At 70.8% G+C, this 57671-nt stretch carries 50 protein-coding genes and 5 pseudogenes (2 of these 55 cut by a window edge); 24 read left to right on the top strand and 31 right to left on the bottom strand.

Annotated features, from left to right (window positions below):
* A protein-coding gene (locus SALPAC6_RS0111260) for a potassium channel family protein (RefSeq protein WP_018253518.1) crosses the window boundary here: on the top strand, positions 1 to 317 show its final stretch. Its footprint begins 373 nt before the window's first position; only the last 317 of its 690 coding nucleotides appear in the window; its start codon lies off the left edge, out of view; the stop codon is at positions 315 to 317.
* 15 nt (positions 318 to 332) lie between these two features.
* On the opposite strand, the gene SALPAC6_RS0111265 is transcribed toward SALPAC6_RS0111260, so the two are convergent.
* The 4 genes from SALPAC6_RS0111265 to dut form a co-directional block, all read right to left on the bottom strand.
* Complete coding sequence (locus SALPAC6_RS0111265) at positions 333 to 1013, bottom strand: DUF3159 domain-containing protein (RefSeq protein WP_018253519.1); 681 nt, start codon at positions 1011 to 1013, stop codon at positions 333 to 335.
* Positions 1010 to 1390, bottom strand: coding sequence for an OB-fold nucleic acid binding domain-containing protein (locus SALPAC6_RS0111270; protein ID WP_025618824.1), 381 nt, complete (start codon positions 1388 to 1390; stop codon positions 1010 to 1012). Before SALPAC6_RS0111270 ends, SALPAC6_RS0111265 begins: the two co-directional genes overlap by 4 nt.
* A gap of 126 nt (positions 1391 to 1516) precedes the next feature.
* Positions 1517 to 2194 carry a DUF3710 domain-containing protein gene (locus SALPAC6_RS0111275; RefSeq protein ID WP_033666363.1) on the bottom strand — a complete coding sequence of 226 codons (678 nt, stop codon included), beginning with the start codon at positions 2192 to 2194 and terminating at the stop codon, positions 1517 to 1519.
* Between the two features lie 73 nt (positions 2195 to 2267).
* Entirely contained in the window at positions 2268 to 2786 is a 519-nt protein-coding gene (gene dut, locus SALPAC6_RS0111280; RefSeq protein WP_018253522.1) for a dUTP diphosphatase, read from the bottom strand.
* A 67-nt stretch (positions 2787 to 2853) separates the two neighbouring features.
* On the opposite strand from dut, the gene SALPAC6_RS0111285 reads away from it, so the two are divergent.
* Positions 2854 to 3447 carry a DUF3093 domain-containing protein gene (locus SALPAC6_RS0111285; protein ID WP_018253523.1) on the top strand — a complete coding sequence of 198 codons (594 nt, stop codon included), beginning with the start codon at positions 2854 to 2856 and terminating at the stop codon, positions 3445 to 3447.
* A gap of 64 nt (positions 3448 to 3511) precedes the next feature.
* Here SALPAC6_RS0111285 and SALPAC6_RS25780 read toward each other — a convergent pair whose 3' ends face one another.
* On the bottom strand, positions 3512 to 4216 hold the full coding sequence (locus SALPAC6_RS25780; RefSeq protein ID WP_397538892.1) for a hypothetical protein: 705 nt from the start codon (positions 4214 to 4216) through the stop codon (positions 3512 to 3514).
* Between the two features lie 281 nt (positions 4217 to 4497).
* Positions 4498 to 4794 (bottom strand): DUF4193 domain-containing protein, encoded by a 297-nt coding sequence (locus SALPAC6_RS0111295; protein WP_018253525.1) that lies wholly within the window; start codon positions 4792 to 4794, stop codon positions 4498 to 4500.
* Between the two features lie 431 nt (positions 4795 to 5225).
* Between SALPAC6_RS0111295 and SALPAC6_RS0111300 the strand changes: the two genes are divergently transcribed.
* Complete coding sequence (locus SALPAC6_RS0111300) at positions 5226 to 5735, top strand: LytR C-terminal domain-containing protein (RefSeq protein ID WP_018253526.1); 510 nt, start codon at positions 5226 to 5228, stop codon at positions 5733 to 5735.
* A 41-nt stretch (positions 5736 to 5776) separates the two neighbouring features.
* Here SALPAC6_RS0111300 and SALPAC6_RS0111305 read toward each other — a convergent pair whose 3' ends face one another.
* The gene (locus SALPAC6_RS0111305; protein ID WP_018253527.1) at positions 5777 to 6586 is read right to left on the bottom strand and encodes an inositol monophosphatase family protein; all 810 of its coding nucleotides are present in this window, start codon (positions 6584 to 6586) and stop codon (positions 5777 to 5779) included.
* A 282-nt stretch (positions 6587 to 6868) separates the two neighbouring features.
* Here SALPAC6_RS0111305 and SALPAC6_RS0111310 point away from each other — a divergent pair, with 282 nt between their 5' ends.
* Positions 6869 to 8488: an RNA polymerase sigma factor gene (locus tag SALPAC6_RS0111310; protein ID WP_018253528.1), complete on the top strand. Its 1620-nt coding sequence runs from the start codon at positions 6869 to 6871 to the stop codon at positions 8486 to 8488.
* Between the two features lie 277 nt (positions 8489 to 8765).
* On the top strand, positions 8766 to 8996 hold the full coding sequence (locus tag SALPAC6_RS0111315; RefSeq protein ID WP_018253529.1) for a DUF7455 domain-containing protein: 231 nt from the start codon (positions 8766 to 8768) through the stop codon (positions 8994 to 8996).
* A gap of 125 nt (positions 8997 to 9121) precedes the next feature.
* Here SALPAC6_RS0111315 and SALPAC6_RS0111320 read toward each other — a convergent pair whose 3' ends face one another.
* Positions 9122 to 10846: a DEAD/DEAH box helicase gene (locus SALPAC6_RS0111320; RefSeq protein ID WP_018253530.1), complete on the bottom strand. Its 1725-nt coding sequence runs from the start codon at positions 10844 to 10846 to the stop codon at positions 9122 to 9124.
* Positions 10847 to 11076: 230 nt separating this feature from the next.
* A complete protein-coding gene (locus SALPAC6_RS0111325) occupies positions 11077 to 11301 on the bottom strand; it encodes a DUF3039 domain-containing protein (protein ID WP_018253531.1) in 225 nt (74 codons plus the stop codon).
* A 32-nt stretch (positions 11302 to 11333) separates the two neighbouring features.
* Here SALPAC6_RS0111325 and SALPAC6_RS0111330 point away from each other — a divergent pair, with 32 nt between their 5' ends.
* On the top strand, positions 11334 to 12308 hold the full coding sequence (locus SALPAC6_RS0111330; RefSeq protein WP_188115231.1) for a pseudouridine-5'-phosphate glycosidase: 975 nt from the start codon (positions 11334 to 11336) through the stop codon (positions 12306 to 12308).
* Positions 12305 to 13201 (top strand): carbohydrate kinase family protein, encoded by an 897-nt coding sequence (locus SALPAC6_RS0111335; RefSeq protein WP_018253533.1) that lies wholly within the window; start codon positions 12305 to 12307, stop codon positions 13199 to 13201. Before SALPAC6_RS0111330 ends, SALPAC6_RS0111335 begins: the two co-directional genes overlap by 4 nt.
* Positions 13202 to 13207: 6 nt before the next feature.
* Here SALPAC6_RS0111335 and SALPAC6_RS0111340 read toward each other — a convergent pair whose 3' ends face one another.
* Positions 13208 to 13570, bottom strand: a complete 363-nt coding sequence (locus SALPAC6_RS0111340; protein WP_020493573.1) for a DUF3099 domain-containing protein — start codon at positions 13568 to 13570, stop codon at positions 13208 to 13210.
* A gap of 252 nt (positions 13571 to 13822) precedes the next feature.
* Between SALPAC6_RS0111340 and SALPAC6_RS29380 the strand changes: the two are divergent.
* The 7 genes and pseudogenes from SALPAC6_RS29380 to sigB form a co-directional block, all read left to right on the top strand.
* A pseudogene (locus SALPAC6_RS29380) lies at positions 13823 to 13966 on the top strand (Scr1 family TA system antitoxin-like transcriptional regulator); the annotation flags it as partial.
* A gap of 177 nt (positions 13967 to 14143) precedes the next feature.
* On the top strand, positions 14144 to 15628 hold the full coding sequence (locus SALPAC6_RS0111350; protein WP_018253536.1) for a DUF7782 domain-containing protein: 1485 nt from the start codon (positions 14144 to 14146) through the stop codon (positions 15626 to 15628).
* A gap of 19 nt (positions 15629 to 15647) precedes the next feature.
* Positions 15648 to 16070 (top strand): D-aminoacyl-tRNA deacylase, encoded by a 423-nt coding sequence (gene dtd, locus SALPAC6_RS0111355; protein WP_018253537.1) that lies wholly within the window; start codon positions 15648 to 15650, stop codon positions 16068 to 16070.
* A gap of 109 nt (positions 16071 to 16179) precedes the next feature.
* Positions 16180 to 19872 carry a S8 family serine peptidase gene (locus tag SALPAC6_RS0111360; RefSeq protein ID WP_018253538.1) on the top strand — a complete coding sequence of 1231 codons (3693 nt, stop codon included), beginning with the start codon at positions 16180 to 16182 and terminating at the stop codon, positions 19870 to 19872.
* A gap of 118 nt (positions 19873 to 19990) precedes the next feature.
* A pseudogene (locus tag SALPAC6_RS31205) lies at positions 19991 to 20113 on the top strand (transcriptional regulator TrmB); the annotation flags it as partial.
* A gap of 4 nt (positions 20114 to 20117) precedes the next feature.
* Positions 20118 to 20222: pseudogene (locus SALPAC6_RS31210) on the top strand (transcriptional regulator TrmB); the annotation flags it as partial.
* A gap of 136 nt (positions 20223 to 20358) precedes the next feature.
* A complete protein-coding gene (gene sigB, locus SALPAC6_RS0111370) occupies positions 20359 to 21357 on the top strand; it encodes an RNA polymerase sigma factor SigB (protein WP_033666361.1) in 999 nt (332 codons plus the stop codon).
* 55 nt (positions 21358 to 21412) lie between these two features.
* Here the strand turns inward: sigB and SALPAC6_RS0111375 are convergent, their stop codons facing one another.
* From SALPAC6_RS0111375 to SALPAC6_RS0111385, 3 genes are all read right to left on the bottom strand, one after another.
* Complete coding sequence (locus SALPAC6_RS0111375; RefSeq protein ID WP_080636157.1) at positions 21413 to 24082, bottom strand: bifunctional acetate--CoA ligase family protein/GNAT family N-acetyltransferase; 2670 nt, start codon at positions 24080 to 24082, stop codon at positions 21413 to 21415.
* Positions 24083 to 24111: 29 nt separating this feature from the next.
* The gene (locus SALPAC6_RS0111380; RefSeq protein WP_018253542.1) at positions 24112 to 25293 is read right to left on the bottom strand and encodes an acetoin utilization protein AcuC; all 1182 of its coding nucleotides are present in this window, start codon (positions 25291 to 25293) and stop codon (positions 24112 to 24114) included.
* A gap of 146 nt (positions 25294 to 25439) precedes the next feature.
* Positions 25440 to 26306, bottom strand: coding sequence for a sulfurtransferase (locus tag SALPAC6_RS0111385; RefSeq protein WP_018253543.1), 867 nt, complete (start codon positions 26304 to 26306; stop codon positions 25440 to 25442).
* A 40-nt stretch (positions 26307 to 26346) separates the two neighbouring features.
* Here SALPAC6_RS0111385 and SALPAC6_RS27615 point away from each other — a divergent pair.
* Positions 26347 to 27220: pseudogene (locus tag SALPAC6_RS27615) on the top strand (helix-turn-helix domain-containing protein).
* Here SALPAC6_RS27615 and bla read toward each other — a convergent pair.
* The gene (gene bla / locus SALPAC6_RS0111395; protein ID WP_018253545.1) at positions 27217 to 28140 is read right to left on the bottom strand and encodes a class A beta-lactamase; all 924 of its coding nucleotides are present in this window, start codon (positions 28138 to 28140) and stop codon (positions 27217 to 27219) included. The pseudogene SALPAC6_RS27615 and the gene bla sit on opposite strands and share 4 nt — an antisense overlap.
* Before the next feature lie 355 nt (positions 28141 to 28495).
* On the opposite strand from bla, the gene SALPAC6_RS0111400 reads away from it, so the two are divergent.
* Positions 28496 to 29194 carry a metal-dependent transcriptional regulator gene (locus tag SALPAC6_RS0111400; RefSeq protein ID WP_018253546.1) on the top strand — a complete coding sequence of 233 codons (699 nt, stop codon included), beginning with the start codon at positions 28496 to 28498 and terminating at the stop codon, positions 29192 to 29194.
* A 44-nt stretch (positions 29195 to 29238) separates the two neighbouring features.
* On the opposite strand, the gene SALPAC6_RS0111405 is transcribed toward SALPAC6_RS0111400, so the two are convergent.
* From SALPAC6_RS0111405 to nrdR, 4 genes are all read right to left on the bottom strand, one after another.
* Positions 29239 to 29478 (bottom strand): DUF5522 domain-containing protein, encoded by a 240-nt coding sequence (locus SALPAC6_RS0111405; protein WP_033666360.1) that lies wholly within the window; start codon positions 29476 to 29478, stop codon positions 29239 to 29241.
* A gap of 66 nt (positions 29479 to 29544) precedes the next feature.
* Positions 29545 to 30486, bottom strand: a complete 942-nt coding sequence (locus SALPAC6_RS0111410) for a DUF2332 domain-containing protein (RefSeq protein WP_188115230.1) — start codon at positions 30484 to 30486, stop codon at positions 29545 to 29547.
* Positions 30487 to 30580: 94 nt separating this feature from the next.
* The gene (locus tag SALPAC6_RS0111415; protein ID WP_026189565.1) at positions 30581 to 33472 is read right to left on the bottom strand and encodes a vitamin B12-dependent ribonucleotide reductase; all 2892 of its coding nucleotides are present in this window, start codon (positions 33470 to 33472) and stop codon (positions 30581 to 30583) included.
* Positions 33473 to 33528: 56 nt separating this feature from the next.
* A complete protein-coding gene (gene nrdR / locus SALPAC6_RS0111420) occupies positions 33529 to 34035 on the bottom strand; it encodes a transcriptional regulator NrdR (RefSeq protein ID WP_018253550.1) in 507 nt (168 codons plus the stop codon).
* A 570-nt stretch (positions 34036 to 34605) separates the two neighbouring features.
* On the opposite strand from nrdR, the gene lexA reads away from it, so the two are divergent.
* Positions 34606 to 35391: a transcriptional repressor LexA gene (gene lexA, locus SALPAC6_RS0111425; RefSeq protein WP_018253551.1), complete on the top strand. Its 786-nt coding sequence runs from the start codon at positions 34606 to 34608 to the stop codon at positions 35389 to 35391.
* A 54-nt stretch (positions 35392 to 35445) separates the two neighbouring features.
* On the opposite strand, the gene SALPAC6_RS0111430 is transcribed toward lexA, so the two are convergent.
* Entirely contained in the window at positions 35446 to 37032 is a 1587-nt protein-coding gene (locus SALPAC6_RS0111430) for an SMP-30/gluconolactonase/LRE family protein (protein ID WP_026189566.1), read from the bottom strand.
* Positions 37033 to 37080: 48 nt separating this feature from the next.
* Positions 37081 to 38553 carry a GTPase HflX gene (hflX, locus tag SALPAC6_RS0111435; protein WP_018253553.1) on the bottom strand — a complete coding sequence of 491 codons (1473 nt, stop codon included), beginning with the start codon at positions 38551 to 38553 and terminating at the stop codon, positions 37081 to 37083.
* Between the two features lie 209 nt (positions 38554 to 38762).
* Between hflX and SALPAC6_RS0111440 the strand changes: the two genes are divergently transcribed.
* Entirely contained in the window at positions 38763 to 40274 is a 1512-nt protein-coding gene (locus SALPAC6_RS0111440; RefSeq protein ID WP_018253554.1) for an NAD-dependent malic enzyme, read from the top strand.
* Between the two features lie 148 nt (positions 40275 to 40422).
* Complete coding sequence (locus SALPAC6_RS0111445; RefSeq protein ID WP_018253555.1) at positions 40423 to 41685, top strand: phosphatase; 1263 nt, start codon at positions 40423 to 40425, stop codon at positions 41683 to 41685.
* 92 nt (positions 41686 to 41777) lie between these two features.
* Here the strand turns inward: SALPAC6_RS0111445 and dapF are convergent, their stop codons facing one another.
* Genes dapF through SALPAC6_RS0111460 form a run of 3 tightly spaced genes read right to left on the bottom strand, consistent with a single transcriptional unit; the run spans position 41778 to position 44480 of the window.
* Positions 41778 to 42620, bottom strand: a complete 843-nt coding sequence (dapF, locus tag SALPAC6_RS0111450) for a diaminopimelate epimerase (RefSeq protein ID WP_018253556.1) — start codon at positions 42618 to 42620, stop codon at positions 41778 to 41780.
* A 7-nt stretch (positions 42621 to 42627) separates the two neighbouring features.
* Positions 42628 to 43671 (bottom strand): tRNA (adenosine(37)-N6)-dimethylallyltransferase MiaA, encoded by a 1044-nt coding sequence (gene miaA / locus SALPAC6_RS0111455; protein WP_026189567.1) that lies wholly within the window; start codon positions 43669 to 43671, stop codon positions 42628 to 42630.
* Positions 43644 to 44480 (bottom strand): class III extradiol dioxygenase subunit B-like domain-containing protein, encoded by an 837-nt coding sequence (locus SALPAC6_RS0111460; protein WP_026189568.1) that lies wholly within the window; start codon positions 44478 to 44480, stop codon positions 43644 to 43646. The genes miaA and SALPAC6_RS0111460 overlap by 28 nt, the downstream gene beginning before the upstream one ends.
* 269 nt (positions 44481 to 44749) lie before the next feature.
* Here SALPAC6_RS0111460 and SALPAC6_RS0111465 point away from each other — a divergent pair, with 269 nt between their 5' ends.
* On the top strand, positions 44750 to 45958 hold the full coding sequence (locus SALPAC6_RS0111465; RefSeq protein WP_018253559.1) for a DUF349 domain-containing protein: 1209 nt from the start codon (positions 44750 to 44752) through the stop codon (positions 45956 to 45958).
* A gap of 110 nt (positions 45959 to 46068) precedes the next feature.
* On the opposite strand, the gene miaB is transcribed toward SALPAC6_RS0111465, so the two are convergent.
* From miaB to SALPAC6_RS0111480, 3 genes are all read right to left on the bottom strand, one after another.
* On the bottom strand, positions 46069 to 47568 hold the full coding sequence (gene miaB, locus SALPAC6_RS0111470; protein WP_033666358.1) for a tRNA (N6-isopentenyl adenosine(37)-C2)-methylthiotransferase MiaB: 1500 nt from the start codon (positions 47566 to 47568) through the stop codon (positions 46069 to 46071).
* A gap of 53 nt (positions 47569 to 47621) precedes the next feature.
* Complete coding sequence (locus SALPAC6_RS0111475) at positions 47622 to 48503, bottom strand: LLM class flavin-dependent oxidoreductase (protein ID WP_026189569.1); 882 nt, start codon at positions 48501 to 48503, stop codon at positions 47622 to 47624.
* Between the two features lie 234 nt (positions 48504 to 48737).
* A complete protein-coding gene (locus SALPAC6_RS0111480) occupies positions 48738 to 49217 on the bottom strand; it encodes a hypothetical protein (protein WP_018253562.1) in 480 nt (159 codons plus the stop codon).
* Between the two features lie 368 nt (positions 49218 to 49585).
* On the opposite strand from SALPAC6_RS0111480, the gene SALPAC6_RS0111485 reads away from it, so the two are divergent.
* Genes SALPAC6_RS0111485 through SALPAC6_RS0111500 form a run of 4 tightly spaced genes read left to right on the top strand, consistent with a single transcriptional unit; the run spans position 49586 to position 53001 of the window.
* Positions 49586 to 50341: an amino acid ABC transporter ATP-binding protein gene (locus SALPAC6_RS0111485; RefSeq protein ID WP_018253563.1), complete on the top strand. Its 756-nt coding sequence runs from the start codon at positions 49586 to 49588 to the stop codon at positions 50339 to 50341.
* 54 nt (positions 50342 to 50395) lie between these two features.
* Positions 50396 to 51277: a glutamate ABC transporter substrate-binding protein gene (locus SALPAC6_RS0111490; RefSeq protein ID WP_018253564.1), complete on the top strand. Its 882-nt coding sequence runs from the start codon at positions 50396 to 50398 to the stop codon at positions 51275 to 51277.
* Positions 51278 to 51316: 39 nt separating this feature from the next.
* Positions 51317 to 52024, top strand: coding sequence for an amino acid ABC transporter permease (locus SALPAC6_RS0111495; protein WP_018253565.1), 708 nt, complete (start codon positions 51317 to 51319; stop codon positions 52022 to 52024).
* Positions 52021 to 53001 (top strand): amino acid ABC transporter permease, encoded by a 981-nt coding sequence (locus SALPAC6_RS0111500; RefSeq protein ID WP_018253566.1) that lies wholly within the window; start codon positions 52021 to 52023, stop codon positions 52999 to 53001. Before SALPAC6_RS0111495 ends, SALPAC6_RS0111500 begins: the two co-directional genes overlap by 4 nt.
* 156 nt (positions 53002 to 53157) lie before the next feature.
* Here SALPAC6_RS0111500 and rny read toward each other — a convergent pair whose 3' ends face one another.
* The 5 genes and pseudogenes from rny to SALPAC6_RS25790 all read right to left on the bottom strand — a co-directional run.
* Positions 53158 to 54924: a ribonuclease Y gene (gene rny, locus SALPAC6_RS0111505; RefSeq protein WP_018253567.1), complete on the bottom strand. Its 1767-nt coding sequence runs from the start codon at positions 54922 to 54924 to the stop codon at positions 53158 to 53160.
* A 479-nt stretch (positions 54925 to 55403) separates the two neighbouring features.
* A complete protein-coding gene (locus SALPAC6_RS0111510; RefSeq protein ID WP_018253568.1) occupies positions 55404 to 56066 on the bottom strand; it encodes a regulatory protein RecX in 663 nt (220 codons plus the stop codon).
* A gap of 6 nt (positions 56067 to 56072) precedes the next feature.
* Positions 56073 to 57119 carry a recombinase RecA gene (gene recA, locus SALPAC6_RS0111515; protein WP_018253569.1) on the bottom strand — a complete coding sequence of 349 codons (1047 nt, stop codon included), beginning with the start codon at positions 57117 to 57119 and terminating at the stop codon, positions 56073 to 56075.
* Between the two features lie 181 nt (positions 57120 to 57300).
* The gene (locus SALPAC6_RS0111520) at positions 57301 to 57501 is read right to left on the bottom strand and encodes a DUF3046 domain-containing protein (RefSeq protein WP_018253570.1); all 201 of its coding nucleotides are present in this window, start codon (positions 57499 to 57501) and stop codon (positions 57301 to 57303) included.
* Positions 57492 to 57671 (bottom strand): annotated as a pseudogene (locus SALPAC6_RS25790) (MFS transporter) (it continues 1222 nt past the right edge of the window). The gene SALPAC6_RS0111520 and the pseudogene SALPAC6_RS25790 overlap by 10 nt, the downstream one beginning before the upstream one ends.

Genomic DNA, 57671 nt, shown 5'->3' on the forward strand with positions numbered 1-57671 from the left:
CCCTGGTGGAGGAGGCGGTTACCGTCGGTGACCTGGTCCGGCTGATGACCTTCCGGCAGGGCGAGGCGAATCTGGTCGAGATCACGCTGCCGACGAGCGCCCCGTACGTCGGTCAGGCGCTGCGAGAGGTGCCGCTGCCCCGCGACGCGGCGCTGGTGGCGATCCTCCGCGGCAAGCGGGTGCTGGTGCCCAGCCCGGACGACCCGATCGAGGCCGGCGACGAGCTGATCTTCGTCTGTACGGCGGAGGTGGAGGACTCCGTCCGCACGGTGGTGCTCGGCCCGGACAGCGTCGAGCGGACCCGCCGGGCCCGCTGAGCCCGCGGCCGGCTGCTACTCGACCGGGGTCTGGGGGGCGTGGGGGGTGTGCCGGGTCACCCGACGCACCGTCCAGACCGTGATCAGCAGGAGCAGCACGTACGGCGGGTAACCAAGCACGAGCCGGGCGATGCCGAGCGCGGTGTCCTGATGGGCCAGGTAGAGCCCGGCCTGCACCCCGACCTTCGCCAGCCAGACCACTCCCCAGAGCACGGTCAGCCGGGTGAAGGTCCGCACCAGGAGCGGGTCCTGACGCCAGTCGGAGGCGCCCTTGGCCACCAGGACCGACCAGATCCAGCCGACCAGGGGCTGCCGGATCGCTGCCGAGACCAGCAGCGCCAGACCGTAACCGATGCCGTAGAGGATGCCGGGCAGGTAGAAGTCCCGCTCATCGCCGGTGCGCCAGGCGATCGCCGCGCCGATCGCGATGCCGAACAGCCCGTTCACCGCGTGCCGCACCGGCCGCCGCTGGGCCAGCCGCAGCACCGCGATGAACACCGCGACCGCCACCGCGGCGACCACCGCCGGGCGCAGCTCACCGAGGATGTTGGCGACCACGAAGACGACCACCGGGATGCTGGACTCCAGCAACCCGCGCCAGCCCCCCAGCTGGTCGGCCATCTGCTCGGCGATCGTCGGGAGCGATTCCTCCTCTCCCGTGCCCGGCTGCGCCGATGGGCGCTGTCCCGTCGTCACTTCGGCGGCTCCAACTCGTAGTACGGGTTGTAAATGACCTTACGGTCACCTCGGATGGCGACCCGGCCCCGAGCGGTCAGGTGTCGGCCCGGTTCGATGCCGGCGATGTGCCGCCGGCCCAGCCACACCAGGGTCACCACGTCGCTGCCGTCGTACAGGTCTGCCTCCAACGTCGGCTGGTTGGTCCGCGGGGTGTAGACCACGGTGCGGAGCCGGCCGGAGACCGCGACCAGTTGGCCTCGGCAGCACTGGCGGGCCGGCATGCCGCCATGCTCGGCGCTCTCCCGGAGCAGCTCCTGCGCCTCGATCTCCGCCTCGCTGGCGGTGAGCCGACGCAGCACGCGCCGCAGCGAGCCCCGTCGCTCGTCGGTCGACATGACCTCCGCGTCACCCTTTCCGGGCTGGGCCGGCCCCGCGGCCGACGGTGGAGCGGCCCACCGCACGCCGGGACCGCTCCGCCAGCGTACGCCGACGGAGTGGACCCAGCGATTGGTGGAGCGCCGTCAGGCCGGCGGGTTCGGCTGCGGCTCAGCGGCGGAGCCGCCCGCGGCCGCCTGTTCGGCGGCCTCCCGGGGCAGGCGCAGGGGCAGCGGCTCCCGCACCGGCCGGGCCTCCTGCCCCCGGTCGACGACGAGGCCCTCCAGACAGACGGTCAGCGGACCGGCCGCATCCGGGTCGGTCGCCGCCCTGCCCTGGAATACGGCGCGGACCATCCAACGCGGCCCGTCGATGCCGACGAAGCGCAGGTCGGTACGGCCGTCCTGGGTAGGGACCTGGGCCCGTAGCTCGACACCGTACGCACCCGTGACCTCCTCGACGGTGGCGCCGTCGTTGGAGAGGGACTTCTGGATCTCCTCGCGCACCTCGTCCCAGATGCCCGCGCTACGCGGGGCGGCGAAGACCCCGAGCTGAAGCGCGTTCTGCTCGTGTACGAGCACCACCTGCTGGACAGCACCCTGCGGATCAGCCTGCACCCGCACCTCGACCCCGCCGACCGCGGGGATCTGCAGGCTCCCCAGGTCGAGCCGCTGCACCCCGGCCGGCGCCTCGGTCACGTCGTAGGGGCCGGGGGCCAGCGCCGCCGAATTCGTCGCTTCGTGCGCGTCCTGGGCCTCGGGCCGCTCGTCGCGCGGGCGCCGTTCCGCACCGGCCCGCTTTCGGGAGAAGATCACTGCGTACACCCTCCGCTGTTCACGCTCTTCACGCCCACCCTGTCACTTTTCCTCGCTACCGGCGATGCGCCCGCGCCGAGTATCACGACACCTCCGGCACCGGCTGCCGGCCGTCGGTCGCGGGGGCCGACCCCAGGCCGGCGTGACCGCCGGTGGAGCCGTGCCCGCCGGCACCCCGCTGGGACGCGGGCAGCTCCGCCGCCGGCTGGAACCGCGCCCGGGCCACCCGCTGCACGACCAGCTGGGCGATGCGGTCACCGCGAGCGATCCGAGCCACCGCCTCCCGATCATGGTTGATCAAGTTGACCAGGATCTCACCCCGGTAGCCGGCGTCGACCGTACCGGGCGCGTTGAGCACGGTCACGCCGAGCCGAGCCGCCAGACCCGAACGGGGGTGGACCAGGCCCACGTACCCCTCTGGCAGCGCGATGGCCACCCCGGTCGGCACCAGGGCCCGGCCACCGGGGGGCAGCTCCACATCCGCGGCGGCCACCAGGTCCGCCCCCGCGTCGCCGGGGTGGGCGTACGCAGGCAGCGGCAGCCCAGGGTCGAGCTGCCGCACGGGCACGGGTACGACATCGGTCACGGTTGCCTCTTCCATCCGGTTCCGGGGTGACCTGCCCATCCTGCCCGGTGCTCCCCGCGGCACGCGCCGTACCCTTCATCTCGTGCGCGTCTCCTCCTCCCCGGCTGCCCGCTACACCGAACGGCTGGATCTGCCGTGGTGGCTCTGGCTGGGCGGATTCGCCGCAACCGGGCTGCTCGCCGCCGAGATCTGGCTGGGCGCGTCGGGTGTCCGGGCGTGGCTACCGTTCGTGCTGCTGCTTCCAGCATGCCTGGCGAGCCTGCTCTGGCTGGGCCGGATCCGGGTGACGGTTGACGACGGCGAGCTGCGGGTGGATGACGCGCGGCTGCCGGCCCGATTCGTCGCCGATGTCATCCCGTTGGACGCCGCCGGGCGTCGTGAGGTGCTCGGCGTCGGCGCGGACCCACTGGCGTTCGTGATCCAACGGCCGTGGATCCCCGGCGCCGTGCAGGTGGTGCTCGACGATCCGGCTGACCCGACGCCGTTCTGGGTGGTGAGCACCCGGCAGCCGGTGACGTTGGCCGAGGCGCTCCTCGCCGCCCGGGATGCGTCCCGCACCGGTCGGAACGTGGCCGACACCGGTCAGGAGACGGCCGACACCGGTCAGGACGCGGCCGACACCGGTCAGGACGCGGCCGACACCGGTCAGGACGCGGCCGACACCGGTCGAGACTGAGTCGGCCCGGGCTCAACCGGCTGCCGGTGGCTCCCAGAACAGGGCCACGCCCGACCGCCCAGGCTCACGGCGGGTCGGAGGGTTCCCCAGCCCGACGTCGGAGATCAGCGCGGAGGAGATCGGCCATCCCGCGCGTGGCCCGTCGGTTGAGGTAGCTCGCGACAGCCGCGCCGGTGAGGAACGGGCCCAGCGTGGTGAGGTTGCGGCCGAAGCGTCGGACCAGCCGGTCCCGCAGCTCACGGCGGGCTGCGGCGCCCAGCACCGCGCTCACTCCAACACCCGGCTTCATCGGGCTGACTCCGCGCCGCCCGGACCAGGAGACGACAAGCGCCACCGCCCGCTGGGCGCCACCGGCGGGCAGCGGCACCCCGTACACCTCGTGCAGCTCGCCGACCAGCTTCAGTTCGATCGCCACCACCGCAACCGTCTCGGCGGCCAGCAGCACCGGCGCCGTGAGTAGGCTCGGGGGCACCGTCCACTCGACCGCGGCGACGCCACCACCGGCAGCGCCCACTCCGGCGCTCGCCCGGGCGGCGTCCCGGACGAGACGTTCGGCCAGCGCCTCACCGTCCAGGTCAGAGAAGTGCCGGCGGAGCGTGGCCCGGTCCCGGACGGGCACGTGCGGGGCGGTCTCGGCGATGGTGTCAACCATCCAGCCGAGCGCCGACCTCGGTCGGAACAGGTCGCCGAACCCGCGGGTCCGGGCCTGTCCGACCAGGCGACCGAGGAGCTGCCCCCGCCGGGCCGGCAGGACGTCGTCGGCGGTCAGCTCCGCGACGGTGGCACCGAGGCCGTCGGCGTCACCGACCGATTCGTCGACAGTGCGGTCCGGCCCGGCGCGGCCCGGTGCGGTCCGGCCCGGCGCGGCCCGGTGCGGTCCGGCCCGGCGCGGTCCCGCTCGGTCATGGCACCGAACCTTCCGCTGGACTGCGCCGGGCTGGCGGCCGATCGGGACGGGTGCAGCGCTGCCCCCCGGGCCGCCGCACGGCGACCGGGGTGCGCGGCGGCCCCAGTACAGAGCCGCCGCCGATGGTGACATTCGCGTCCCGGTCAGACGCACTCGCGACAGATGAGGTCGCCGCTGCGCTGGACCGCCAACTGGCTGCGGTGGTGCACCAGGAAGCAACGCCCACACCGGAACTCGTCCTGCTGCATCGGCAGCACCTTGACCGTCAGCTCCTCGTCGGCCAGGTCGGCGCCGGGCAGCTCGAAGCTCTCCGCCACCTCGGCCTCGTCCACATCCACGGCGCCCGACTGTGAGTCGACGCGCCGGGCCTTCAGCTCTTCCAGGCTGTCCTCGCCGAGGTCGACCTCGTCGCGACGCGGGGCGTCGTAGTCGGTGGCCATCGGTTCACTCTCCCATTTCGATGTTGTCGCTTCCGGTTGTAACGCCGGACGACGTTGTTTCGGTTCCGCTGGGCGGCCACCACTTGTGTCGTTCACCCGACCCGGCAGGAGTCGGGTCGACGCCGCCAGAGAACTCCCCAGCGAGCGCGGTACCTTACCTCCACTGCGGGCGTGGCATGTATACCGCCCTCGTGGAAGAGATGTACGTCTCCGCACGGGAAGTTGTTCCCAATGTGACTCAGGCGACATGAAGATAGGGGTAGTACTACCTCGTTCCCGGCCGGCACGCCGGCATGTCCGGCTGTTTCCACGCCGCCGCCGGACAACCGTTAACCTCAGCGGCGTACCCGACGGCCGTTCGGGCGCTTCGCCCGCCGCTGACGACCGTCGCCCTCCTCCGTCCCGGGAGCACCTTGATGAGTTTTGCGCGAGTGCGAGCACTCGTCGTCGTCGCCCTGTTGGCGATCCTGGCGTTGATCTTCACCGTTGTCGCCCTCGTCCGGGACACGCAGAGCGGTGCGGGGCTCGGTGCCGGCTGCGAGGAGGGCTGGCCGGAGGCGGATGTCACACTCCGTGAGCCGGCCGAGGTAAAGATCAAGGTGCTCAATGGGACCGACCAGGTGGGCCTCGCCAGCAAGGTCTCCGACGACTTCCGAAATCGGAAGTTCCAGATCGAGGAGACCGGCGACGGGGAGAAGAGCACCGACATCGCGGTCCTGCGGTATGGGCCGAAGGGCGTTGGTTCGGCGCACCTACTGCGGGCCTACTTCCTGAACAACGCCGCGATCGACTACGACCCGGAACGCGCCGACGCCACCGTGGACATCGTCCTGGGCAGCGCCTTCCAGCAACTCGCCACCACGACCGAGGTCAACCAGTCCCTCGGTGACCTCGGGGCACCGGTGGCACCGCCCGGCACCTGCCCGGTCCAGGAGGAGTGACCGAAACTCCCGGGCCGATCCGGAGCCGCCGGCAGCGGTTCTCAGGGGCCGCCGGCGGCGTCGAGGTCGGCCAGCCGGTCGTGCAACGGCGCGAAGAGCCCCGGGGGTGCAGCGATCACCAGATCCGGCCCGGCCGTCGCCCCGCCCAACCCACCGACCCGGAGTCCGGCCTCGGTGGCCACCAGTCCACCCGCGGCGAGGTCCCAGGCGGCGAGCCCCTTCTCGTAGTAGGCGTCCACCCGGCCCTCGGCGGCGAGGCAGAGATCGAGGGCCGCCGCGCCGAACCGACGGATGTCGCGGATGTGCGGGATCAGCTCGACCAGCACGCGGCCCTGGTGCTGGCGACGGCGCGGGTCGTAGCCGAAGCCGGTGGCCACCAGCGCCTGGCCCAGATCTGACTCGGTGGAGCAGCGCAGCCGTTGCCCGTCCCGCCAGGCGCCGTCACCGACGGCCGCGGTCCACTCCTCACCGGTGACGACGTTACGCACCACCCCGGCGACCACCACGCCATCCACCTCAGCGGCGAGCGAGACCGCGCTGTGCGGAACGCCGTACAGGTAGTTGACGGTGCCGTCGATGGGGTCAATGATCCATCGGACGGCGGCACCGGCTCCCGCCTCCCCGTACTCCTCGCCCAGCACGGCGTCTCCCGGCCGGAGCCGGTGCAGTGCATCGTGCACCTGCCGCTCCACCGCCCGGTCGGCTGCGGTCACCACGTCGGTTACCGTGCTCTTGGTCGCCGCCACCGAGACACCCTGACTGCGCATCCGGTACGCCGTCGCGGCTGCCTCCCGCGCCACCTCGATCGCGATCTTCAGCAGTTCCCGCGGCTCCGGTACCGAGCGGACCATTCTCGTCCCCTTCCCGCACGACCGGGGTGGTCGCGACCATATGCGGGTATCATCCTTTCAAAGTCCACATCCGCGCCAAATCGGCGGTCCAACCGGCGGTCCGGCGTGCGCCGCCGGATGATCGCCGTGGACAGCGTTACAATTCACCCTGCCCACGCGCCACGGACCGCCGACAACCGGCTGGCCCGCGACACGGGGGGCTCAATGACTCGCCCGGCACCGCGCTCCGCCCCACGCCGGACGACCCTGCCGTGCTCGCTCTTCGCCACCGGAAGGTCATTCGTGACAGAACCCCGCCAGACCGGCGCCGACGTTCGCTCGCTCACCGACACCTTGATCGCACATGCGCAGAGCGCCGGCGGTCAGCTCACGTCGGCACAGCTCGCGCGCACTGTCGAGGCAGCCGAGGTGACTCCGGCCCAGGCCAAGAAGATCCTCCGGGCGCTCTCGGAGGCGGGGGTGACCGTCGTGGTTGACGGTTCGGCCAGCACCGCCCCACGCCGCCGGGTGGCCGCCGCCCGGTCGACCACCCCAGCATCCCGGGCCACCACCGCCAAGACCACCAAGAAGACCACCACGCCCGCCGCCAAGGCGACACCGACCGGGGCCGAGGCACCGGCCCCAGCGCCGCGGAAGGCCACCGCCCGCAAGGCGACGGGCGCTGCCGCCGACGGCACCAAGGCCACGCCGGCGAAGAGGGCCACCCGGGTCACCAAGGCGACCGTGGCGGCAGCGACCGGCCCGGCGAAGGCCACGCCGAAGACCGCGAAGGCCACGAAGGCCACAAAGAGCGGGGCTGCGGGCGAGGTCGACGCGGAGGAGTTGGCCGCCGAGATCGAGGATGTGGTGGTTGACGAGCCGGCGGAGCTGACGCGGGCCGCCGAGACCGACGCGGCGAACTCCGCCAGCGACAACGACTTCGAGTGGGACGACGAGGAGTCCGAGGCCCTCAAGCAGGCCCGCCGGGACGCGGAGCTGACCGCCTCCGCCGACTCCGTCCGGGCATACCTGAAGCAGATCGGGAAGGTCCCGCTCCTCAACGCCGAGCAGGAGGTCGAGCTCGCCAAGCGGATCGAGGCCGGCCTCTACGCCACCGAGCAGCTGCGCGTGGCGGAGGAGAGTGACGAGAAGTTCACCCGCGACATGCAGCGCGACATGATGTGGATCTCGCGGGACGGGGAGCGGGCAAAGAACCACCTCCTGGAGGCGAACCTCCGCCTGGTGGTGTCGCTCGCCAAGCGCTACACCGGCCGTGGGATGGCCTTCCTCGACCTGATCCAGGAAGGCAACCTCGGCCTGATCCGCGCAGTCGAGAAGTTCGACTACACCAAGGGCTACAAGTTCTCCACCTACGCCACCTGGTGGATCCGCCAGGCCATCACCCGCGCCATGGCCGACCAGGCCCGCACCATCCGCATCCCGGTACACATGGTCGAGGTGATCAACAAGCTCGGCCGGATCCAGCGCGAGCTGCTCCAGGACCTGGGCCGCGAGCCCACTCCGGAGGAGCTCGCAAAAGAGATGGATATCACACCTGAGAAGGTGTTGGAGATCCAGCAGTACGCCCGGGAGCCGATCTCGCTCGACCAGACCATCGGAGACGAGGGCGACAGCCAGCTCGGTGACTTCATTGAGGACTCCGAGGCCGTGGTCGCGGTTGACGCGGTGTCGTTCTCACTCCTCCAGGATCAGCTCCAGCAGGTGCTGCAGACGCTCTCCGAGCGCGAGGCCGGCGTGGTCCGCCTCCGGTTCGGGTTGACCGATGGTCAGCCGCGCACGCTGGACGAAATCGGCCAGGTTTACGGGGTGACCCGAGAGCGCATCCGACAGATCGAGTCCAAGACGATGTCCAAACTGCGCCACCCGTCCCGATCCCAGGTTCTCCGGGATTACCTGGACTAAGGGGGCATGGGGACCGAACCCGTGCCGGACCTCACGGCAGATGTCAACCAAGCGTGTCAGTTTGAGCACTCTCCGCGCAACCCCATCCGTTGGTCGGATGGTTGCCTGACTGTGATCGTTGACGTGGCACCCTTGGTGCAGGGACGCTGTCGGAGTCAGGTGTGACCTCGGTCCCCCGCGGGCACACAGGGAACGCGCACCCTGATCAGGGTGTTGCACGATAGGTGAGCAACGACCGAAGAGAGTGTTCATCGGTGACGACCAGAGGAGGAAGGCGATGACCCCGACCCTCACGCCGCCGCCCGAGACGGTGAGCCCCCCGGCCGCCGATGAACGGTGCGACCGCTGCAATGCTGCCGGCAAGCTCCGCATTACCCTTGCTGGCGGCGGGGAACTGGTATTTTGCGGGCATCACGCGAACAAGTACGCGGAAGATCTCGTAAAGATCACCGTGCGGTACGCGGCGGACCCAGAGTTCAGCTGGCGTGGCGCCGATCTGATGAACTGAGGATCCGCACCAGGACAAGACGAAGCCGGCCGGGCGCCCATGTGGGCGCCCGGCCGGCTTCGTCTTGTCCTGCACTCTTGTCCGGTCTGGCTTGTTCTGCCTCCGTAGACCAAGTGCGGATCGAGTCAGAGGGTCTGCACCGTCGCGATCCGCTCCTCCAGCTGCTCAATCGTCGCCTGGGCGCTGGGCGGACCACCGCAGCGACGGCGAAGCTCCGCATGGATCTTGCCGTGCGGCTGGCCGGTGTGGTGATGCCGGGCAGCCACCAGTGCGTTCAGCTGTCGGCGCAGCGCCACCCGGCGCTGCGCCGCGCTCATCGGCGCCGGTGGGGCGACAGCCGCCGGCTCAGCCGGCTGTGCGGTGCTGCGGCGTCGCGACGCGGCGAGCTGCTCTGCCTGCCGTTTGGAGAGCAGCATGGCCACCTGATCGGCGGTGAGGAGACCGGGCAGACCGAGGTACTCCTCCTCCTCCGGCGTACCGGCCTGCGCGGCGGTGCCGAAGGATGCGCCGTCGAAGATCACCTGATCCAACTCGGCGGTCGCGGAGAGCGCGGCAAACCGCTTCTCCAGTTCACCGCTGGCCTGGTCGTCCCGCTGGGCGCGCTCCAGCAGGTCGTCGTCGAAGCCCTCCTGCTCCTTCGGCTTGCCCAGCACGTGATCCCGCTCGGCTTCCATCTCGCTGGCGAGGCCGAGCAGGTGCGGGACGCTGGGCAGGAAGACCGACGCCGTCTCCCCCGGCCGGCGGGCCCGGACAAACCGCCCGATGGCCTGGGCGAAGTAGAGCGGGGTGCTGGCGCTGGTGGCGTAGACGCCGACGGCGAGCCGCGGGATGTCCACCCCTTCGGAGACCATCCGGACCGCCACCAGCCAACGCTGCTCAGTCGTCGCGAACGTCGCGATCCGGTCCGAGGCCCCCGCGTCGTCGGAGAGCACCACGGCGGCCTTCTCCCCGGTCACCTGCTCGATGAGCTTCGCGTACGACCGGGCGGCCTGCTGGTCGCTGGCGATCACCAGCCCAGCGGCGTCAGGCATCCCGGCGTTGCGCAGCACGGTCAGCCGCGCGTCCGCCGCCCGCAGCACCTGCGGCATCCAGTCGCCGGCCGGATCGAGCGCGGTCCGCCACGCCTGCGCGATCAGGTCCTGGGTCATCGGCTCCCCGAGCCGGGCGGCCAGCTCCTCACCGGCGTTCGTCCGCCACCGGGTCTCCCCCGAGTAGGCCAGGAAGAGCACCGGGCGTACCACGCCGTCGTGCAGCGCATCGGCGTAGCCGTAGACGGAGTCGGCGCGGGAACGCAGGAGGCCGTCCCCGACCCGCTCGTAGCTGACGAACGGAATCGGGTTGTCGTCGGAACGAAACGGGGTGCCGGTGAGCATGAGCCGGCGCTCCGCGCCTTCGAAGGCCGCTTGCACCCCGTCCCCCCAGGTCCGGGAGTCGCCGGCGTGGTGGATCTCGTCGAGGATGACCAGGGTGCGCCGGGTCAGGGTGCGCCGCCGGTGCACCTGCGGCGCCATCCCCACCTGGGCGTAGGTGACCACCGCCCCGTGGAAGTCGGCCGACGAGTGCAGATCCGCGTTCCGGAACGCGGCGTCGAGCTGGATGCCGACCCGGGCGGCAGCCTGCGCCCACTGGGTCTTGAGGTGCTCGGTCGGGGCGACCACGGTGATCGCCTCGATGCTGCCATCGGCGAGCAACTCGGCGGCGACCCTCAGCGCAAACGTGGTTTTGCCGGCACCCGGCGTGGCCACCGCGGTGAAGTCCGGCTCCCGACGACGTAGGTACTCCACCAGCGCCCGGCGCTGCCAGGCGCGCAGGGCTGGGAACGTCTCGAGCGTTGGCGTCCGGGCTGCCACGCGAAGCTCCTCTCACCGCCGGCGGGACGGCCCCGACCGAGGATCGCGGGTTACGAACGCACGCCCCTGAGCCGTACCGGCATCGGCGCCGCCGCCGCCCATGAAAACGCCCCCGCGCGCAGTGCCGCGAGGGCCGGCCCAGCATAACCAGCGAGCGCCGTACGCCCCACTCGACGCCACGGTCGGCGCAGGGGGGACGGAGCGGTGGGCACCGCCACAGTTCGCGCGACTCACTCGCGCATTGAGTCGTAGATCTCCTTGCACTTGGGGCAGACCGGGGAGCCCGGTTTGGCCGACTTGGTGACCGGGAACGTCTCGCCACAGAGCGCCACGACGTAGGTGCCCATCACGGCACTCTCGGCGATCTTCTCTTTGCGCACGTAGTGGAACATCTCGGGGCCGGTGTCGGCGTCCTTCACCTCGGGACGCTCGAGAACCTGTGTGCTCACTTCCATACCTCCACCCGCCAAGTTTGGCAGGTCACCCTCTGCCCGGTCTACTTCGAGCCCGACTGACCGACGCCGTACGGTGGGACACTGTGACCGCCTTTCATCTCCGGCACGGTGCCGAAGTCGCCGACGCGCTCCGCATCGGCCGTCCCGTGGTAGCGCTCGAGAGCACCATCGTCTCGCACGGCCTGCCCCGGCCGGACAACCTTCGGGTTGCCTGCGAGATCGAACAAACCGTCCGGGACGCCGGCGCGGTACCGGCCACCATCGGCATGATCGCCGGACAGCTCGTGGTCGGTCTCGACGACGCGGAGCTGACCCGACTAGCCACCGTTGACGACGTGGCCAAGCTCTCCGTACGTGATCTCGCCGTGGCCGCCGCGATCGGCGCGGACGGCGCCACGACCGTGGCCGCCACCAGCGCGGTGGCCGCGGCGGCGGGGATCCGGGTATTCGCCACCGGCGGTCTTGGCGGCGTGCACCGGGAGGCGGCCCAGAGCTTCGACGAGTCCGCCGACCTGACGACCCTGGCTCGTACGCCGATCGCCGTGGTCTGCGCCGGAGTGAAGTCGATTCTCGACTCGGGCGCCACGCTGGAACGCCTGGAGACGCTCGGAGTCGGGGTGGTCGGCTACCGCACCCGCCGCTTCCCCGGCTTCTACCTGACCGACGGCGGGTTCGACCTGGACTGGTCGGTCGACTCGCCGGAGCAGGTGGCGGCGGCGCTCGCCGCCCAGGAACAGCATGGGCTGCACTCCGGCGGCCTGGTCGTGGCCAATCCGCTGCCGACCGACGAGCAGCTCGACCCGGCGTTGCACGATCGCACCCTGGCCGAAGGGCTGGCGCTGTTGCGGCGCGCGGGGGTCACCGGCAAGGCGGTTACCCCGTTCCTGCTGGCTCACTTCCACTCCGCGACCGAGGGGGCCAGCCTCGCGGTGAACATCCGGATCATCCTGCGCAACGCCGACCTCGCCGCGCGAATCGCGGTCGCGTCGGCTGCCCGGCAGGCATGACGCCACCCCGGGTGGTCGTCGTCGGCGACCTGATCACCGACGTGGTGGCGGTGCTGGGCGGGCCGCTGATGACCGGGTCGGACACGCCGGCCGAAATCCGGTTCACCGGGGGTGGCCAGGCGGCGAACACCGCGGCCTGGCTGGGCGCGTTGGGCATGCCGGTGACGCTGGTCGGAGCGGTGGGCGACGACGGTCCCGGCCGGGACCGGGTCGCCGAGTTGGAGCGCGGCGGGGTCGACTGTGCGGTCACCCAGGTGTCCGAGGTCCCCACCGGAACGGTCCTGGTGCTGGCCACCAGCGACGAACGCACAATGGTCACCGAGCGGGGAGCGAACCTGTGGCTCCCGCCGGCGGCGGTGGACGCCGCTCTCGACGCCGCGCCGGACGCCGGCCATCTGCACCTGTCCGGTTACACCCTGCTGGATGCCGGATCCCGGCCGGCCGGGCTACGCGCACTGGCCGCCGCCCGTGAGCGGGGGCTGTCGGTCAGCGTGGACGCGGCCAGCGCGGCGCCGCTGCAACGGGTCGGCGCGACGGCCTTCCTGAGCTGGGTACGCGGCATCGACCTGCTCCTGGTCAACGCCGCGGAGGCTCGAGTGCTGGCGGGCGGGCTGGACCCGGCGGCGCAGGGGCGGGTGCTCTCCGCCTCGGCCCGGCGGGTGGTGGTCAAACGGGGAGCGGCCGGCGCGGTCTGGGTGGACCGGGACGCCATGATCGCGGTAACCCCGACCCGCCGGATGGCGGTGGTCGATCCCACCGGGGCCGGCGACGCGTTCGCCGCCGGCCTGCTCTCCACCTGGCTGACCGGGGCGGCCCCGGAGGCGGTGCTGCAGCGGGCCGGGGACCTGGGCGCGTCGGCGGTCGGCCGGGTGGGGGCCCGACCACCGGCCTGACGCCGGTCACTGCTCGGCGTCGATGACCTTGCGTGGCTGCTCCTCGGCGGTGAGGCTCGTCGGTGTCGGGTCCGCCAAGGACCGGGACCGCGGCCGGAACCGGCCACCGCGGCGGTGTTTCTCCTTCGGTGGCCGGTCGTTGGCCAGCAGCACGGCCAGCCACGGGATCAGGATCATGCCCAGGCCGGCCAGGGGCAGCCAGAGCCAGAGCATGGGGGCCTCTGCGCCGACCAGGATCGCACCGACGATCAGACACGCGACCCGGACGCCCATCATCAGCACGTACCGCTTCTGGCGGCTGGTGAGCTGATCGTCCTGGCTGCGCGGGGCGTCGGTGATCAGGATCGGCTGGTACGCCGGACGCTTCACCACGGACCTCCTCGGGGATCCCCCTCATCCTGTCACCTCGCCCTCCGGCGCTGCGACGGTCGCCCGATTCGTGCGCGCGAGGTCCTACTCCCCAGGCTGCCCGACGGGTCGCCGGTAGGGGCCCCAGGCCACAGACCGGTCGCAAACTCGGCTTTCCACAGCAGCCGGGCCTCCGCGCAGGGCCACGGCTGGCCACCCGCCCGGCACGCCCACATCGGCCGCAGCGGCGTGTGCGGCGGCCGGTTCCCGGCTGTGGCCTGCGCCGAGTCGCCGCAGGTGCAGCTACACGTCGTCCCGCTCGACGCCCCCAGCTACCCGGGGCTGGACGGGCCCTTCACCATCGCCGACATGCCGGACGGGTCCCGGGTGGCCCACGTGGACAGCCCCGGCCTCGCCGTGGGCCGGGGCAGCCCCACCGCGCTGTGAGCTGGGGCAGCCCAGCCCGATCGCGGGGCAGCGGCCGCAGCAACTGCGCAGCAGGCGGGCTCCACCCCGACGCTCCCGGTTGACACCTGCGGCCGAAGTCCGGCGGGTGCCGCCCACGGCGATGTCGACGGCGGGCAGGATAGCGACGTGGACCCAGATGACATGCTCTTCTCCCCCGCCGGCGTGGCGGCGCTGCGCAACGCCCTGACCCGCGCGAACTTCACCTCGAACGGGATCGCGGGCCGGCTGGGGTCGCAGGCGACCGGCGGCATGGCCCGCAACGACTTCCGTGCCGCGCTGCGCGCCACCGAGGACCGCGATCCCCTCGCCACCCTGATCCGGCTCTTCGTCTGCGAACAGACCGAGCCGTACGAGGCGGTCGCCACCGCGCTCGCGCCGCTGCCGATCAAGGAGGCGCTCGCCGGTGGCCTGGTCGAGCGGCACGGCAACGGCCTGCGGATGGGCCTCGACCTGGAGCCGTACGGGGACGACTGGTGGGTACTCGCCGACGCGCCCGCCAGCACCCACCCCGGCCGAGCGTTGCAGGCCGAGCATGTGCTCGGCATCGGCGGCGCCACCCAGACCCTGATCGGGGCGACCGTCCGGCAGCCGGTCGAGACCGCGCTCGACCTGGGCACCGGCTCCGGCGTCCAGGCCCTGCACCTCGCCACCCACGCCCGGCGGGTCACCGCCACCGACCTCTCCGAGCGGGCATTGCGCTTCGCCGCGACCACCGCCGCCCTGAACGGGCAGGACTGGGAGCTACTCCGCGGCGACCTGACCGCCCCGGTCGCCGGGCGCCGCTTCGATCTGGTGGTCAGCAACCCGCCGTTCGTCGTCGGGCCGGGCACCACCACGCACGTCTATCGCGACTCCGGGCGGGTGGGCGACGCGATCGGCGCCGAGCTGGCTGCCGCCGCCCCGAGCCTGCTCACCGAGGGCGGCACCATGCAGTACCTCGCGAACTGGGTGCACGTCACCGGTGAGGACTGGGCCGAGCGGGTCTCCGGCTGGTTCGCCGGCACTGGGCTGGACGCCTGGGTGATCCAGCGCGAGGTCGCCAACCCGATGGCGTACGTCAACCTGTGGCTCTCCGATGTCGGTGAGACAGCCAGTCCGGAGCGGATGGCCGAGTGGCTGGACTGGTTCGACGCGCACAAGGTCGAGGCGATCGGCTTCGGCATCGTCTCGCTGCGCCGCTCCGGCCACGACGACCCCGTCGTCCGGGTGGAGGAGCTGCGCCAGCTGGTCGAGGCGCCGCTCGGCGACCGCGTCACCGAGTGGTTCGACCGCCAGGAGTGGCTCCGGGTCCGCGACACCGACGGGTTACTCGCGGCACGGTACCGGGCCGCCGGCGACCTCCAGCTACGGCAGGAGGCCTCCATGAGCGACGAGGGGTGGTCGGTCCACCGGCAGTTGCTCGCCATGCCGCGCGGCCTACGCTGGACCGAGGAGATCGATCCGATCGTCCTGGCCCTGGTCGGCGGGGCGGACGGGCGGTTGCCGCTGCGCGATCAGCTCGCCCTACTCGCCACCGCGCACGATGTGGCACCGGGCGAGCTGGCGGAGGCAGCCGGGCCCATCGTGGCCCATCTGGTGGAGCGCGGTTTCGTCGAGCCGGTGGTGGAGTGACGCGGCCGGTGGTGGACTGATGCGGGCGGTGGTGCAGACGGTCGGCCGAGCCCGGGTCGCGGTTGACGACGTGGTGGTGGGGGCGATCAACGACGGCCTGCTGGTGCTGCTCGGGGTGACCCACTCCGACACGACGCAGACCGCCCGGACCCTCGCTCGCAAGGTGCACGAGCTGCGGATCCTCGACGGGGAACGGTCGGCAGCCGACCTCGGTGCCCCGATCCTGGTGGTCAGCCAGTTCACCCTCTACGGGGACGCGCGCAAGGGCCGCCGCCCGAGTTGGACCGCCGCCGCGCCAGCAGAGGTGGCCGAGCCCCTGATCACCACGGTCGTCGAGGAGCTTCGCGCCCGTGGGGCCAAGGTGGAGACCGGCCGCTTCCGGGCCCAGATGCGGGTGGAGAGCGTGAACGTTGGCCCACGCACCATCCTGCTCGACCTCTGATCGCGGCGACGACCGACCGGCACCGGGGCCGCCACAGATCACCTCGTTCGAGTAGCTGAACACTCACAGAGTGTTTACCTTTCCGGGCGCGATAGGTAGAACTATGCCTATGTCTTCCCATCCAAGCCCCTTCGCCGCTGGCGGGTCACGGCGGCGGCTGATCGCCGCCGTCGTGGCAGCCGGGATGATCGCGGCCTCCACCGCCGCGATCGATCCGGCCGCCGCGACCGCCGGGCCACCCCCGACAACCGCCCCCCTCGCCGCTCCGGAGACGCATACCGTCACTCTGGTCACCGGCGACGTCGTCACCCTCCGGACCCTCGCCGACGGCAAGACCATCACCGAGGTCGACCAACCCGACGACGCCACCGGCGGCTTCAGCATCCAACAACACGGCGACGACCTGTTCGTCCTGCCCGACGAAGCCCTCCCCCTCCTCGCCAACGACCAACTCGACCAGCGACTGTTCAACGTCACCGACCTGATCGAGATGGACTACGACGACGCCCACACCACCGACATACCGCTGATCGCCACCTATCCTCCGGAAGCAGCAGCACGCACCACCACCACCGCACTCCACGGCACAACCCTCACCCACGACCTACCCGCCATCAACGGCCACGCCCTCACCACCGACAAAGAAGACACCCGCACCCTCTGGACCACCCTCACCGCCGGCTCCGGTCAGACCCGCGCCAGCGGCGTTCCCAAACTCTGGCTCGACGGCCAGGTGACCACCACCCTCGCCGACAGCGTCCCCCAGGTCGGCGCCCCCGAGGCGTGGGACGCGGGCTACGACGGCGACGGCGTCACCGTCGCCGTCCTCGACACCGGCATCGATCCCACCCACCCCGACCTCACCGACCAGATCCAGGACGCGGTCAGCTTCGTCCCCGACGAGGACACCACCGACCCACGGGGGCACGGCACCCACGTTGCCTCGATCATCGCCGGCACCGGAGCGGCCTCCGACGGCGACAACACCGGCGTCGCACCCGGAGCCGACCTACTCATCGGCAAAGTCCTCAACAACTACGGCAACGGCTACGACTCCTGGATCATCGCCGGCATGCAGTGGGCCGCCGAATCCGGCGCCGACGTGGTCAACATGAGCCTCGGCAACGCGACACGCACCGATGTCCTCGACCCGATGACCCTCGCGGTGGATGCCCTCTCCGCGCAGCACGACACCCTCTTCGTCATCGCGGCCGGCAACAACGGAATGACCATCGGCACACCCGGCAACGCCGAAAGCGCCCTCACCGTCGGCGCCGTCGACAAACAGGACCAACTCGCCTGGTTCTCCAGCGTCGGACCACTGGCCGGCACCGGAGGACTCAAGCCCGATCTCACCGCCCCCGGCGTCGCCGTCAACGCCGCCCGCTCCCAACAGAGCACCGGCGACGGCATGTACACATTCAAGACCGGCACCTCCATGGCGGCCCCACACGTGGCCGGAGCGGCGGCCATCCTCGCCCAGCAAAACCCCGACTGGACCGGCCAGCAGCTCAAAGACGCCCTGATGAGCAGTGCCGAGACGCTGAGCGACAGCTACACCGCGTTCCAGGTCGGCACCGGCCGACTGGATGTGGCAGCGGCCGTGGACAGCACCGTACGCGCCGCCGGATCGGCGTTCATCGGCTACTTCGAATGGCCACACCAGCCCACCGACACCCCCGTGACCGAGCCGGTCACCTTCACCAACAGCGGCACCACCCCGGTCACCCTCGACCTGACCACCACCGGCAGTGACGCGTTCACCCTCAACGACTCCAAGGTGACCGTGCCAGCGGGCGGCCAGGTGGATGTCCCGGTGACCGCCGACCCGGGTGGAATCGCCATCGGCTCCCACACCGGCTACCTCGTCGGCACCGACCCCACCACCGGTGTGACCATCACCCGCACCGCCCTCGGCCTCCTCAAGGAAGAGGAGCGCTACGGCCTGACCATCAAAGTCCGCGACCGCAACGGCGACCCCACGCAGGCATACGTCAGGGTGCGGGAGGACGACGACTGGTGGTCCCGATATGTCGAGGTCAATGGCGAGCGGACGCTACGCCTCACGCCGGGGACCTACATGGTGGAGACGAAGGCGGAGATTCCGGGCGAACGAGCGGACTCCCTCGGCCTCGCCCTGCTGGCCGCCCCGGAAACCGTGCTCGACAAACCGGCCGAGGTGACCCTGGACGCCAGCCAGGCCCGACTCCTCGACACCACCACACCCCAACGTACCCAAGACCGACAGCGCCTACTCCAGTACATCATCGACACAGGTACCGGTGCCGCCCCTGACTACTACGTACACGTCATCGCACCGGAATACGATGACGTGTACGTCCTACCGACCGAGAAGAGCACCGAGAACTCTTTCGCCATGGCAGCGAAGTGGCGCAAGGATGAGCCGGTCCTGAGCCTGCGTGCCCTCGGCCTGCTCCCCATCGACGCCGTGGTCCAACCCGGCAGCACCATCACCACCGGCAAACAGTGGCTGAGCCCCGTCTACGCCGGCACCGGCGCACCCGAGGACTACACCGACCTTGACGTCGAGGGCAGAGTCGCCGTGGTGACCCGCAGCGACGAGGTCAGCGCACCCGACCGGGCCGCCGCCGCGGCAGCCGCCGGAGCCGAGCTACTCCTGGTCGCCAACGACAACCCCGGAATCCTCTACGAAGATGTCGGCGAATCACCTATCCCGGTGGCCAGCGTCCACCGCGACATCGGAGACCTGCTGGCCACACTCGCCGAACACGGCATACCGCCACTGAAGGTCACCCAGAAGAAGTACGCCGACACCATCTACGACCTGGCCCAGATCTGGCGGGAACAGGTGCCGGACCAGCCCCTCACCTACCACCCCAGCCATAGCGACCTGGCCCGAATCGACGCCCGATACCACGCAGTCCAGGACACCGAAGGTTCCGGCTACCGCGCCGACGCGGCTCTCGGCCTCCCAATCGGACTCCCAGAGCCGGAGTGGTATCCCAGCACCCGCACCGAGTGGGTCACCCCGGACATCCCCTGGATCGAGACCCGCCTACAGCGTGAGCTTACCGCCGTGGCGGACCCGCACACCTACACAAAGGGCACGACCAACAGAGTCGACTGGTTCGCACCCGCCATTCGACCGGCCTTCAACCAGTCAGCCTGGACCCAGAACAGTCGGCACCAGGACTCCATGACTCTCAACCCGGCCGCCTGGAGCCCGTCGGGCACCACCCTCGAGTACCGCGGGATGATGGGGCCACCCCCGCAAGAGCACATCAAGCTGTATCAGGGCGACACCCTGCTGCACGAAGACCAGAATTATTCCCACCTAGTCGACAGGGAGGTGCCGGCCGGCACGCTGCCGTACCGGCTGGTGTTGGACGCGTCGCGCTCGGCCGACGAGTGGCGACTGTCGACCCGAACCCACACCGAGTGGGACTTCATCTCCAGCACCAATGATGCTGACCCGTCCGACCCCGTCCCGCTCACGCTGCTGCAACTCGACTACGAGTTGGAGACCGACCTGCGGGGCGACGTCGAGGCCGGCACCCGCCAGGAAATCAGCATCACCCCCAGGCCACAGCCCGGCGGCTCCGGCACCGGCACCATCACCTCCGTGGAGCTTGAGGTCTCCTACGACGACGGCACCACCTGGAAACCCGTCACCCTCACCCAGGGCGACGGCGACCGCCACACCGGAACCCTGAAGCTGCCGAAGCAGTCCGACGGCTTCATCTCGCTCCGCGCCGCCGCCGACACCGACACCGGCTTCGCCATCCGACAGGAACTCATCCGCGCCTACGGCCTGCGATGACCTAACCGGCGGGGTCCCCGGATCGACAACGCTCCGGGGGCCCCGCCGGGGCCCCCGGCCAGCGCGGACGACCGTTCCAGGTGCATCTGGGTGGCTCATGCCCGCCACTGCCGCAGCGGAGTCGCTACCGATCACGCTGATCATCGCTGATGTCACGCTGGCGCTGGTCCCGTTGACGGACACCACCGAGGGCGAGACCGGTGCAGTGCTGCTACCTCGCAACGGACTACTGGCCGCGATGGAAGTCGCTGCGCACCCTGCAACGGCGGCTGCGCCACCTGATGGACCTCGCCGGGGCGGCGTCCCGGATGCGGCTCGGTGGGTACGCCGCCCGAGCAGGCTGGGTGTGACCACGAGCACCCCGACTCCGGTACCGCTGAGGATCGCGCCTCACTCCCGTTTCACGCCCGACGCACCAAGCTGAATGTCAACCGGCGGAACCGCGCCGGTTCACGGCACAGACGTGGATACGGGGAGAGACGAAAGATGGCTCTACAGATGATGGATCACGGGATGCGCCCCACGAGCGGCGCCGACACCCTCACCGATCTGGACGCCACTGACGAGCGCGGTGTCTCCACCGATCTGGTCCGGGCCTACCTCCAGGCCATCGGCCGGACGAAGCTGCTGACCGCCGCCCAGGAGGTCGAACTGTCCCGCCGGATCGAGGCCGGGCTCTTCGCCGCGACCAAGTTAGCCACCTGCACACCGGTCTCCGTCGCGCTCCGTGCCGACCTGGAGCTCGTCGCCGCCGAGGGTCGCGCCGCCAAGGACCACCTGCTGGAGGCCAACCTCCGCCTGGTCGTCAGCATCGCCAAGCGCTACACCGGCCGTGGGATGGCCTTCCTCGACCTGATCCAGGAAGGCAACCTCGGCCTGATCCGCGCAGTCGAGAAGTTCGACTACACCAAGGGCTACAAGTTCTCCACCTACGCCACCTGGTGGATCCGCCAGGCCATCACCCGCGCCATGGCCGACCAGGCCCGCACCATCCGCATCCCGGTACACATGGTCGAGCAGGTCAACCGCATGGTGCGGACCCGACGCGAGCTGTCGGTCACGCTGGGCCGAGAGCCCACCGTCGCCGAGGTGGCGCGGACGCTGGACATCCCGGAAATCCAGGTGATCGAGCTGATCTCCTACGACCGGGAGCCGGTGAGCCTGGACCAGACCTTCGGCGAAGACGGCGCGAGCCCGCTCGGCGACTTCGTCGCCGCGGTGGACTCGACCGCCGGGACCGAGGACACCGCCAGCAGTGGCACGTTGCGCCAGGAGATGCGGGGGGTGCTCGCCACCCTCTCCCAGCGGGAGCAGGCGGTAATCCGGCTCCGGTTCGGGCTGGACGACGGGCGGCAGCGCACCCTGGACGAGGTCGGTCGGGAATTCGGCCTCTCCCGAGAGCGGATCCGCCAGATCGAGAAGGGAACACTGCACAAGCTGCGCGCCCCGGAGCGGGCACAGCGCCTGGAGGCGTACGCCTGCTGACCGGCGCGACCAGTTCCGGAACCGTCCGCTCAAGGCCAAGCCGCACGGACTCGCGTCACAGGCGACGGGGGCCGGTGTCGGGGCGGACGGTAGCGGAGCCGAGCCGTACGGTGGCGTGCAGCACCGACACGCCGTCCGGCCGGGCCAGCACCGGGTTCAGCGTCAGGGTGCGGGCCCGAGGCTGCTCGTCGGCGAGCCGTCCGACCCGGAGCAGCAACTCGGCCAGGGCCTTCCGGTCCACCGGCGCCGCCCCACGATGACCGCGCAGCAGTGGGGCCGCGCGGGGCTCGTCCACCAACTCGGCGGCGTCCCGGTCGGTCAGTGGCACCGCCCGCCAGGCCCGGTCGCCGAGCAGCTCGGTGGCGACACCCCCCACGCCGAAGCCCACCACCGGCCCGAACGCCGGATCCTCCACGAGCTCCACCACACAGGCCACTCCGGCCGGGACCATCGGCTGGACCAGGACATCCGCGCCAAACTCCGCCGCCATCGTGACGTACGCGCGTCGTACTCGCGCCTTGTCGGGGAGGTCGAGGCGGACGGCACCCAGGTCCAGCCGGTGCCGCAGACCGGGGGCGGCGGCCTTTATCGCCACCGGGTACCCCAGCTTTCGCGCCGCCGCGACGGCCTCCTGCTCCGACGCCACCAGCACCGACTCCACCACGTTGATCCCGTACGCGGCGAGCAGCCCAACCGGGTCGAACGTCTCCGGCCGCAGCGCTGCCTGGGCCGCGTCCCCGTCTACGTCAGCCAGTTCCGGGTGCGTGCCGGTGGGGCGACGCAGCCATCCGGCGTACGCGGTCACCTGCCCCAGGGCACGCACCGCCTCCTCTACGCTCGAGTACGCGGGCACCCCGGAGGGGGCGCGTCCGGCCAGGAACGTCGTCACGGTGGGCTTGCCGCCGGCAAGCACCGCGGGCAGCGCCGAGGTGAGGTCGGTCTCGGCGTCGGGCAGCTGGCCCGGCAGCGGCGGGGCGAAGACCGCCACCAGGGCGTCCACCCCGTCGTCGGCCACGGCGGCGCCGAGAGCGGTGGCGAAGTCGGCCGCCCCGGCGTCTGGCCCGACGTCGCGGGGATAACCGTCGGCGACGGTGAGCCCCACCGCGGTGGCGGCGGAGGCGGCCAACCCGGTCAACGCCCAGGAGTTACCGACGATCCCCACCCGGTCGCCAGCGGGCAGCGGCTGGTTGGCCAGCAGCACGCCGACATCGAGCAGTTCGGCGACGGTGTCCACCCGAATCACCCCGGACTGGGCGAAGAGAGCGCTGATCGCGGCGTCGTCCGGACCCGTCGCATCGGGGCCGACCGCACCGGGACCCGCTGCACCCACACCGGCCACGACCTCAGCTACACCCGCCGACGCGCCAGGACCGGATGCGTGAGCCGACGGCGCCAGCGCGACGATCGGCTTCTCCCGCCCGATGCCGCGGGCCAGTCGGGCGAACTTGCGGGGATTGCCGAAGGTTTCCAGGTACAGCAGGATCACATCGGTGTTCGGGTCGTCCTGCCAGTACTGCAACAGGTCGTTACCGGAGACGTCGGCCCGGTTCCCGGCCGACACGAAGCTGGACAGCCCAAGTCCCCGCCGCTCCATCTCGGCCAGCAGCGCCACCCCGAACGCACCGGACTGGCTGAACAGACCAACCCGACCGGGGACCGGCAACCGCGGGGCCAGCGTGGCGTTCAGGCGTACCTCGGTGCTGGTGTTCGCCATCCCCAGGCAGTTCGGGCCGATGATCCGCATACCCGCCGCGTGCGCCGCCCGAACCAGCCGGCGCTGGGCGACCGCGCCGTCAGCACCGGCCTCGGCGAAACCCGCGCTGATCACCACCAGGCCGTGCGCTCCCGCGGCGGCCGCATCGGCGACGACCGTCTCCATCGCCGCCGGCGGCACCGCCACCACCGCCAGGTCGATCGGCAGGCCCGCCGCGACGGCCGACGGGTACGCGGGCAGCCCGGCCACCATTCGCGCGCTCGGATGCACCGGCACCACCGCACCGGTGAACCCGTAGTCGCGCAGGTGCCCGAGGACCGCCGCCCCGACCCCCTGCCCGGTGGCGCTGGCCCCGTAGTAGGCGACCCCCCGGGGCGCGAGCAGCCGGGCGACCGACCGGGCCTCGGTGCGATGCTCGCGGCCCCGCTGCACCTCAAGGGTCGCCTCGGTCGGCGCGATCGGGAAGCTCAGGTGCACGACACCATCGGCGAACTGACGCCGCACCTGATAGCCAAAGTCGGCGAAGACCCGGAGCATCGCGTTGTTTGCCGGCAGCACCTCCGCCACGAAGGTCGGGATGCCGACCCGCCGGGCCGCGTCGGCGAGATGTTCCAGCAGCACCGATCCGATGCCCCGGCCCTGGTATGCGTCCTCGACCACGAAGGCGACCTCGGCTTCGGTGGCGGCTGGACCCAGCCGCTCGTACCGGCCAACCGCGACGATCTGGTCGCTGGCCAGCACGACGAACGCCTCCCGGTCGTGGTGGTCAACGTTGACGAACCGCCGCAGGTCGCGCTTTGGAATCCGGGGGTACGGCGAGAAGTAGCGCAGGTAGCGGGTGCGCTCGGAGAAACGCGAGTGCATGGCGACGATGCCCGGTGCGTCCGCTGGCCGGATCGGCCGCAGTTGGACCGTGGCGCCGTCGCTGAGCAGCACGTCCACTGGCTGTTGACCTGTCACACGAGCGTCCTTCCTCCCGGCCGCGTTCGGTCCGGTGGCGTCGAAGGTCAGCGCGACCGCTGGGTGACTCGACACGGGCCCTAGTCGCGCGGGTCGTACGGGTCGAGCCCGAGCAGCGGGAACACCGCCTTGCGGGCGGCCACGATGGCCCGGTCCACCGAGTTCGGCTCCCCGGAGGGCTGCCACGACTCGTACGACGGGTTGACCTCGTCGGTCATCCGCAACGGCACCTCCTGCCCCGGACGGCGGATCTGGGCGAGCTCGCGCCAGGCGGGCGGAGAGAGCGTGGCCGGCGCGAGCGGTTCACCGGTGGCCACCGCGAGCAGGTGGGTCCAGGCCCGGGGCACGACCTCGACCAGCGCGTATCCCCCGCCGCCGGTGGCGACCCAGCGGCCCTCGCAGAGCTCGTCGGCGAGCGCCCGTAGAGCGATGTAGGTGGCCCGCTGACCGTCAACCGACAGGCGCAGGTCAGCCAGGGGGTCGAGCCGGTGCGCGTCCGCGCCACACTGGGTGACCAGGATCTCCGGCGCGAACGCGCGCAGCACCGACGGCACGATGGCGTGGAACGCCCGCTGCCAGCCGGCGTCCTCGGCCCCGGGTGGCAGCGGCACGTTGACCGCGGTTCCCTGGGCCTGTGCACCGCCGGTCTCGTCGGGAAACCCGGTGCCCGGAAAGAGCGCGAGTGGAGTCTCGTGCAGGCTAACCGTGAGCACCCGCGGGTCATCCCAGAAGACCTGTTGCACTCCGTCGCCGTGGTGCACGTCCACATCGACATAGGCGACCCGACGCGCCCCCAGGTCGAGCAGGCGGGCGATGCCCACGGCGGGATCGTTGTAGACGCAGAAGCCGGCGGCCCGGTCGGGCATCGCATGATGCAGACCGCCCGCCACGTTGACCGCCCGACGTGCCATGCCCTGCCAGACCGCCTCGGCTGCCGCGACGGTGGCCCCGGTGACCAACGCGCTGGCCTCGTGCATCTTCGGAAATACCGGATTGTCCGGGGTGCCCAGCCCGAACCCGGTGAAGAACGGATCCTGCGGGGCAGCTCGCACGGCTTCCAGGTAGGCCGGATCGTGCACCCGGGTCAGCAGCTCGTCGTCGGCGGGCTTCGGCTCGACCAGCCGCACCCCGGGACGCCCGAGCACACCCAGCTCACGGGCGAGCGCGACGGTCAGCTCGACCCGTACCGGGTCGAGAGGGTGGTCGCCGAAGTCGTAGGAGAGCAGTCTCTCGTCCCACACCACCACTGTGTCGTCCGACATGGGGCCTATCGTCGCACGAGGACTCCGCCGGCCCGTCACACGCGCTGCCCACGCCGCCGGTGTCGGCGCGGCGTGGGCAGCGGTAGCCGGAGACATGAGTGGCCACCCGAGGGCGTGGCACCGCCCGGTGACGTGGAGGCCGCGGGTCAGGCCGACGTGGCCCCGGGTTCCTGCACCGTCGCGACGGGGCGGGACGGGTCGGCGACCCAGTTGCTCCAGGACCCGACGTAGAGGGCGACATCCGGACGACCGGCCAGGTGCAGGGCGAGAACGGCCTGGGCGGCGGTCACGCCGGAACCACAGTAGACTCCGACCGGCTCGGCGGCGGCCACCCCGGCGCCGGCGAACCGCTCCCGCAGCACATCGGCCCCGGGGAAGCGGCCCTCGGTCACATACGCCGCAGCCGGCAGGTTGACCGCACCCGGCACATGCCCGGCAACCGGATCGACCGGCTCGTTCTCCCCCCGGTAGCGCGGTGCGGCGCGAACGTCAACCAGGGTCCCCGCCTCGGCTGCGGCCAGCTGGGCGGCCTCGGCCGCGACCAGCACCGGCAGGGCGCCGGGGTGCACCTCGATGTCGCCCGGGCGCGGGGTGGGCGCCTCGGTGGAGGTGGGCAGCCCCGCCGCCATCCAGGCGGGGTGGCCGCCGTGCAGCAGGCGTACCGGCCGGTGACCGGCCCAGCGCAGCGTCCACCAGGCGCGGGCGGCGGACATGCCGTCCCCACCGTCGTAGACCACGACCGGGTGCCCGGCCCGCACACCGGCGGCCCGCAGCGCGGCCTGGAGGGCGGCGGGGTCGGGCAGCGGATGCCGGCCGGCGGCACCGGGCGGACCGCAGAGTTGGGTGTCCAGGTCAACGAAGACCGCCCCGGGCAGGTGCCCGGCGGCGTAGTCGTCGCGCCCGGGTGGGCCGGTCAGGCGCCAGCGGACGTCGAGCAGGGTCGGCGGGGCGTCACCGTGCATCTCGGCGGCGAGCTGGTCGGCCTCGACCAGCAGCTTTTCGGTACCGGACATGACACCCAGTCAACACTATCCGCCTGCGTAGAATCGGCGGGTGGATGTGGTGGCTGCCTGCCGGGCCTTCGTGGCCGTCAGTGGCCACGGCAGCTTCACCTCCGGCGCCGCCGCAGCGGGAATCCCCCAGTCGGTGGCCAGCCGGCGCATCGCCGCCCTGGAGGGACACTTCGGCGCCCGGCTCTTCGACCGGTCGTCCCGGGCGGTCCGGTTGACGCCGTTCGGGCGGGACATGCTGCGTACGGCCCGCCGCCTGGTGGACCTCGCCGGGCGGCGGCAACGGATCCAGCTGGAGGTACGGCCGGCCGACCCGGCAGGGCGCGAACAGCTCTGTCGGACCCTGGAGGTCAGCGCCGGGATCGTCGCGGCTCCGGCCGAGGCGGCGGTCTGGCGGGTTCCGCTCGGGCTGGCCTCCCGAACCGCCTTTCCCGCCCGGATGGTGTTCCTGGAGACCCTGCGCGCCGGTCGCGCCGGCGCGCAGGCGCGACGGCGGATCCTCATCCAACCCGAGGACGATGTCGCGCACCTGCGGGATCCGCTGACCCGCACCGGTCAGTCCGTCGGTCTGGCACCGACCCAGGTGGCGGTCGCGCCGGCCCTGGTCGATGCCGCCGCCCAGGCTCTCAGCTCCCCTGACCTGCTGCTCTGCTCCCCCCAGCAGGCCGAGGACTTCGGGCTGCACTGGTGCACCCTGGCTGATCCCCGGCTCCAGCGCGGCTACGACGTCGCCGCCGGTGCGCACCAGGACCTCGACAGGCTGCGCTCTGCCCTGCACTCGGACATCGCCCGCTGCCTGGGTGCCCAGGCCGGACAACCCGCCGACCGGGGAGCCGGGCAGCGAGGCGACCATGGCACATGTCGCGCGGGTGTTGCACGGCTATCTGCGCACGGGCGCCCCGCCGTGGTGGGGTTAGGTTCCCAGCTGGGCGAGGACCACCTCGGTGGCCTCGGCGATGAGAGCGTTGTCGAAGCTGGCGTCCGGTTCGTCCCGGCTGGACAGTACGGCGAGGACGACCGGCGCGCGATCCGGCGGCCAGAGCACCGCGATGTCGTTACGGGTGCCGTACCCGGCCGCTCCGGTCTTGTCCCCCACAACCCAGCCGTCGGGGACGCCGGCACGGATCAGCTCCCCACCGGTGGTGTTGCCCCGCAACCAGGCGTTGAGGACATCGCGGTCGGCGGGTTCGAGGGCGTCGTCGACCGCGTACTCGCGTAGGTCCTCGGTCAGGGCTCGGGCGGTGCTGGTGTCTCGCGGGTCGCCCGGGGTCGCCTCGTTGAGCTCGGTCTCGTATCGGGCCGCGTCGGTGACGTTGTCGCCGATCCCCTTCAGCTCCTGTTCGAACCGCTCGGGCCCCCCGAGGTGGCGCAGCAGCAGGTTGCCGGCGGTGTTGTCGCTGTAGCGAACGGCGGCGTCGGCGACGGCCCGCAACGTCATGCCCTCGGCGACATGCTGCTCCGTGATCGGCGAGTAGTCCACCAGATCGTCCGCCGAGTACCGCACCACCTGTTCCAGTTCGGCGTCGGTGGTCGCGTCGAGGACCTCGGCGGCGGCCAGCGCCTTGAAGGTCGAGCCGTAGGCGAACCGCTCGTTGGCCTGGTAGCGGACCGTCCGACCGGTGCCGGTGTCGACCGCGTAGATCCCCAGCCGAGCGTCGAACCTCTCCTCCAGCCGCCGGAACTCGTGGTGGAGGTCGGCAGCGGCTGAGGTACCGACGGTTACCGCACCGCCGGGCGCCCGCGCCCCGGTCGCGTCCGCGGTGGCGCAGGCGGACAGCGGGATGAGTGCCGTCACCCCGGCGACTGCGGCGATCACCCGCCGCGTCGAAATCGTCATCGTGACTCCCTACTTGTCGATGACCCGACCACGGAGAGTGCCAGTCGGGCTGGCCTCGACCTTGACAGGGGTTTGGGATGCCGTCGAAGACAGCAGAGGTGAAGTTCATGCTGATCTGGCATATGTGCTTTTCTGTCGTGCAGCTCATGCCCGAGGATCCGACCTCAGCGACCGGCACCATCGGCGCGGGTAACATCGATGTGTCTCACGCCAAACCTGGGGGCCGGGTGACCGTGAAATCCCAGATCGGGGGCCGGTACTGCCATGGTCAACCACAACCTGCGGTAGCGGGTCACGTGGATGATCTGGGGTCGCGCGTGAGACACTTGCCGTCCGATTTGTTTCTCGTTAACGGGTGATTGAGATCATCGCGCACTCACTGGTCGACACGACCGAGATGTACCTACGGACCATCCTCGAGCTCGAGGAGGAGGGGGTACCGCCGCTGCGTGCCCGCATCGCCGAGCGGCTGCGCCAGAGCGGTCCCACGGTCAGCCAGACCGTCGCCCGGATGGAGCGGGATGGTCTGCTCACCGTTGAGGGCGACCGCCACCTCACGCTCACCGAAACCGGCCGCGACGCGGCGGTCTCGGTGATGCGCAAACACCGGCTGGCGGAGCTCCTGCTGGTCAACGTGATCGGCATGCCCTACGAGGAGGCCCACGAGGAGGCCTGCCGGTGGGAGCACGTCATGAGTGACGCCGTCGAGCAGCGGGTCTACGACCTGCTCAACCGCCCGACCCGCTCGCCGTACGGCAACCCGATCCCCGGGCTGGAGGCGCTGGGATCGGCGGACCCCTCCGCCGCGGAGCCCGCCGAGGGGGAGCGCAACCTGGCGTTCCCCGGCCTCTCCGGCACGGTCGTGGTCCGGCGGATCTGCGAGAGCCTACAGAGCAACTCGGACGTGTTGCGCCAGCTACACGCCGCCGGGGTTGACCCGGGTGCCACGGTGACGGTCGCCCAGGAGCGGGACGGCGTATCGATCGACCGCTACGGCGACCGTGTCCGCCTTCCCCGCGAGGTGGCCTCCCGGGTCTTCGTCGCCGCCGGCTGACCGCGACTTCGGCAGCCCCGCACCGCACCGACCCGGCTGAGGGTTCAGTCGAGGTACGGGCAGTGGCGGCAGCCGCGACCGCAGCAGGTGCCACGGCGGGCCAGAAAGCCAGCGGTAAGCACGAACAGTCCGGTGGTCGGATCGGGGTAGCCGGCCTCACCGTCCGCCAGGGCAGCAGCGTGAGCGGCGCAGATCCGCTCGCGTTGCGGGTCCTCGGGCGACAACCGGGACGGGTGCGGCTCGGTCAACGGCCGATTCGCCAACGGTTTTCGCTTCCCACCCACGTCGGGCAGTGTAGGGAGCCAACGGTCGGGGCCCTGCCGCGGCACCCGCCACCGAGTGGCCGGTCGCTAGCCGAACCAGGCCGCTGCCTGCCCGTGCGGCTGGGCCCACGCCAGTGGCTTGCCGTCGAGCGCGAGCACATTGTGGAAGCCGGCGCCGGGTGGGTCGGGCAATCCGTCGTAGGACAGCGCCCGCGGCGACTCCGCGGCGATCCAGTTGGCGGGCAGCCCCCGAACCAACTCGACGAAGGCGGTGCGTCGGCGCTGCGGCACCTGGTACAGCACCGTCGTGTGGAACACCACCAGGGTCGCCTCGGGTGGGGCCAGTGCGGCCACCGCCGGCAGGTCGTCCACCAGGTCGCCGCGGACAAGCAGCGGTGGATCGGCCGCGACCAGGTTCGCCGCCGCCCGCAGCCGCGCCCGCCGGTGGGCATGCTCCGGCCAGATGAGAGCGTCCAGCCAGGCGAGATCGTCCGCGTCGGTCACGTCCAGCGGATTGAGGTCCAGCCCGGCCCGCCACACCACGGTGGGTACCCGGCTCGGCGGCAGGGTGCCGGTGAGCGTGCAGTCGAGGATCGGGCGGCCGTCGCCCAGGAGCTGGCGGTCGTAGCGGTACGCGTACCGGTCGGGGTAGAGGCAGAGCCCCGCCGACGCACCGACCTCCAACAGTGCGAGCGGTTGGGGTAGCGCGGCGAGCAGCGGCAGCAGGACGGCGCACCGCCCCGCCTCGTTCGTCTGGGTCGACCTGCGCTGGATCTCCACCTCGATCGCCGGCCAGTTCGCCAGGACGTAGGCGCGGAAGGCCATAGGGTCCTCGACCGGGCCACCGAGCAGCCGAACGACGCCGAAGAGCAGATTCGGTTGCCGCTTGGCCGGCGGAAGCCGCTCGATCAACGCGAGCAGTTCGGCGTCACCGGACACCGTCAGGGCCAAGCGCTCGTACGCCGGTGACACGCCACATGCTTCCCGGGTGGCGAAGGTGCGATAGGTATTGACTGCCGTCACGCCCACAGGATCGCACCGCAACGGAGAGTCCAGGGCCCACACCGGCCACCGCCCGGTGTGACCTCGGGCACCATCGCCCGAGGCCACACGTCCACGTACGTCAGCTACATCCGCTGGTGGAACCGCAGCCCTCGCAGACGTAGCAGCTGCCGGCCGGGCGCATCTTCGTACCGCAGGTGAAGCAGAGCGGCGCGTCGGCAGCCTTACCGATCACCGCTTCCAGCAGCTCGGTGCTCGACCCCACCGACGGCGCCGGCTGCGCCGCCGCGACATCGGCCGGCTCCTGGGCCGGCTGGGCGACCGGGCCGACCTTCGGCTCCGCCGGCCGGGTCTCGACCGGGGCGGAGGAGGCCATCGCGGTGAGGTCCGCCGTGTTCGCCTCCACCTCCGCCTCGGCCGCGAGCTGGGCGGCCCGCTCCTTGGCGGTGAAGATGCCCAGCTCCGCGCGGCGCTCGTACGGCAGGAAGTCCAGGGCCAGGCGACGGAAGATGTAGTCCATCACCGAGGCCGCCATTCGCACGTCCGGGTCGTCGGTCATACCGGCCGGCTCGAAGCGCATGTTGGTGAACTTGCTGACGTACGTCTCCAGCGGGACACCGTGCTGGAGACCGATAGAGATGGCCACCGAGAAGGCGTCCATCACGCCGGCCAGCGTCGAGCCCTGCTTCGACATCTTGAGGAAGACCTCGCCGAGGCCGTCATCCGGGTAGGAGGACGAGGTGAGGTAGCCCTCCGCCCCGCCGACCGAGAAGGAGATCGTCTCCGACGGACGCTTCTTCGGCAGCCGCTTGCGCACCGGTCGGTACTCGATGACCTTCTCCACGACCTTCTCGACCGCGGCCGGCGTCGCCTCCACCGGCGCCGGGGCGGTGGCCTTCTCCTTCTTCGCCACCGACAGCGGCTGGCCGACCTTGCAGTTGTCGCGGTAGATCGCCAGCGCCTTGAGGCCGAGCCGCCAGCCCTCGAAATAGATCTTCTCAACGTCCTCGACGGTGGCCTGCTCCGGCATGTTGACCGTCTTGGAGATGGCGCCGGAGATGAACGGCTGGACGGCCGCCATCATCCGCACGTGGCCCATCGGGGCGATGGAACGCTCGCCCATCGCGCAGTCGAAGACCGGGTAGTGCTCCGGCTTGAGACCCGGCGCGTCCACCACGTGACCGTGCTCGGCGATGTGCTCGACGATCGCCTCGACCTGCTCCTCTGGATAGCCGAGGCTGCGCAGGGCGCGCGGCACGGTCTGGTTGACGATCTGCATCGAGCCGCCACCGACCAGCTTCTTGAACTTGACCAACGCCAGGTCCGGCTCGACGCCGGTGGTGTCGCAGTCCATCATCAGGCCGATGGTGCCGGTCGGCGCCAGGACGCTGGCCTGCGAGTTACGCCAGCCGTTCCGGTCGCCGAGCTTGTTGCCGAGGGTCCACTGCCGGGTGGCCTCCCGCTGCACCGTCGTCGCGACGGCACCGGTGGGCTTGATCTCGTCGTTCGCGGCGGCGTGCTTGCGCATGACCCGCTTGTGCGGTTCGGCGTTTCGGGCGTAGCCGTCGTACGCGCCGACGATGCCGGCCAACTCGGCGGAGCGCCGGTACGCGGTGCCGGTCATCAGCGAGGTGATCGCCGCGGCCAGCGAGCGACCCTGGTCCGAGCCGTAGGGCAGCCCGGAGGCCATCAGCAGCGCACCGAGGTTGGCGTACCCGATGCCGAGCTGCCGGTACGCCCGGGTGGTCTCGCCGATCTTCTCGGTGGGGAAGTCGGCGAAGCAGATCGAGATGTCCATCGCGGTGATGACCAACTCGACCGAGCGGACGAACTTCTCCACCTCGAAGCCGCCGTCGGCGCGGAGGAACCGCATCAGGTTGAGCGAGGCCAGGTTGCACGAGGAGTTGTCCAGGTGCAGGTACTCCGAACAGGGGTTCGACGCGGTGATCCGCCCGGTCTCCGGGCAGGTGTGCCAGTCGTTGATGGTGTCGTCGTACTGGAGCCCCGGGTCGGCGCACTCCCAGGCCGCCTGCGAGATGGTCCGGAACAGCGGCTTCGCGTCGATCGTGTCGATCACCGTGCCGTCGAGACGGCCACGCAGGTCGAAGGTGCCGCCGTCCTGCACCGCCGTCATGAACTCGTCGCTGACCCGGACCGAGTTGTTGGCGTTCTGGTATTGCACGCTGACGATGTCCGCGCCGCCCAGGTCCATGTCGAAACCGGCGTCGCGCAGCGCACGGACCTTGTCCTCCTCGCGCGCCTTGGTGACCACGAACTCCTCGATGTCCGGGTGGTCGACGTCGAGGATGACCATCTTGGCCGCCCGCCGGGTCGCGCCGCCGGACTTGATGGTGCCAGCCGACGCGTCGGCACCGCGCATGAAGCTGACCGGGCCGGAGGCGGTGCCGCCGGAGGAGAGCAACTCCTTTGAGGAGCGGATCCGGGAGAGGTTGACCCCGGAGCCGGAGCCGCCCTTGAAGATCAGCCCCTCCTCCTTGTACCAGTCCAGGATGGAGTCCATCGAGTCGTCAACGGCGAGGATGAAGCACGCGCTGACCTGCTGCGGCGAGGAGGTGCCGACGTTGAACCAGACCGGCGAGTTGAAGCTGAACACCTGGTGCAGCAGCATCCAGGTCAACTCGTGGGCGAAGATCTCGGCGTCGGCCGGGGTGGCGAAGTAGCCGTACTCCTCACCGGCGGTGCGGTAGGTGGCGACAACCCGGTCGATCAGCTGCCGAAGCGACCACTCCCGCTCCGGGGTCCCCACCGCACCCCGGAAGTACTTGGTGGTCACGATGTTGGCCGCGTTGACGCTCCACTCCTGTGGGAACTCCACGCCGCGCTGCTCGAAGTTGATCGAGCCGTCCCGCCAGTTCGTCATCACGACGTCCCGACGCTCCCAGGTCACCTCGTCGTACGGGTGGATCCCCTCGGTGGTCCACACCCGCTCGACTTTCAGACCCACTGCCGCCTTGCTCCGTGACTTGCTCGTTGTCACACCGTCCCCCGGCATCTCATCGCCCCTCGTCCGCGCCCCATGCGCGGCCCTACCGTCTAACCGTCCACGTCTTACGCGCGGCCCGCACTGGTGCGGCCGGCTGTCCCGACCGCCTCGGCCTCCTCGCGAACTTGCGCCGCGGTCCGCAGCGTCTCGATCTCCCGCTCGAAGTCGGCGAGCGACTCGAACGACCGGTAGACGCTGGCAAACCGGAGGTAGGCCACCTCGTCCAGGTCCCGCAGCGGCCCCAGGATGGCCAGCCCGACCTCGTGGCTGGGGAGCTCGGCCGCGCCCTTGGCCCGCACGGTCTCCTCGACCTTCTGCGCCAGCAGGGCAATGGAGTCGTCGTCAACCGGACGGCCCTGGCACGCCTTCCGTACCCCGCCGATGATCTTCGTGCGGCTGAAGGGTTCGGTGACCCCGCTGCGTTTGACGACCGCGAGGACCGCCTCCTCCACCGTGGTGAACCGCTTGCCGCACTCTGGGCAGGAGCGCCGGCGCCGGATCAGCTGGCCGTCATCGGCTTCCCGCGAGTCAACGACCCGGGAGTCGGGGTGCCGGCAGTACGGACACCGCATGGAGCCCGACCTCCTTCATCGGCCGTGGGCCGATTCGGGCCGCACCCGGACACGCGTCATCACGGCGGAGCCGTCCTTTCGACGGTCTCCGCCGTGCTGGCGGATGAAGTGCGGTCCGTAGTCGAACCCAACCTATAGGCAACTAACGCCCAATGACTACTACATCTAGGGGTTGACCGTATGTCGCCCGGGAACTGAGGTCAAGTTGGCGAGCCTGTCCGGCGCGTCACCAAGCGACCTGGCTCACCCCGCCGACGTAGCCCGCACCACCGACGCCAACGGCACCGTGAATTCCAACCCCCTGCACCCCCGAATCGGTACGGGCCATTCCGACCAACCACCCCTCGAGCCCGAAATTAGAACACAAGTACGACCCGTCATACTATCTACCAGAACAGGAGTGCGGCCCAGGCGGAAACCACCCCCGACACGCCGGTCAAGGTCGTACAGATGTTTGAAGAAGGCTGATCTCGCCTATACGGTCAAGGACGACCGGCTCACGACGGACTTCCGCCGCGAGCCAACACCACGAGCGACGGGGCACCCAAGCGCCGACCAGGGAGGACGGACGTGACCGAGGACCGGACCAACCGGCCGAAGAGCCCGCAGCAGATCACCGAGGCGGGCACGGCGAGCACCCGCCGTCGACGTGCCGCGCGGGGCCGCACCGGTTCGCCCGCTGTACGTCCGGTCACCCCCGTCGTCAGCGCATTCCCCGAACCGGCAACCGTTGACCTCACCGCCCGGCAGCGGCGGATCCTGGAGTTCATTCGCACCTGGGTCGAGCGACACGGCTACCCGCCGAGCGTGCGCGAGATCGGCGAGGCGGTTGGGCTGGTGTCGCCGTCCAGCGTCGCCTACCAGCTCAAGGAGCTGGAGAAGAAGGGCTTTCTGCGCCGCGACCCGAACCGGCCGCGCGCGGTTGATGTCCGGCCCCCCAGCGACGCCCTCGACGACGAGGAGGCGCTCGCACAGCGGCCGGTCCCGGCCTATGTGCCGATGCTGGGCCGGATCGCCGCCGGCGGTCCGATCCTCGCCGAACAGGCCATCGAAGACATCTTCCCTCTCCCCCGCGAGTTGGTCGGCGAGGGGGAGGTCTTCATGCTCCAGGTCAAGGGCGACTCGATGCTGGACGCGGCGATCTGCGACGGCGACTGGGTGGTTGTCCGACAGCAACCCACCGCTGAATCCGGCGACATCGTCGCCGCCATGCTCGACGGCGAGGCGACGGTGAAGACCTACCGGCGGCGGGACGGCCATGTCTGGCTGATGCCGCAGAACCCCGCCTTCGACCCGATCCCGGGCGACGACGCCACCATCATGGGCCGGGTCGTCACGGTGCTCCGCCGCATCTGACCAACAACGGCGGTCGGAGCAGCCAGACCAGCAACGGCTGCCGTAGCCACCAGATCAGTAGCGGCCGCCGTATTGGTCGCGCCCGCCGCCCGGCTCCGGTCCGGGCCCGCTCGGGCCGGAGCCAGAAGCACGGCGCCGACCAGCACGCGGAGCGGCCCCACCGCCGTCGCGGTGCGGCGGTTGGGCCCGGCCACCGCCGTACACGCCACCACCGGCTCCCCCGCCATACACACCGCCGCCCCGGCTCCCACCGGGTGCACGACCGCCACCGGCCCCCTGACCGTTGCCCGCAGCGGGACGGGGGCCACCGGCACCGCCGGCGGGCCGCCTGCCATAGACACCGGCAGCGGGACGGCCTCCCTCCGCCGGGCGGCCACCGCCATTCCCGCCCTTGTCGGCCGGAGCGGCCGCCCGGCCCGGCGCCTGGCGCACCCCGTGGACCCCGGCGACCGGCGCACCGCCGTAACCAGCGCCGCGGGGGCGGTCGGTGGGGTCGCGCGTCCCCTTGTCAGTGGCCGACTTGCCGGCACCCGCAGTCTTGGCCGGTCGGCGCCGGGCCCGTACGACACCGGTTACGCCCGCCCCGACCAGCCCCACACCGATCAGGCCCACAACCCCGATGACCAGGTACGCCTTCCCTTGCACGGAGAGGCTGTCGAACCAGGAGGCCGTTGACTCCTCCGCTCCGTCGGCGTTCGCCCCCGGGGCTGGCTCCGTCTTCGCCGTCGGCGCGTACGACAGGATGTCGATCGGCTCGCCGTCGTCGAGTGAGCCGGCGTCGGACACGGTCAGAAAGGTCTTGCCGTCCGGGGTGTAGGTAATCGCCTCACCGAACGGATCCGCGAGCGGAGTCACCCGTGGTTCCGTCGTCGTCAGCGCCGTCACAAGGTCACCGTCGGCGACGTCGTACTCGAAGGCGTCCGCGTAGGTGCGCAGCACCACCCGCGCGCCATCCGGGGAACGGGCGGCCCCGGTGATCGCCGTACGCCCGGGTGCCTCGAACGCGTTCTCCGTCTCGGTCGTCGGCAGCTCCACCTCACCGAGCTTCTTCATCTTCCCCGGTTCGGTGTCGCCGCTGGGTAGTTCTCCATCAACGGTGAAGATCTCGGCCTTGCCGGAGAAGACCTTGGTGATGATCACCGGTACGCCGTCATCGTCGATGACCAGAGCCTCGGCGTCCCGCGGCTCGTTGTCCGGGTAGGCGAGTCGGTGCAGCGTCAGCCTCTCGTCACCGCTCACCGGCACGCTCCACACCGCCACCCGCTCCCGGCTGCTGGGCGCGTTGTCGCCGGTGTCGGCGACCCAGAGGGTCTTTCCGTCTGGCGACAACGCCAGGTCCTCAGTGTCCAGGGGACCGGCGACGGAGTAGCGGACCGGGTCCCCGGTGATCTCGCAGTCGGCGTCCAGGAAGAAGACCCGCTGGTGACTCTCGACGTTGGTGCTGTCGTTGATCACGATGTAACCGGTCTCGGTGGCCACCAGCCCAGACAGCTCCCGCAGCCGGTCGTCGGTGACGGTGCACCGCTTCTGCCCCTCCGCCGCAGCCGGCGACGGCACCATGACCAGGAGTACACCGATGGCTACCACGGCTGCCCCCAGCAGGCTGAGGGCACCCGTGGCCAGGGTGAGAAGGCGACGCATCCACATAGTGTCGCATGGCGGCAGATCACCGCAGCCCACACGGAACGGCTACGAACGCACCCCAAAGCCCACCGCCGTCGGCTCCGGCGCGGTTGCCTCGGTCGACTGGAAGGGCGCCAACTCGGCGGCGAGCGCCGCACTGACCCGGGCCTGCAGCAAAGTACCCTCGGGCAGGTGCGCCGTGCTGAGCACCTCGCCCTGCTGGTGCACCCGGGCCACCAGGTCACCCCGCTCGTACGGCAGGACCGCGCGGACCTCCACCGCTGGGCGGGGTAGCCGGGTCTCGACCGCGCGGCGCAGGTCGGCAACGCCGTAGCCGGAGTGCGCGGAGACGAAGATCGCCTCCGGCCAGAGCCGCTTGAGCCGAAGCAGGGTCTCCGCATCGGCGGCGTCGGTCTTGTTGACGACCAGCAACTCCGGCAACCGGTCGGCACCCACCTCGGCGAGAACGGCACGGACGGCACGAACCTGCTCTTCCGGGTCTGGGTGGGTGCCGTCAACGACATGCACCAACAGGTCGGCCTCCGCCACCTCCTCCAGGGTGGAGCGGAACGCCTCGACGATCTGGTGCGGCAGATGGCGCACGAAGCCCACTGTGTCGGAGAAGGTGAAGTGCCGCCCTTCTGCGGTGGTCGCCTTCCGGATCGTCGGGTCCAGCGTGGCGAAGAGCGCATTTTCCACCAGCACCCCGGCCCCGGTCAGCTGGTTCAACAGACTGGACTTGCCGGCGTTCGTGTAGCCCGCGATGGCCACCGCCGGCACCGCGTTGCGAGAGCGACGGGCGCGCTTGGTCTCGCGTACCGTGCGCATGGCTTTGATCTCCCGGCGCAGCCGGGAGATGCGGTGCCGGACCCGCCGTCGGTCGGTCTCCAGCTTGGTTTCACCCGGGCCACGCAGACCCACGCCGCCACCGGCACCACCGCCGCGGCCGGATCCACCACTCTGCCGGGAAAGGGTCTCACCCCAGCCCCGCAGGCGGGGTAGCAGGTACTCCAGCTGGGCCAACTCGACCTGCGCCTTACCCTCCCGACTCTTCGCGTGCTGGGCGAAGATATCCAGAATGAGGGCGGTGCGATCGACGACCTTCACCTTGGTGCGCTGCTCCAGGTTGCGAAGCTGGGACGGGGAGAGCTCCCCGTCGCAGATCACCGTGTCGGCGCCGCTGGAGAGCACGGCCGCCCCCAGGTCATCCACCTTGCCGCGGCCAACGTAGGTGGCCGGGTCGGGCCGTTGCCGGCGCTGGATCAGCCCCTCAAGAACCTGCGAGCCGGCCGTCTCGGCCAGCGCCGCCAGCTCCGCGAGGGAATTCTCGGCATCCTGCTGCGACCCCTCGGTCCACACCCCGACCAGGACGACCCGCTCCAGTCGGAGCTGGCGGTACTCGACCTCGGTGACGTCGGTCAGCTCGGTGGAGAGGCCGGGGACCCGCCGCAGCGCCTGCCGCTCCGACAGCTCGAACTCACCGGTGGTGGCGTCGAACCCGTCGCCCTCGTCGGGAAGGAAGGTCTCCTGCTCTGGCAAACCGCGCCTCCTGTCTGTGTTGGCCGCCCCGGGCCGTGCTGCTGACCGCGGTGGGCGTCGGCGGGCTGTTTGCCCGCCGCATTGCTGGGAAATTGCGGCCGGCTCCCCGCAATCCTGACATGTGACAACGCCACCCGCATCGGCAATATGCCCGGACTACCCGCTGGTATCGGGGTCGGATGCGGTGCCGTCACCGGGGGCGAGTAGAAATGCGAGGCGAGTCGTTCAGCATCATCGGAAGGAACTGTGTGGCCACCACCCGACTGCCGAGTGCCGGATTCTCGATCACGGTCCGGATCGCAGTAACCGCGGATGCCTCCTCCATCGGGCGGTTGACCACCACGGTCGGCGAGGCCGGGGCGATCGTCACCGCGCTCGACGTGGTCGACTCCGACCACACCCACGTCACCGTCGACCTGACCTGCGACACCGCCGACGCCAACCACGCCGACCAGGTGGTTGACGCGCTCACCGCGCTCGACGGGGTTGACGTGCGCAAGGTCTCCGACCGCACGTTCCTGCTGCACCTCGGCGGCAAGATCGAGGTCAGCCCGAAGGTCGCGCTACGCACCCGGGACGAGCTGTCCCGGGCGTACACCCCGGGGGTGGCCCGGGTCTGCCAGGCCATCGCGGAGAACCCGGCGGACGCGCGGCGCCTGACCATCAAACGCAACACGGTGGCGGTGGTCAGCGACGGCTCCGCCGTACTTGGCCTGGGCAACCTCGGGCCGGCGGCGTCGCTGCCGGTGATGGAGGGCAAGGCGGCGCTGTTCAAGCGCTTCGGCGGGGTGGACGCCTGGCCCGTGGTGCTCGACACCCAGGACACCGACGAGATCGTCTCGATCGTCAAGGCGATCGCACCCGCGTACGGCGGGATCAACCTGGAGGACATCGCCGCGCCACGCTGCTTCGAGATCGAGGCACAGCTACGCGCGGCGCTGGACATTCCGGTCTTCCACGACGACCAGCACGGCACGGCGATCTGTGTGCTGGCCGCACTGACCAACGCGCTCCGCGTCGTCGGTAAGGATCTGGCGCAGGTACGGGTGGTGGTCTCGGGCGCGGGCGCCGCCGGCACCGCGATCATGAAGCTGCTGCTGCGCCAAGGCGTGGGCGACATCATCGCGTACGACCGGCAGGGTGCGCTGCACCGCGGGATGACCGGGCTGAACCCGGCCTGGCAGTGGCTGGCCGAACACACGAACCGGGAGAACTACTCCGGCGACCTGGCCGGGGCGGTCCGGGGCGCGGACGTCTTCATCGGCGTGAGCGCACCCAACCTGCTCACCGGGGACGACATCGCCGCCATGGCCAAGGACGCGATCGTGTTCGCGCTGGCGAACCCGGACCCGGAGGTTGACCCGCGGGAGGCGCGCAAGCACGCCGCCGTGGTCGCCACCGGCCGCTCCGACCAGCCCAACCAGATCAACAACGTGCTGGCCTTCCCCGGTGTGTTCCGGGGGATGCTGGACGCGCACGCGGAGGGCTTCACGGAGGAGATGGCGCTCGCCGCGGCCCAGGCCATCGCCGACGTCGTCGGCCAGGAGAAGATCAACCCGACGGTTATCGTCCCCAGCGTCTTCGACTCCCGGGTGGCCCCGGCCGTCGCCGCCGCCGTCCGCGCCGCCGCGCAGAACCCGGCGACCACCCCGCCGCCGGCCGCCGACTCCGGCCCGGCCGAGTTGCCCGAGATCGCCGCCAACGCGAGCGCCACCCCCTAGACGCCCCGCCACCCCCTAGACGCCCCGCCACCACCGCGCACCAGATCACCGCGACCAGCCGGTGTTCCGGGCGCGGTGTGGGCCGCAGTACAGCTGGTAACCGCATTTCGGCGGTCCTCGGCAACCGCAGATGGTGGGATTCCAAGCGATGACCAGCACACTTTGGCGACGCCTGCTGGCTGAGTTCGCCGGCACCGCCCTGCTGGTCACCGCCGTGGTCAGCTCCGGAATCATGGCCACCACCCTCGCCCCCGACCAGGTCGGCCTTCAGCTGCTGGCCAACTCGATCACCACCGCCTTCACCCTCGGCACGCTGATCCTGATCTTCGGACCGGTCTCCGGGGCCCACTTCAACCCGGTCGTCTCCGCCGCCGACTGGTTCCTCGGGCGACGCGCCGGCACCGGTCTGACCGCCGGCTCCCTGGGCGCCTACGGAGTGGCCCAGATCCTCGGCGGAATCGCCGGTGCGGTGCTGGCGCACCTGATGTTCGACCTCGCCGCGATCGACTTCGCCGGCAAGGAGCGCGCCGCCTGGCACCTCTGGGTCGGTGAGGTTGTCGCCACCTCCGGGCTGGTCCTACTGATCTTCGCCCTCGCCCGGTCCGGGCGCGCGTCGGTCGCCCCGGCCGCCGTCGGCGCCTACATCGGGGCCGCGTCGTGGTTCACCTCGTCCACCTCCTTCGCCAATCCCGCGGTCACCATCGGCCGGGCGTTCTCCGACACCTTCGCCGGCATCGCCCCCACCTCGGTGCCCGGTTTCATCCTGGCCCAGCTGGCCGGACTCGCCCTCGGCGTCGGCCTGCTCACCGCCCTCTACCCCGACGCCGGTGCCGCCGCCGACCAGGTCGTCGTCCCCGCAGAGCCGGCAGCGACGGGAAACCAGGGGCCGCCAACCAGTCGAGCGGACCGCCGCCGCTCTCCGGGCAGGCCACCGCCCAGCTCACACCAGCTCGACGAGGGACACCTCGGGGCTGCTTCCGCCGACTCCACCGTGCCCGGCAAACCCTCGGTGCTGTTCGTCTGCCGCCACGATGCGGGCGGCTCACAGCTTGCCGCCGGTTGGCTACGCCAGCTCGCCGGCGACACCGTCGTGGTCCGCTCCGCCGGCTCCGCCCCCGCCCGCCAGGTCGACCCCGCCGCCGCGGTGGCAATGTGGGAGGTCGGCATCGACATCACCGGTCAGGTGCCGACGCTGCTGCGGCACGCGACCGCGGCGTCCGCTGAGGTCATCATCACCATCGGGTGCCACAGTGATCTTCCCGACCTTCCGGGCGGGCGCCACGAGAACTGGGACCTCGACGACCCCGCCGGCCTGGGCGTCGAGGCGATCCGCCCGATCCGCGACGAGATCCGGAACCGGGTGGAGCAACTGCTCGCAGAGCTGCGCCGCACACCAGGTAACACCCCGTAACGGAGTCTTGTGAGCCGACGCTGACGGCCGTGGCGGCTGGCCCACCAAAACTGAACCATCCGCCCAGGACGGGCCGGGCCACCGCCGGCTGGTCAGACCAGCGCCCCGCGGGCAACCTCGCCACTCGCCACCAGTACGGCGGGCCCCGCCAACCAGCAGCCCTGGGCGGTCTGGGTCACCACCAGACGACCGCCGGGCACGTCCACGGCGACCACGCCGGCGTCCCGGCCCGCGTCCCGGAGCACGATCGCGGCCACCGCACACGCACCGGTGCCGCAGGAGCGTGTCTCCGCGCTGCCCCGCTCGTGGACCCGCATCCGGACGTGGCCATCGGTACCGTCCGTCGGGCTCTCGGGGGTGATGAACTCGACGTTGACCCCGGCCGGGAAGATCACCGGGTCGAACTCCGGGGCCCGGGTCAGGTCGAGAGCCGCCAGCTCCAGCCCGGCCGGCACCGGGCAGACCAGGTGCGGGTTGCCGACATCCACCGCTGTGCCGGGCAGGGCCAGCCCGCCGAGCACCGCGAACGAGGTGCCGGCCAACCGAGGCCGCCGCATCTCGACCGCCAGCCCCTCCCCCTCGACCCGCGCCCGCACCAGACCGGCGCGGGTGGCCACCGGCAGCGCCGAGTCCGACGGCACGGCCAACCCGGTCTCCAGCAGGTAGCGGACGAAGACCCGGGCGCCGTTGCCACACATCTCGGCCACCGAGCCGTCGGAGTTCCAGTAGTCCATGAACCACTCGGCCGCATCCGCGAGGGCCGCCCCGTCGGGGTGCCGCGCGGCACGGACCACCCGCAGCACGCCGTCCCCACCGATCCCCTGCCGCCGGTCACACAAGGCCGCGACCAGGTCCGGGGTCAGCTCGAGGGTGCCGTCGGGATCGGGCAGGATCACGAAGTCGTTGCCGGTGCCATGCCCCTTGGTGAACTCCACGACCCCATCATCGCGCAGCGGGCCGGACCACTCGCAGCGCCTCTGCCACCAACCCGGCTCCGGCCGAGTCGAGCCAGGTGATTCGCGGATCCCGGCGGAACCAGGACCGCTGGCGACGGACAAACCGGCGGGTGGCGCGGATCGTCTCCTGGTACGCCTCGGCCTCGGTCAGCTCTCCCGCCAGGAACCGCAGGACCTGCTGGTAGCCGAGGGCACGGCTGGCCGTACGCCCCGCGGCCAACCCCTGGTCGGCCAGCACCCGGGTCTCGGCCACCAGGCCGTCGGCCCACATCCGGTCCACCCGCAGCGCGATCCGCTCGTCGAGCTCAGCGGTGTCCAGGTCGACGCCGACCTGCACCGACCGGTAGTACGGGCTGGGGTCGGGCAGCGCGGCGGCGAAGGGCGCACCGGTCAGCTCGATCACCTCCAACGCCCGGACGATCCGCCGGCCGTTGCCCGGCAGAATGTTCGCCGCCGCGTCCGGGTCAACCGCGCGCAGTCGCTCGTGCAGGGCGGCCGGGCCAGCCTGCGCCAGCTCCGCCTCCAGCCGTTGCCGGAGCACCGGATCCGTGCCGGGGAACTCGAAGCGTTCCAGCACGGCACGGAGGTAGAGGCCCGAACCGCCGACCAGCAGGGGCACCCTCCCCCGGGCCAGGATGTCGTCAACCGCCGCGCGGGCGAGCCGCTGGTATTCGGCGACGCTGGCCGGCTCGGTCACCGGCCAGATGTCCAGCAGGTGGTGCGGCACCCCCGCACGTTCGTCGACGGTCAGCTTGGCGGTGCCGATATCCATGCCCCGGTAGAGCTGCATGGAGTCGGCGTTGACCACCTCACCGTCGAGCGCGTGGGCGAGGGCGATGCTCAACGCCGACTTGCCGGCCGCGGTCGGACCGACCACGCCCACCACCGTGCCCGCCCCCGGCGGGGCACCGTCAGCCGGCACCGTGCCCGCCCCCGGGCGGGCACCGTCAGCCACGTCGGTGGCCGCTCCCAGGCGAGCGCCGCCAGCCGGGTCGGCGGCGCTCACCGGACCGCTCCCGTCGGCGTCCAGAAGGCGACGAGGTAGGTCACCCCGTAGGGTGCCGCGGCGTAGGCCAGCTCCCCCCGCCAGGAGCCACCGGCCGCCCGGACCGCGCCGGCCAGGACCTGCCAGGGCGCGCGGCCGGTGGCCTTCAGCCCCGCCGACAGCTCCGCGTCGACCGCGCCGAGGGCGTCTGTGTCGGCATCGGCCAGTGCCCGCGTCACCGCCTGGTCGTACGGCTCGGCGCGCGGATCGTCGTAGCCGGGTGACCACTCCACCCGGCAGGCCGACCCGTCACCCAGGACGAGCAGCCCGAGCCGGCCGGACGTACCGCCGTCCGATGCGTCCCCGATCACCGAAACGGGCCCATCCGCGGTAAGCAGGCCCGCATCGAGCAGGTCTGGGTTGAGCAGGCCCGCGCCGAGGGCGGCGCAGCGGGCGGCGGGCTCGTCGGCGGCGACCGCCACCGCGGAGCGGGGCAGCGACGTACCGGCGCGACCGAGGAGCCACGCCCCGATGGTCAGACTCAGCGGCAGCCGCGCCGGCCCGACAGCGGCCGCATCAGTGCGGTCCACGGCGTCGGTTGGCGACAGCGGCACCCGCCGGTGGATCCCGTACCGATGAAACGAGCCGTGCTCCGCGGCGCCGAGGGTCACGGTCTCCGGTCCACACCCGAGCAACACGATCCGGTCCGGCTCGGCGGCGAGTAGCCGGGCCACGGCCCCGTCACAGGCCGCACGCAGCTCGTCCAACTCGGCGGACGCGGCGCCCGCCACCTCAGGAACGAGCAGCGGCGGATGCGGGCAGACGGCGGCGGCGACCAGGGGCACGAGAGTCACGGTAGCGGCTGGTACGAACGCACCACCGCGCGCCTTCCCGCGGCCGGACCCCGGGATTCCGACTACCGACGGGTACGCCCGAACGGAGGTTCCGACACTCGCCCGTCCAGCCCCGTCGGGGCGCTAGGACACCGTATGGTCACGGTCGGCGATAGGCGCTCGACGGGGGCGGGGGCACACCTGTGACAATGCCGTAAGAGAACGTTGGGCTGCGCCGTGGCGGCGCTCGCGGGACTGACCCGTGACGCCGGGAGAACGAGGATGGGCACATGAGCGACTGGACTGCCTTCGGACGGGTGGACGCAGACGGCACCGTCTACGTGAAAACCGCTGAGGGCGAGCGGGTGGTCGGTTCCTGGCAGGCAGGTGCGCCGGAGGAGGGGCTGGCGCACTTCGCCCGCCGGTTCGCCGATCTGATCACCGAGGTGGAGCTGACCGAGGCGAGACTCAACTCGGGCGCGGCTGATGCGAGCCACTCGCTCAGCACGATCCGCCGGCTACGCGCCTCGCTGGCCGAGGCGCACGTCGTCGGCGACATCGACGGCCTCGCCAACCGGTTGGATCGGCTCGCCACCCTCGCCGAGGAGAAGGCAACCGAGGCTCGGGCCGCCCGCGACGCCGCGCGGAGCGAGGCCCTCGCCCGCAAGACCGCGCTGGTTGAGGAGGCCGAGAAGCTGGCCGCCGAGTCGACCGGCTGGAAGACCGCCGGCGACCGGTTCAAGGAGATCCTCGGGGAGTGGAAGTCGATCCGCGGGGTGGACCGGAAGACCGACGGTGAGCTGTGGAAGCGGTTCGCGGCGGCCCGGGATGGCTTCACCCGCCGCCGGGGCGCCCACTTCGCCTCGCTGGACGCGCAGCGTAAGCAGGCGCAGGCGATCAAGGAGGAGTTGGTCGTCGAGGCCGAGAAGCTCCAGGATTCGACCGAGTGGGCCCACACCGCCGGCCAGCTCAAGGAGCTGATGAACCAGTGGCGCGTCGCGCCCCGGGCGTCGAAGGAGGCTGAGCAGCGGCTCTGGGAGAAGTTCCGGGCCGCGCAGGACGCGTTCTTCACCCGGCGCAGCGAGGTCTTCTCCGCCCGCGACAACGAGCAGCGCGCCAACCTGGAGCGCAAGCAGGCGCTCCTGACTGAGGCCGAGGCTCTGGATGTCGACGGTGACCCGAAGGGCGCGCAGGCGAAACTCCGGGAGATCCAGGCGCAGTGGCACGAGGCCGGACGGGTGCCCCGGGAGGCGACGGGGGGCCTGGAGCGTCGACTGCGCGCGGTCGACGACAAGGTTCGCGAGGTGATGGACTCCGCGTGGCGGCGCACCTCTCCGCAGGACAACCCCCTGCTCGCGCAGATGCGGGCGCAGGTCACCGAGGCCGAGGAGCGGTTGGCCCGGGCCAAGGCCGCCGGGGACGCCCGGCGGGTCCGCGACGCCGAGCAGGCCCTCAGTTCCAAGCGGCAGTTCCTCAGCCTGGCCGAGCAGTCCAGCTGATTCGTTAGGCCACCGCCCGGGGCCCAGGTTCCTCGTGAACCTGGGCCCCGGGCTTGTTCAGCCCGGGTTGCGGCAGACTCGGGGGCCAACGCGCAGCATCAGCCCCGGTGTCAGCAGGGGCAGGCCGACGAGGCCGCGGGGGGCGTCGGCGGCGGGGCGCCGACCGTGGGCAACCCGAGCGACACCCCAGCGGTACGGGGTCGCTGCCCCGCCTCGGCCGCGTCGCCGGCCCGGGTACGCCGGTGCGCGAGCGGCTCACCGTCGGCGTTGAGGTGGTGTGGGGCGGCGTAGGTGACGACGGTCTGCACGATGTCGCCGGGGCGGATCTGCCCGGCGAAGCTGCCGGCGTCGAAGTGCACCAGTCGGCCGTCGCGGGCCCGCCCGGACAGCCGGCCGGTGCGCTCGTCCTTGCGCCCCTCACCGACGGCCACCAGCACCTCGACGGTCTTCCCGAGCAGCCGCCGGTTCTCCGCCCAGGTGATCTCCTCGACGCAGTCGATCAGCCGCTCGTAGCGCTCCTGCACCACCGCTTTCGGCAGCTGGTCGGCCATCGTCGCGGCGGGGGTGCCGGGGCGCTTGGAGTACTGGAAGGTGAACGCCGAGGAGAACCGCGCCGCACGGACCACGTCGAGGGTGCGTTCGAAGTCCGCCTCGGTCTCGCCGGGAAAGCCGACGATGATGTCCGTGGTGATCGCCGCGTCCGGCATCGCCGCCCGCACCTTCTCGATGATGCCCAGGAACCGCTCCGACCGGTACGAGCGTCGCATCGCCCGCAGCATGTCGTCGGAGCCGGACTGCAGCGGCATGTGTAGCGAGGGGCAGACGTTCGGCGTCTCGGCCATCGCGGCGATCACGTCGTCGGTGAAGTCCTTCGGGTGCGGGCTGGTGAACCGCACCCGCTCGAGACCGTCGATGTCACCGCAGGCGCGCAGCAGTTTGCCGAAGGCGTACCGGTCGCCGAACTCGATACCGTAGGAGTTGACGTTCTGCCCGAGCAGGGTCACCTCCAACACACCCTCGTCGACCAGGGCGCGTACCTCGGAGAGGATGTCGCCGGGGCGGCGGTCCCTCTCCTTGCCGCGCAGCGCCGGCACGATGCAGAACGTGCAGGTGTTGTTACAGCCCACCGAGATCGACACCCAACCGGCGTAGGTTGACTCCCGACGGGTCGGCAGGGTGCTCGGAAAGACCTCGAGGGACTCCAGGATCTCCACCTCGGCGGCGGCGTTGTGCCGGGCCCGCTCCAGCAGCACCGGCAACGACCCGATGTTGTGCGTGCCGAAGACCACGTCCACCCAGGGCGCCCGGCGGACGATCTCGCTGCGGTCCTTCTGCGCCAGGCAGCCACCCACCGCGATCTGCATCTCCGGGTGCTGGTTCTTGCGGGGACGCAGCTGACCGAGGTTGCCGTAGAGCCGGTTGTCGGCGTTCTCCCGCACGGCGCAGGTGTTGAAGACAACCACGTCCGGGGTGTCGTCGGCGGCCCCGGCCCGCAGGTAGCCGGCCTGCTCCAGGAGGCCGGAGATGCGCTCGGAGTCGTGCACGTTCATCTGGCAGCCGTAGGTGCGCACCTGGTAGGTGCGGGGGCTGCTCGCCGCTGCGGTAGTCATGACCACAACAGCCTATCCGGGCTGCCCGGATGGATCGGAGTCGAGCTACCACCTCAGAGCTCGGGCAGAATCCCGGCTACCTGTTCGAGCACCTCCATGCTCGTTTCGAAGGGCGCCAGCCCGGGGAACGGCACGACCAGGTCGGTGATTCCCACCCGGCGGTACGTGTCGACGGTCTCTCGAAACACATCCAGGGAGGCGAGCGCCGGCGGCTCCCGGTTCACGTACATCAACAGCCGACGCAGGGTTGCCGGGTCACGACCGACGGCCTCGCAGCTGTCGACCAGCCGACGTACCTGACCCGCGACGTCGTCGGGTCGGGCCACCGGGGGAACGACTCCGTTACGCGGGGACCGGCCGTTGGTCACCCAGATCTCGCCGTGGCGCGCGGCGAGGGCCATGCCACGGGGACCGTAGGCGGCGATGGCCAGCGGAATGGGTGCGGGCGGGGCGTCCGCCGGCGTGATGGGTGCCTGCCGCGCCCGGTAGTACTTGCCGTCGGCGTCGGTGACGGGGTTGGACAGCAGCTTGGCCATCAACTCCACGAACTCGGCGAACCGCTCGGCGCGTTCGTTGGCTGTCCACTCCTGCTCCTGGCCGAGGCTGATCGCGTCGATTCCACTCCCACCGGCACCGATACCCAGGATGAAGCGCCCGCCGCTGAGGTCGTTGAGGGTGACGACCTCCTTGGCGTACGGCACCGGGTGGCGAAGGTTCGGCGACGAGACGAGCGTGCCGAACTGGATCCGACGGGTGACGACCGCCGCGGCGGCCAGTGTCGGCACCGCCGAATACCACTCTTTCCCGACCATGTCCTGCCAGGCGAGGTGATCGTTCGTCCAGGCATGGGCGAACCCCATCTCGTCAACGGTTCGCCACATCTCCTGAGCCTGCGCCCAGGAGGCGGACGGCAGGATGAGCACTCCCACCCGCATGCTCAACAACCGGACCGGAACGTCCTCGACGTCCGGGCCGGCGCCGTCGAGCTGTCCCACCGGCTCAGCCGGGCCGGGCAGGTACGGCTCGCGAGCTGCGGTAGCTGCACGACGCCAGCCTAGCGGCTTGCCCCACTTCTTGGGCCGGTCCTCGTTTCCTCCGCGCGTGCCCCCGGCGGGCCGGCCCGGTGTCCGGCATCGCCACCACCGTGGGCGGCACCACAGCCGCGCAGGTCAGGCGGCAGCGAGGGCGGGTAGCACCGAGTCCGGGGCCCAGCGGGAGCGGTGGCACCGGGACCAGCCGCGACAGCCGGGGTTGGCTTCGGTGCAGAGCCGTTGGCGACTGAGCACCTCGCCGTCGTCGGTCTCCCGGACGTCGAAGTGCACCGGGCGGATCGTCCCGTCCGGGGCCACCAGCAGGTGCCGGGTCTCGTCGAGGGTGTCGTCGCGCAGGACACAGTTGCGGTCCAGCAGGCGGGCCAGGGTCGCGACGCTGGGCAGCTCGGCGAGGGTGTCCGGCACGCCGTAACAGTCAACGATCGTGGCGAACTCTCCCGGCGCCTGCCAGATGTCGCAGACCACGGCGTATCTCGGCAGGCGCGCCGGGTCGGCGACGGCCAGTGGCATCACCACCCGGCCGAGCGCCTCGGCCAGCGCCGGCCAGACCTCCGTCGGCCGTACCTGGTCGATTCTCCAGTTCCACAGCTCGGTCATGCCGCCTCCTCGCTGCGAGCGTCTCACCGGCCCCGGATCGGGCCTTACTGACGATGGTGGGGGGCATTTGACTCCAGTCGGGGGCAAGTTACCGGTCTGTGACCATTCCGGGCAAAATTCCCTCGAGTGATGGTGCGGTAAGCAGCGGGAAGACGACATTTTATCGGGTATAGGGCACCACTCCGCCGTACGACACGGAGTCAACCCGGCCCGTGGGGCCCACCGAGCGGTCATGAAGGCGCCTCCCCAGCTCATCGCGGGAGGGTGTTACTGCTCCGTGACCATCTGAGCGGCCCCACGCCACATTTCCCCGCCTAGAGTTTGCCAACCGGAGGCCATTCGGTCTCCCTTCCGTGACGACAGGGACGGTGGACGACGTGACGACGAGCGAACCGCTCATCGTGCTGGAAGCGGTCAACAAGTGGTTCGGGCCGCTGCACGTACTGGACAACGTCTCGCTGTCGGTCGGACGCGGCGAGGTGGTCGTGGTGATCGGGCCGTCCGGCTCCGGCAAGTCGACGCTCTGCCGCACCATCAACCGACTGGAGCCGATCACCTCCGGCAGCATCACCTTCGACGGCCAGCCGCTGCCGGCCGAGGGCCGCGCCCTGGCCAAGCTGCGCAGCGAGGTCGGGATGGTGTTCCAGTCGTTCAACCTCTTCGCACACAAGACCATCCTGGAGAACGTGACCCTCGGGCCGATCAAGGTTCGCCGGGAGAAGCCGGCGGCGGCCCGCGAACGCGGCCTGGCCCTGCTGGACCGGGTCGGCATCGCCAACCAGGCCGACAAGTTCCCGGCCCAGCTCTCCGGCGGCCAGCAGCAGCGGGTGGCGATCGCCCGGGCCTTGGCGATGCAGCCCAAGGCGATGCTCTTCGACGAGCCGACCAGCGCCCTCGACCCGGAGATGGTCGGCGAGGTGCTGGACGTGATGACCTCCCTGGCTCGCGAGGGCATGACGATGGTCGTGGTCACCCACGAGATGGGCTTCGCCCGACACGCCGCCAACCGGGTGGTCTTCATGGCCGACGGGCAACTCGTCGAGGACGCACCCCCGACGGAGTTCTTCGCCAACCCGCGCAGCGAGCGGGCCAAGGACTTCCTATCCAAGATCCTCACGCACTAGGCATCCGTTGTGGGCGTGCCGCCCCGGCGCGCCCCGTCGAAGAAGGAGACAGATATGCGTACCAAGCGCGCGGCGGTGCTCGCCGCGGTCGCCGCACTGGCGCTCGGCCTGACCGCATGCGGTGACGACGCTGATGAGGGGACCGACAACGCCGGCGGCGACAAGTCCTTCGCCGCTGGCAGCACCATGGAGCGTCTGAACGAGGCCCAGGCGATCACGATCGGCACCAAGTTCGACCAGCCGGGCTTCGGCCTCAAGGGCCTGTCCGGCCAGCCGGAGGGCTTCGACGTCGAGATCGCGAAGATCATCGCCTCGGAGCTGGGTGTTCCCGAGGACAAGATCGAGTGGGTGGAGACCCCCTCGAAGACCCGCGAGGACAAGATCACTGAGGGCAGCGTCGACATGATCGTCGCTACCTACACGATCAAGGACGAGCGCAAGGAGCGGGTCTCCTTCGCCGGGCCGTACTACGAGGCCGGCCAGAACATCATGGTGAAGAAGGACGACGACTCGATCACCGGTCCTGAGTCATTCCAGGACGGTACGAAGAAGATCTGCTCGGTGACCGGCTCCACGCCGATCGAGGAGATCAAGAAGTACGTCAAGGATGTCCCCTCCCAGCTGGTGCCGTTCGACACCTACGACAAGTGCCGGGATGCGCTCCAGAGTGGCCAGGTCGACGCGGTGACCACGGACAACGTGATCCTGCTCGGCTACATCGCGGATGACGAGGACGCCTTCAAGCTGGCCGGCCAGAACTTCACCAAGGAGCCCTACGGCATCGGGGTGAAGAAGGACGACGCCGAGTTCCGGGACTTCATCAACGACATCCTGGAGAAGGCATTCACCGACGGTAGCTGGCAGAAGGCCTGGGACGAGACCGCCGGCACGTTCGGTGCCGAGCTCGGCACGCCGCCGGCCATCGTCCGCTACTGATCTAACCTGACTGATCTGGAGGGTGGGGAGAGACCGACCGTGAGTGTGCTCATCGACAAGTTCGACGTCTTCGCGAGTGGATTCTGGCTCACCCTCCAGATCTGTTTCCTCGCCGCGATCGGAGCCCTGATCCTGGGCTCCGTCGTGGCGGTGCTACGGATCTCCCCGGTACCGCCGCTGCGGGCGCTCGGCACCGCCTACGTCAACACCTTCCGTAACCTGCCGCTGACCATCGTCATGTTCTTCGCCGCCTTCGGCCTCCCCGCGCTCGGTTCCAACGCGGACTTCCTCCGCATCCCCGGGCTCGACATCGTGTTCAGCCGGCTCGGCACCGACCTGCCATACTTTCGCTTCGCGCTGATCGCCCTGGTGCTCTACACCGCGGCGTTCGTCTGCGAGGCACTGCGCTCCGGCGTGAACGCGGTGCCCGCCGGCCAGGCGGAGGCGGCCCGGTCGCTCGGGCTGACCTTCATCCAGAACCTGCGACACGTGGTGCTACCGCAGTCATGGACGGCGTCGGTCGTTCCACTCGGGTCCGTGATCATCGCGATGATCAAAAATTCGGCGCTGATCGGCTTCTTCGGTGTCATCGGCGACCTGTCCCAGACCGCGGACCAACTCACCTCAGCCGGGGGCGAACCCTTCATTCCAGTCGCCATCGGCATCTCGATCGGATATCTGATCATGACTGTACCTCTGGGCGCACTCCTTGACCGGGTCGAACGGCGGCAGGCGGTGGCTCGATGACCCAGCAGAACAGCGTCCTCTACGACGTCCCCGGGCCCCGGCAGCGCCGAATCACCCTGTTCAGCAGCGTCGCCGCCCTCATCGGGCTGCTGGTCGGCGCGTACTTCCTGATCTACCAGCCGCTGGATGAGACCGGCCAGTTCTCGATGGAACTGTGGGGTCCGCTGATTGACCCCGGCAACGAGAACTTCGCCCTGGTCTGGAAGCGACTCGGCGTCGGCATCAAGAACACCCTCATCGCGGCGGCGCTGGCCATCGTCACCTCGCTGGTGGTCGGCGCCCTGCTGGCGGTGCTGCGGATGCAGCTCAAGGGCCTGGCCCAACGCCGCTATGCCGGGCTCGCCACCCCCCTGGCCCACCTGCTGCGCGGGCTGAACCTCACGCTGTCGGCCGTCACCCGCTTCTGCGTCGAGGTCTTCCGAGGTCTCCCCGTCGTCATCACGATCTTCTTCGTGGCGCGTGGGTTTCCCGAGTTCGGCATCACCTTCGACTATCTCTGGTACCTGGTTATCGGCCTCACCATCTACAACTCCGTGGTGATCGCCGAGATCCTCCGCTCCGGCATGCAGGGCCTCGCCGGCGGGCAGGCCGAGGCCGCCGCCGCGATCGGTCTCGCCCCGCTGCAGACCACCCGGATGATCCTGCTTCCGCAGGCATTTCGGATCATGCTTCCCGCGCTGATCAGCCAGCTCGTGGTGGTCCTGAAGGACACCTCGCTCGGTTTCATCATCAGCTATGAGGAGACGCTCAACATCGGTAAGCAGATCATCGGTGTGTTGGACAACCCCATCCAGGTCTACACCGTGCTCGCCGTGCTGTTCATCGCCGTGAACTACTCGCTGTCGAAGCTGGCCCAGGCCGTCCAGAACCGCCTCTCGCGCGGCCGGCGCACCGCCAACACGTCGGCGCAGCAGTTGCCGCCCGCCGCCCTCGCCTCGCAGACAGAGGGCACTGGTGCCACCGGTGGCGGCGTCTGATCAACCCACGTGACGGCCGGCCCTGACTCTGGGCCGGCCGTCACGTCGTCCAAACGGCTCGGCGAGCACACCACAGCGTCAGCAGCGACCAGGCTTCGGCGACGACTGGCCGCTGGCGTGAGCGGAGATGCTCCGACGCGGCGGGGCTCCGGCGGCTCAGCGGGCGATCTCGGTGACCCGGGACTCACGGACCACGGTGACCCGGATCTGCCCCGGATAGGTCAGTTCCTCCTCAATCTGCTTGGCCACGTCCCGGGCCAGCACGGAGGCACTGATGTCGTCCACGTCGTCCGGCCGCACCATCACCCGGACCTCCCGGCCCGCCTGCATCGCGAAGACCCGCTCCACGCCGAGCTTGCCCCCCGCGATCTCCTCGATCCGCTCCAGCCGCCGCACGTACGCCTCCAGGCTCTCCCGGCGGGCCCCCGGCCGCCCGCCGGAGCAGGCATCCGAGGCCTGGGTGAGCACCGCCTCGACGGTCTGCGGCGGCACCTCGTTGTGGTGTGCCTCGATGGCGTGCACGACGTCCTCGCTCTCGCCGTACTTGCGGGCGACGTCGGCACCGACGATGGCGTGGCTGCCCTCGACCTCGTGGGTGAGCGCCTTGCCGATGTCGTGCAGAAACGCGCACCGCTTGATCGTCGGCACGTCCAACCGCAGCTCAGCGGCCATGATCCCGGCGATGTGGGCGCTCTCGACGAGGTGCTTGAGCACGTTCTGCCCGTACGAGGTGCGGTAGCGCAGCCGGCCCAGCAGGCCGACCAACTCGGGGTGGATCTCGGTGATGCCGACCTCTACCAGGGCACCCTCAGCGGCCCGCTGGCAGAGCTGGGCCACCTCCTGCCGGGCCAGGTCGTACACCTCCTCGATCCGGTGCGGATGGATGCGCCCGTCCAGGACGAGCTTCTCCAGGGTGAGCCGGCCGACCTCCCGACGCACCGGGTCGAAGCAGGAGAGCAGCACCGCCTCCGGGGTGTCGTCGATGATCAGGTTGACTCCGGTGACCGATTCGAAGGTACGGATGTTGCGCCCCTCCCGACCGATGATCCGACCCTTCATCTCGTCGCCGGGCAGGTGCAGCACGCTGACCACGCTCTCCGCGGTCTGCTCGCTGGCCACCCGCTGGATCGCGTCAACCACGATCTGCCGGGCACGCTCCTCGCCCGTGCTGCGCGCCTCGGCTTCGATGTCCCGTACGAGCAGCGCGGCCTCCCGCTTGGCCTGCGCCTCGATCGCCTCGACCAGCTCGCCGCGGGCCGCCTCCGCGGTGAGCCCCGCGACCCGCTCCAACTCGCGGCGTCGCTGCTGCTCGGCCTGCTCCAGCGTTCGGTCCCGCTCGGCGAGCGCCGACTCCCGGGCATCCAGGGCCGCGCTGGCGGCGCTGAGCTGCCGATCCCGCTCGCCGAGCCGCTCGACCTCCTCGGTGTGCAGCCGCTCCCGGTCGTCCATCCGGGCAGCCCGCCGCTCCACCTCCGCCGCCTGTTCCCGGGTGGTCGCGGCGAGGACAGCGGCTTCCCGTTCTCCGCTGCGCCGGGCGGCGGTCCGTAGCTGTTCGGCTTCGGCCTCGGCCTGCTTGTGCACCCGTTCCAGGAGGGTGTCGGCTTCGGCGCGGGCACCGTCGAGCACCCGCCGGGCTTCGGCGCGGGCCGCCTTGGCCTCGGCGCGGGCGGCGGCGGCTTCGGTGCGGGCCGCGGCGGCGGCGGACTTGGCCGCGTCGATGGTGCTGTTCGCCTCGTCGGCGGCCGACCGCAGCGCGGCGAGGGATTGTTCCTGGCGGTCTTTCTCCGCGATGAAGGCCGGGTCCTCGGGCCGCGAGGTGCCGGCGATACCGCGGACGGCCCGGACGCCCATCAGCACCGCACCGACCACGATGACGGTGAGCAGCAGGACGGCCACGAGGAGGACCGCGTCGAGCCCGTTCATGGTGAGCTTCCTGTCGACCCCTGCCGCCTCGCCATCGCGCGCCTCCCCTTGACCGTCGCGCCGCCGGCAACGTGCGGTGGGCGCGCTCCCGCGGCTCTGGACGCCCGACCGGAGCGGCTGACCGAAAGGGGAGCCCTCCCGTCGGCGGCACCGCCGACGGGAGCTGCAGTTGTCGCGTCGGCTCCGGACCGGCCGGTTCCGGAGCTGACACAGGGCCAACGAATCGGCCCAAATTGATGCTGTTCTGTTACACGATCTATGTTGTGCGCTTTGCCTGCGCTGGTCGGGCAATGTGAGCCTTATGGCGAGGCTAGGTCCCCGGAGCCGGTCCGGTCAAGGAAACCATGATCAATGCATCCGAACGGAGAGGATTTACAGCGTTACGCAACGCTGATCTATAATCGGGCGAAAGTCCATAAAAGGGATGTAATCGTCTTTGGCCTACGTGACTGCGACCAAGCGGCCACGTAAGCCCTTGGTCAGGGATCGACCTCGGTGTCGCTGAGCGCCTCAGCGTCGATCCGCTCCGCGAACTCAGCCGCCTCGGCGCTCTGCGCCGCGAGGGCCTCCTTCGCCGCCCGAATCGCCACCCCCGGTGGGTAGCCCTTGCGGGCCAACATGCCGACCAGTCGCCGAAACACCGCGTCCGGCGCGCCCCGGCTGGCACGCAGCTTCCGCTCCGCCAGGGCACGGGCCGTCTCCGCCTCGGTCTCGTCGTCCAGCTCGCCGAGCGCGGCCTTCGCCACGTCACCATCGACGCCACGTTGGCGCAGCTCGGTGGCGAGGGCACGGCGGGCGAGGCCACGGCCGGCGTGTCGGCTGGAGACCCAGGCCCGCGCGAAGGCCGCGTCATCGATCATGCCGACCTCGTCGTAGCGGTCGAGGACCGCGGTGGCGACCTCCGGCGAGATGCCCCGCCGCGTCAGTGCCTGGGCCAGCTCGGCCCGGGTACGCGGACGCACGGCGAGCTGCCGCAGACAGACCTCCCGCGCCAGCTCGGCCTCGTCCGTGGGCGAGGCCGAGCTGGTCGTGGCGTCGGCGTTACGTCGGCCACGGCGGGGGGCAGCCGCCGTGGTGGCGTCACCCGTGCGCGGTGGGCTGGCGTCCCATCCCCGCCCCGTACGGGCTCGTCGTGACGGCACCGGTCTTTAGAAGTCGACCGGCGGCAGCTCCGGACCGCCAGCGGCGTCACCCGCGCCGGCACCGACGCCGAGCTTCTCCAGGATCTTCTTCTCGATCTCGGCGGCCACGTCCGGGTTTTCCCGAAGGAACTCGCGGGCCTTCTCCTTGCCCTGGCCGAGCTGGTCGCCCTCGTAGGTGTACCACGCGCCGGACTTCCGGATGATCGCCTGCTCGACGCCCACGTCGATCAGCGAACCCTCACGGGAGATTCCCTTGCCGTACATGATGTCGAACTCGGCCTGCTTGAACGGCGCGGCCACCTTGTTCTTCACGACCTTGACCCGGGTGCGGTTACCGACCACGTCGGTGCCGTCCTTGAGGCTCTCGATGCGGCGCACGTCGAGCCGGACCGAGGCGTAGAACTTCAGCGCCCGCCCACCGGTGGTGGTCTCGGGGCTGCCGAACATGACGCCGATCTTCTCGCGGAGCTGGTTGATGAAGACCGCCGTCGTGCCGGTGTGACTGAGCACACCGGTCATCTTGCGCAGGGCCTGGCTCATCAGCCGGGCCTGGAGACCCACGTGGCTGTCGCCCATCTCACCCTCGATCTCGGCGCGCGGCACCAGCGCGGCCACCGAGTCGATCACGATGATGTCGAGCGCACCGGAGCGGACCAGCATGTCCGCGATCTCCAGAGCCTGCTCGCCAGTATCCGGCTGGGAGACCAGCAGGGCGTCGGTGTCGACGCCGAGGGCCCGGGCGTATTCCGGGTCGAGGGCGTGCTCGGCGTCAACGAAGGCGGCGATGCCGCCGGAGCGCTGGGCGTTGGCCACCGCGTGCAGCGCCACCGTCGTCTTACCGCTGCTCTCCGGGCCGTAGACCTCAATGACCCGCCCCCGGGGCAGGCCACCCACGCCGAGGGCCACATCCAACGCGATGGACCCGGTCGGAACCACCGCGGTCTGCACGACCGGGCGCTCCCCCAGTCGCATCACCGAACCTTTGCCGAACTGTTTGTCGATCTGAGCGAGGGCAAGGTCGAGTGCCCTCTCCCGATCAGGCACTGCCGCCATCGTCGCCACCCCTGCCTTCGCCGACTTCGCTGAGCTTCGCGTCACGCGGACACGCTAGGCGCATGGTCCGACAGAACACCAGCGACCATGCCGTGAGCTGTGGACGAGCGCCTCGCTGTGGACAATAGCCGAACAGGTGTACGAGCAGCGGCGTGACCCGCGAACGTAACGAAATGACTGCTCAACGGAGCCGCGCCGGCACCCGGTCCGGGTACGCGGCGACCACCGCACGCCACACGACGTGGGTCTCCTCCCCCGCCGCGAGCGCCTGCTCGATCGTCCGCTCGCCGAGGGGCGCCAGGACCTGGTCGCTGGCGATGCTGGCCGCGTAGCCCGGCCCGAACGTCTCCTCCAGCCGCGCCCAAAAGTCGGTCAGCCGCACGTGTCATCCTCCCGGTCGGGCGCCCCCGGTGGGCCCTCGACGTAACGCTAACGCCACCAACGGCACCACCACGATCGCCGCCAGCAGGGTGAGCACCGGATAGCCGGCCGCCCGCATGACGAACCCGCTGACCGCGGCGGCGCCGGCGCCGGCGAGCCCCATGGTCAGAT

Source organism: Salinispora mooreana (assembly GCF_000379065.1).
Lineage (GTDB): Bacteria > Actinomycetota > Actinomycetes > Mycobacteriales > Micromonosporaceae > Micromonospora > Micromonospora mooreana.

Coding starts and splice junctions, on each gene's coding strand:
- SALPAC6_RS0111270 (WP_025618824.1), bottom strand. CDS start 1,390: ATGTCGACCGACGAGCGACGGGGCTCGCTGCGGCGCGTGCTGCGTCGG.
- dut (WP_018253522.1), bottom strand. CDS start 2,786: ATGGAAGAGGCAACCGTGACCGATGTCGTACCCGTGCCCGTGCGGCAG.
- SALPAC6_RS0111295 (WP_018253525.1), bottom strand. CDS start 4,794: ATGGCCACCGACTACGACGCCCCGCGTCGCGACGAGGTCGACCTCGGC.
- SALPAC6_RS0111305 (WP_018253527.1), bottom strand. CDS start 6,586: ATGGTCCGCTCGGTACCGGAGCCGCGGGAACTGCTGAAGATCGCGATC.
- SALPAC6_RS0111315 (WP_018253529.1), top strand. CDS start 8,766: ATGACCCCGACCCTCACGCCGCCGCCCGAGACGGTGAGCCCCCCGGCC.
- SALPAC6_RS0111325 (WP_018253531.1), bottom strand. CDS start 11,301: ATGGAAGTGAGCACACAGGTTCTCGAGCGTCCCGAGGTGAAGGACGCC.
- SALPAC6_RS0111335 (WP_018253533.1), top strand. CDS start 12,305: ATGACGCCACCCCGGGTGGTCGTCGTCGGCGACCTGATCACCGACGTG.
- dtd (WP_018253537.1), top strand. CDS start 15,648: ATGCGGGCGGTGGTGCAGACGGTCGGCCGAGCCCGGGTCGCGGTTGAC.
- SALPAC6_RS0111360 (WP_018253538.1), top strand. CDS start 16,180: ATGTCTTCCCATCCAAGCCCCTTCGCCGCTGGCGGGTCACGGCGGCGG.
- sigB (WP_033666361.1), top strand. CDS start 20,359: ATGGCTCTACAGATGATGGATCACGGGATGCGCCCCACGAGCGGCGCC.
- SALPAC6_RS0111380 (WP_018253542.1), bottom strand. CDS start 25,293: ATGTCGGACGACACAGTGGTGGTGTGGGACGAGAGACTGCTCTCCTAC.
- SALPAC6_RS0111385 (WP_018253543.1), bottom strand. CDS start 26,306: ATGTCCGGTACCGAAAAGCTGCTGGTCGAGGCCGACCAGCTCGCCGCC.
- bla (WP_018253545.1), bottom strand. CDS start 28,140: ATGACGATTTCGACGCGGCGGGTGATCGCCGCAGTCGCCGGGGTGACG.
- SALPAC6_RS0111415 (WP_026189565.1), bottom strand. CDS start 33,472: ATGCCGGGGGACGGTGTGACAACGAGCAAGTCACGGAGCAAGGCGGCA.
- nrdR (WP_018253550.1), bottom strand. CDS start 34,035: ATGCGGTGTCCGTACTGCCGGCACCCCGACTCCCGGGTCGTTGACTCG.
- SALPAC6_RS0111430 (WP_026189566.1), bottom strand. CDS start 37,032: ATGCGTCGCCTTCTCACCCTGGCCACGGGTGCCCTCAGCCTGCTGGGG.
- SALPAC6_RS0111440 (WP_018253554.1), top strand. CDS start 38,763: ATGCGAGGCGAGTCGTTCAGCATCATCGGAAGGAACTGTGTGGCCACC.
- SALPAC6_RS0111445 (WP_018253555.1), top strand. CDS start 40,423: ATGACCAGCACACTTTGGCGACGCCTGCTGGCTGAGTTCGCCGGCACC.
- SALPAC6_RS0111465 (WP_018253559.1), top strand. CDS start 44,750: ATGAGCGACTGGACTGCCTTCGGACGGGTGGACGCAGACGGCACCGTC.
- miaB (WP_033666358.1), bottom strand. CDS start 47,568: ATGACTACCGCAGCGGCGAGCAGCCCCCGCACCTACCAGGTGCGCACC.
- SALPAC6_RS0111475 (WP_026189569.1), bottom strand. CDS start 48,503: ATGCGGGTGGGAGTGCTCATCCTGCCGTCCGCCTCCTGGGCGCAGGCT.
- SALPAC6_RS0111480 (WP_018253562.1), bottom strand. CDS start 49,217: ATGACCGAGCTGTGGAACTGGAGAATCGACCAGGTACGGCCGACGGAG.
- SALPAC6_RS0111490 (WP_018253564.1), top strand. CDS start 50,396: ATGCGTACCAAGCGCGCGGCGGTGCTCGCCGCGGTCGCCGCACTGGCG.
- SALPAC6_RS0111500 (WP_018253566.1), top strand. CDS start 52,021: ATGACCCAGCAGAACAGCGTCCTCTACGACGTCCCCGGGCCCCGGCAG.
- rny (WP_018253567.1), bottom strand. CDS start 54,924: ATGAACGGGCTCGACGCGGTCCTCCTCGTGGCCGTCCTGCTGCTCACC.
- recA (WP_018253569.1), bottom strand. CDS start 57,119: ATGGCGGCAGTGCCTGATCGGGAGAGGGCACTCGACCTTGCCCTCGCT.